The following is a 56,132-nucleotide window of genomic DNA, read 5'->3' as shown; positions in this document are numbered from 1 at the left end:
TTCTCCACCTCGCCCATGACGCGGTCGCCCGCCGCGTAGACGTAGAACTCGGTGACCTTGGTGCCGCCGTTGGTCACCGCGAAGGTCGAGGTGCCGGCGGGCAGGTCGGTCGCCGAGACCTTGCAGTCGGTGTCGGAGGCGGCGACGCTGATCTTGCCCGGCTTTCCCCCTGCCTGGGCGGAGGTGTCCGCGCCGCCGCCCGTCGAGGAACACGCGGTGAGCCCCGCCAAGGCCAGCGCGCCGGCGGTGAGGACGAGGGGGGTGCGCATGATTCTCCAGAGATGGTCGAGGTGGTGCGGCCGGGACGTGGCGCGGCGGGGACGTCTGTTCATGAGATGGCGTCTGGTCATGGGGAGCGTCACGAGGAGGTGGACGCGGGCGTCGCGGACGGCGCGCGGGAGGCGTCCTTCTTGCGGGGCGGCACGAGGAACAGCACCAGCACCGGCACGAGGTAGGCGACCCAGGCGATCGTCTCGAGGATGGTGGGCTGCGGGGTGAAGTTGAACATGCCGCTCAGCAGCGTGGTGTACCAGGCGTCCGGGGGAAGGGCGCCGGACAGGTCGAACGCGGGAGCGGTCAGAACCTGCACCACGCCGGACTCGATGAGGTCGTGGACGCCGTACTTGAAGATGCCGGCCGCCACGATGATCAGCAGCAGGCCGGTCCAGGTGAAGAACTTGGTCAGGTTGATGCGCAGCGCGCTCGCGTACAGGGCCCAGCCGAGCACGACGGCGGTGAGCAGGCCCAGGCAGATGCCGATCAGCGGGGACGCGCTGGTGGTGGCGCCCTGTGCGGCGGCGAAGAAGAGCAGCGCGGTCTCGAGGCCCTCGCGCGCCACCGCGAGGAAGGCCATCACGACGACGGCGGTCGCGCCGAGGTTGAGCGCCTCGGTCAGCTTGGCGCGCAGGTCGCCGGACATGCGGCGGGCCGCCGTCCGCATCCAGAAGATCATGAAGGTGACGAAGACGGTGGCGGCCAGCGAGGCGATCGCGTCGAAGAACTCGTGCGAGCGCGAGTCGAGGTTGGCGGCGGTGAAGGTGAGCAGCGCGCCGAAGCCCACCGACAGCGCGACGGCGGCGGCGACCCCGGCCCACACGAGCGGCAGCCGTTCCCGCCGGTCGCTCTTGACGAGGAAGGCGACGAGGATCGACACGACAAGGGTCGCCTCAAGGCCCTCTCGAAGACCGATGAGATAACTGGCGAACACCGCTGCTCCTCGACGCTTGCTTAGCCTTACCTAAATTAGGACAGACTTACCTTAGCCTTGGCAAGAGCGCGCCCGTCAGCAGGGGCGCCCCTTTTATCGACGGCGGGGAAGGAGGGCCGGCGCCTCCTCGGCATCCCGTTCCCCGTGGCCGGCGCGGGAACGCGTCCAGGTCGGCAAAGCCTGGAGGCCGCCGACGGCCGCCCGGCGGCCGCACACGTTCGGGAGAACGTCATCTCGAGGCGAGTGTCTGTTCACCGTGGGGAGGCTGCCCGAGATGTGCCGTACGTACCTCCGGAGCGGGCGATTTCTCTCGCTCCGGGAGCGGCATGCAGGTCGCGGGAGGCCCTCTGTGGCGCAGAGGTGACACTTGAGTGGCCTGAGTGCCATTCGGTGCCTGTGAGATCATTCAGCGATCGACCGCGCGCGCCGGGCGGGGCCGGGTCCGCGCTCGTGGAACCAGGAACCTGTCCTACTTTTCGCCACATCTTTCCTGCGAGGGGCAGGGACTGGTAATACCCTCAGGTGAGGACCACGCGGGCGAATCCGTCTTGCGTTCGATCCGCCCCATGCCCAGCGAGCACCTGGATACGCTGACATCATGACCACCTCCGGCCGGTCCGCCTCGCGTCGCAGACCTCCCCACGTGCTGGCGAACGCCCCCTTCCGCCGGCTGTGGACGGCCATGGCGGTGTGCAGCCTGGGTGACTGGCTCAACATCATCGCGATCACCGCGTTCGCGGCGTACCTGACCCAGGGGGCGGGGTACAAGGCGCAGAGCCTCGCCATCGGCGGCGTCTTCGTCGTCAAGATGCTGCCCGCCATCGTGCTGGGGCCGCTCGCGGGCGCGTTCGCCGACCGGTTCGACCGGCGCCTCACCATGTTCCTGGCCGACCTCGCGCGCTTCGCGCTCGTGCTGTCGATCCCGCTGGTCGGCAGCTACCAGTGGATCATCATCGCGACGTTCCTCGTCGAGTGCGTGAACCTGTTCTGGGTGCCCGCCAAGGACGCCACCGTCCCGAACCTCGTGCCCAAGGACCGCTTGGAGGAGGCCAACCAGCTCAATCTGCTGGTCACCTACGGCACCGCGCCGGTGGCCGCGGCGCTGTTCGCCGTGCTGTCGGTCAGCGTCGAGGTGCTCGGCAAGGCGGTCCCGAGCATGGCCCTGGAGCCCGCCCACCCCGCGCTCATCGTCAACGCCCTGGCCTACCTGGTCTCCGCGTTCCTGATCTTCACGCTCCGCGGCATCCCCAAGGGCCACACCGCCGCGGTCGCCACCCCCTCGGTGCTGCGGCAGATCGTCGACGGCTGGCGCTTCGTCGGCGGCAACCGCATGGTCCGCGGGCTGGTCATCGGGATGCTCGGCGCGTTCGCCGCCGGCGGGGCGGTCATCGGCGTCGCCAAGGTGTACGTCGTGGCGCTCGGCGGCGGGGACGCCGCGTACGGCACGGTCTTCGCCGCCGTCTTCCTCGGCATGGCGTCCGGCATCTTCTTCGGCCCCCGGCTGCTGCGCGAGCTGTCGCGGCGGCGCCTGTTCGGGCTGGCGATCGTCACGGCGGGCGTCGTGCTGGCCGGCACCGCGCTCATCCACAACCTGGTCATCGTCGTCATGCTGGTCGTCGTGCTCGGCGCCTGCGCGGGCATCGCCTGGATCATCGGGTACACGCTCATCGGCCTGGAGGTCGAGGACGGCATCCGCGGCCGCACCTTCTCCTTCCTGCAGTCCATGGCCCGGGTGACCCTGCTGCTCGTGGTCGCCGTCGCCCCGGCCCTCGCCGGCGTGTTCGGCACGCACGTCATCACGCTCGGCGCCCACCTGGACTACCACTTCGACGGCCCGAACCTCGTCATGCTCATCGGGGCGCTCGTCGCGATCGTCGTCGGCGCGCTCGCGCTGCGCCACATGGACGACCGGCGGGAGGTGTCCATCACCTCCGACCTGATGGCCGCCTTCCGCGGCGAGCGGTACGTGCCCGAACCCGCCGAGCTGTCGCACGGCCTGTTCATCGCCTTCGAGGGCGGCGAGGGATCGGGCAAGACCACCCAGTCGCGGCTGATCGCCATCTGGCTGCGCGACCAGGGCTTCGACGTGGTGCAGACCCGCGAGCCGGGCTCCACCAAGGTCGGCATGCGGCTGCGGGCCATCCTGCTCGACTCGACGCACCAAGGGCTGTCCGCGCGGTCGGAGACCCTGCTGTACGCGGCCGACCGCGCCGAGCACGTCGAGAAGGTCATCCGGCCCGCCCTGCACCGCGGGGCGATGGTCGTCTGCGACCGGTACGTCGACTCCTCGCTCGCCTACCAGGGCGCCGGGCGCGAGCTCGACCAGCAGGACGTCGCCAAGGTGAACTCCTGGGCCACCAGCGGGCTCGTCCCCGACCTGACCGTGCTGATCGACGTGCCGCCGTCGGTAGGGCTGAGGCGCATGGCCTCGCCGGCCGACCGCATCGAGGCCGAGCCGCTGGAGTTCCACGAGCGGGTGCGCCGGGAGTTCCGCGCGCTGGCCGCCGCCGAGCCCGACCGCTACCTCGTCGTGGACGGGCAGCGCACGCAGCAGGAGATCTCCCTGCTGATCCAGGACCGCGTCCGCGAGATCCTGCCCGACCCGGTCCCCCAGGAGACCGAGGCCATCACCGGCACGATGCCCGCTATCCGCGACTAGTCTTGCCTGCGTGACGGTCTTCGACGACCTGGTCGGCCAGGACGAGGCGGCGGACGTTCTCGGACGTGCCGCCGCGGCCGCCGCCGAGGCCCTCGCGGGAGGGCGCGGCGCCGGCATGACGCACGCCTGGCTGTTCACCGGTCCCCCCGGGTCGGGCCGTTCGGAGGCCGCCCGGGCGTTCGCCGCGGCGCTGCTCTGTCCCGACCAGGGCTGCGGCCACTGCGACCTGTGTCACCAGGTCGCCATCGGCTCCCACCCCGACGTCGAGACCGTGCGGCCCGAAGGGCTGTCGTACAGCGTCAAGCAGACGCGCGAGCTCGTGCTCCGCGCGGCGGGCGCCCCGACGCTCGGCCGGTGGCGGGTCATCCTGTTCGAGGACGCCGACCGCTCCACCGAGGCCGCCGCCAACGCGCTGCTCAAGGCCATCGAGGAGCCGCCGCTGCGCACGGTGTGGCTGCTGTGCGCGCCGTCCCCGGACGACATGGTGATCACGATCCGGTCCCGGTGCCGGGTGGTCACCCTGCTCACGCCTTCGACGGCGGCCGTCGCGCATGTCCTGGCCACGCGCGACGGTGTCGCGCCCGAGGTGGCGGAGTTCGCCGCGCGGGCCACCCAGGGGCACATCGGCCGGGCGCGGCGGCTGGCCCTGGACGAGGAGGTACGGCGCCGGCGCGAGGCGGTCCTGTCGCTGCCGCGTTCGCTCACCGGCGTCGGCGAGTGCGTCGACGCCGCCGAACGCCTGGTCAAGACCTCCGCCGAGGACGCCGAGGAGGCCACCGCGCACCTCAACGAGGCCGAGACCACCGAGCTGCGCAAGATCTACGGCGAGGGCTCGTCGGGCAAGGGCCTCAACAGGGGGCTGGTGCGCGGCGGCGCCGGGGCGATCAAGGAGCTGGAGGACCGGCAGAAGTCGCGCGCGACGCGCATCAAGCGCGACTCGCTCGACGTCGCCCTGCTGGACCTGGTCGCCTTCTACCGCGACGTCCTGGCCGTCCAGTTCGGGGCCGAGGTGGAACTGTCCACCGAAGACCGCAGGGCCGACCTGGTCGCGCTGGCGCGGTCGAGCCCGCCCGAGGACACCCTGCGGCGCATCGACGCGATCATGCTCTGTCGCGAGCGGCTGGCCGCCAACGTCAACCCCCAGATCGCCGTCGAGGCGATGGCCGTCTCCCTCTGGCGCCCCTGACCTCAGGCCGGCCCGGTCGCCTGGATCGTCGACTCCGATGGTGAGTGTGACGGCGTCGGGCCGGGAGGGAGGTCGGCCTCGGCGAGTCGTTCCATGAGTTCGCCGGCGAGGTGCAGGATACGGCGCTCCGCCGGGGACAGATGGTGCTCCATCGCCCGGCCCAGCCACGCGTCCCGGTAGGACATGTCACGCACGAGGGCGGCCATGCCCTCGGGCCTGAGGGTGATCAAGGACTGGCGTCCGTCGCCCGGGTCGCGTTCGCGGGCGACCAGCCCCTCGCGTTGCAGCTCGGCCAGGACGCGGGTCATCGACTGCGCCTGCACGCGTTCCAGCTCGGCGATCGCCTTGGGCGTCATGCCGCCCCGGTGGTACAGATGCGAAAGGACGCTGAGCTTCGCGCTGCTCAGGACCCCTTCCGGCCGTTCGGCCCGCAGCCGCCTGGCCAGCCGCATCGCTCCCCGCCGTACCGCCGAGACCTCGGCCCGCGCATCGTCCTCTTCCACGATCAGATAATACGCTTTCTCGTACTATCTAGCCGCCAATCACGGGAATCTGATACGTACATTCTTATGATTTGGCGCATACGCTTCGGCCGCCGGTCCCTGCTGCCGGACCGCTTCGCGGTGTTCCACGGGTTCCGCGCGTTCGTGGCCGCCGTGGGGACGTTCGCCACGCTCGCGGTCCTCGCCCGCTGGGCCCACGCGTCGTCCGGTGTGCTCGTCCTCGGTGTGGTGATCGCCTTCTCCCTGGACCGGGTGTCCCGTGGCGGGGCCGGCTGGAAGAGTCCGCTGGTGATCCTCGGGCTCCCGGTGGCGACGGCCTGCGTGGCGGTCGTCGGCGCGCTCATGCTCGTCAGTCCCCTGGCGGGGAGCGCCCTGTTCGTCGTGCTCGTCTTCGTGTCGATCCACCTGCGGCGGTACGGCCACGTCGCGTCGGCGTTCGGGCGGTTGATGGCGCTGCCCCTGCTGGGCCTGTTCATGGCGCCGGTCCCGGTCGGCGGCGACCCGCTCGCCGCGCTGGGCTGGTCGGCGGTGGCGGCGCTCGTCGCGGTCGCGTGGAACGGCGTCGCGGCCGTGGCCATGGCGCGCCTGCGTCCCCGACCGGCGCCTCCCGGTGACGGAACGACCGCCGTCCCACTCCCGTCGCCGTCGCCGTCGCCGTCGCCGTCGCCGTCGCCGTCCCCGTCGCCGTCCCCGTCCCCGCTCTCGTCCTCGGCGGCGGCGTCGGGGTCCGTGCACACCCGGCTGGCCGCGCAGTCGGCGCTGGCCCTGGCGCTCGCCTTCACGGCCGGCCACCTGCTCTTCCCCGCCCACTGGCCCTGGACGGTGGTCACGGCCCTGGTGGTCACCATCGGTGCCCGGTCGCGGGGCCACGTCCTGCACAAGGGTGCCCAGCGCTTCGCCGGCGCCCTGGCCGGGGCGGGCACGGCGACGTTGATCGCCGGTCCGGTCACGGGGCACCCGGTGGCGGCGGTCGTGGCGATCTTCGCGTACCTGCTGGTGGGACTGATCCTCCGCCAGGTGGACTACGCGTACTGGTCGTTCTGCATGACCAGCATGCTCGCCCTGCTGTACGGGATGCTGGGCCAGGCCGGTCCGGCGTTCCTCGGCGAGCGTCTGCTGCAGATCGTGCTCGGCACCGTCTGCGCGGTCCTCCCGGCGTTCGTCCTGCTGCCGATCAGAACCGAGGCCGTCGTGCGCCGGAACCTGTCGCGCACACTGGAAGCGCTCGGCGATCTTCTGCAAGACCCGCCGGAGCAGGAGAAACGCGCGCTGTTCGACGAACAGGCCGCGGCGCTGAAGATCGCCGCCGAGCCTCTGGTCGCCCTGCGGCGCGTCCTGCGGCCGTTGGTCCCCGTGCTGCCCGCGCACCGGACCCGTCCGGGGCTGGCGGAATGCGCGGAAGACCTGGCCGCATGCGGCGATCCGGTCGCCACGCTCACCGCCCCGCCACCGCCCCGTTCGTCTTCCACTCCGTCGGCGACCGCGGCACCCGTCACCCCGTCCGCCGCAGCGGAGCCCGGTCCGTCCTCCGTACCGTCCCACCGCGCGGCCCGGATCGCGTTGCGCAGGAACATCGGAGCCATCCGGCTGACTCTGGGCCGTCGCCCCGCTCCCGCGTGGGTGCCCGTCGAACTCCCGCCGCTCGACCAGGAGCAGCCGGCGGGCCAGGGCGCCGATCCGGTGCTGCGGGCCCTGGTCGAGCTCGAAGGCAGGCTGCGATCGGTGCACGCCACCCTCACCGCCGGCCACGGCGCCTCCGGCATCCCTGGCGCCGCCGCCGCGGCGGACGCCCCCGCCGCCGCACCGCGATGAGCGGCGCCGCCCCGAAGGGTTGCCTCCTGCGACCGATCTGCGCGTAATGTGGGCCGGAAGCGCGCAGGCGCCGGCCGTACCGGCGTGACGGCGAGGAGGCGGAGGCGTTCCGTGGGCATGATCATGGCCGTGAGCTTCACCCGCTACGGACGGCTCTACTATCTCGATCCGGGCGACCACAGTCCCAAGGTCGGCGACAAGGTCCTCGTGCCGACCGAGGCCGGGGCGGAAGTGGCCGAGTGCGTGTGGGCGCCGCAATGGGTGAGCGACGACGTCGAGGGCCTGCCCATCTGCGCGGGCATCGCCGGCGAAGACCACCTTGAGCGGGACGAGGGCAACCGGCGGCGGCGTGCCGAGGCCCGCAGCGTGTCCAAGCGCCTCATCAAGCGGCACGAGCTACCGATGAAGATCGTCGGTGTCGACTACCTCGACGCCGAGAACGTCTACACCGTGTACTTCTCGGCCCCGCACCGGGTGGACTTCCGCGCCCTGGTCCGCGATCTCGCCCGCAACCTGCGGGCGCGCGTGGAGCTGCGCCAGATCGGCCCGCGCGACGAGGCCCGCCTCCAGGGCGGCATCGGCCCCTGCGGCCGTGACCTGTGCTGCGCCACCTTCCTCAAGGACTTCGAACCCGTCTCGGTCCGCATGGCCAAAGACCAGGACCTTCCGGTCAATCCGCTCCGCATCGCGGGGGCCTGCGGGCGACTGATGTGCTGCCTGAAGTACGAGCACCCGCTGTACCAGGAGTTCCGTTCGGCGGCGCCGCGCGTGGGGGCGGCGGTCGACACGCCCGAAGGGGAAGGCACGGTCATCGGCCACAACGTGCCCTCCGACTCGGTCGTCGTGCGCCTGAACGACGGGGGACGCCGGTGCGCCTGCTCCCGGGCGAGCGTGTGCTCGCCGCGCCAGCAGCACGACGCGAGGTACGGCGGACGGGATACCGTCGAGGAGTGAAAGCCCACGTGGGCGGGGTACAACCAAGACGCCGTGCGGTTGATCGACAGCCGGCGTCGCACAACGGGGGAACGGCCCGCGGGGCCTCTGTGACAGAGGCCGGCGGGAATCAGCGGCAAGGGCCCGCCGGCGGGCCCGCCGCGACGAAGACGTCTACAACGGGGGATGGGTGGCGGCGCGATGATGCGCTTTTCCGGCGCTAGCCGTACGGCTACCGCATGTGTGGCGGCGATGCTGTTCGCCTCGGCCTGCTCGGCGACGGGCGACGCGGGCAACCGCGCGGACGGGCCGACCTCGGCCGGTGGGGACGCCGCCAGGGCCCCCTCGGCCGCGCTCGCGCCCTACTACGGGCAGAAGATCGCGTGGACGGACTGCAAGAACGGCTTCCAGTGCGGCAAGCTCGAAGTGCCCCTGGACTACGCGGCCCCGTCCGGCGACCGCATCGCGATCAGCGTGATCCGCCTCCCCGCGACCGGGAAGCAGCGCATCGGGTCCATCATCCTCAACCCGGGCGGACCGGGCGGCTCCGGCATCGAGTACGCCCGCGCCGCCAAGACCGTGCTGACGCCCGCCATCCTCGCCCGGTTCGACACGGTCGGCTTCGACCCGCGCGGCGTCGGGGAGTCCGCGCCGGTCCACTGCCTGTCCGGCCCCCAACTCGACAAGTTCATCGGGCTGGACGGCACGCCCGACGACTCCGCCGAGGTCAAGGAGCTCGCCAAGGGCGCCAAGGACTTCGCCGAAGGATGCCAGGCCAAGTCGGCCAAGCTCCTCCCGCACGTCGGCACCGCCGACGCCGCCCGCGACATGGACGTCCTGCGCGCCGTCCTCGGCGACCAGGGCATGACGTACCTGGGCAAGTCGTACGGCACCTACCTGGGCACCGTCTACGCCGACCTGTTCCCGAAGAAGGTGCGCGCCCTTGTGCTGGACGGCGCCATCGACCCCGCCCTCGCCCCGGTCCCGACGGTCAACGCGGCCCAGGCGCGCGGCTTCGAGGTCGCGTTCCGCTCCTTCCTCGCCGACTGCTTCAACCAGACCACCTGCCCGTTCTCCCCGAAGAACACCGACGCCGCGCTCGCGCAGCTGACGACCCTGCTGAAGAGCACCGACGAGCACCCGCTGCGCAACAACACCGGCGACGGCCGCAAGATCGACGAGTCGTGGACGACCCTCGGCATCGTCACCGCCCTGTACGACAAGCGCTCCTGGCCCGTGCTCCGCACCGCCCTCGCCCAGGCCTTCCGCGGGGACGGCACCACCCTGCTGCGGCTGGCCGACATCCTGGTCGACCGCCACCAGGACGGCAGCTACTCCAACCAGACCGAGGCCAACATGGCCGTCAACTGCATCGACCACCCCTACCCACGAGACACCGCCGCCTACGAGGACGCCGCCCGCGCGGCGCAGAAGGAGTCCCCGCACTTCGGCGCCTACGTCATGTGGGGATCCCTACCGTGTGAATACTGGCCGGCCAAGCCCACCGGCACCGACAAGCCGCTGAAGGCCGCCGGCTCCCCGCCCATCCTCGTCGTCGGCACCCAGCGCGACCCCGCCACGCCGTACGAGTGGGCCAAGGCCCTGGCCTCGCAGCTGTCCTCAGGAGTGCTCCTGAGCTACGACGGCGACGGCCACACCGCCTACCGCACCGGCTCGAGCTGCATCGACGCCGCCGTCGATCGCTACCTGTTGACCTTGACCACGCCCAAGACCGGCACCCTCTGCCCCAAGGTCACCTGACCCCGCCATCCGCCCACCACCGACGTGAGCGAGAACGCCCGGAAACCTGTAGACTTCCACACGCTGCGGGTACCCCGTGGCACGCCGCCTTAGCTCAGTCGGCCAGAGCGACGCACTCGTAATGCGTAGGTCAAGGGTTCGATTCCCTTAGGCGGCTCCACGCTCTGACCAGCGTAAACCCCCTGGAGATGATCTCTAGGGGGTTTCTCTGTGACAGGGATCGTTGACAGGGGACAGGGTGCAAGGTCCCCGGTCAGGTCAGCTGCCGAGCCGGCCGGCCCGCACGCCCGCCACGAACGCCCGCCAGGCAGCACGGCTCACCCGATGCGGCGGCACAGCCGGGCGCTTGCTGTCGCGCACCAGCACCACTCCGGGCAGGTTGCCCGCCACCTCCACGCAGTCGTTACCACTCCCGGGGTAAGACGCTCACGAGTTGCATCGACGCTGAGCGCTAATGTGCAGATCCGCTGCGGGACGGGCGGGACGGCGGGCGGCGGTGTCCACTGCGGCGCGGACGGCTGGCCCTGGCTGGTGGGAGGCTGCGCGGGCGGGGCCGTGGGGTCGGCCGGAGGCTGCGCGGGGGGGAGTCCGGGCCAGCGCGGCGGGGGGCTGTGCGGGCGGGGTGGGCATGGTCATGCGGATCCTCCAGGGGAGCGCGGTGGTGGAGATCGGCACCTGGCTGGCCGAGGAGAAAGGGCGTGCACCAGGCGGCCCGCGTGTTGGGATTGTGCTGTTTCGCCCCATTCGGGCGTCCGTCCGGGTACTGCCGGCGGACGATCTTTGGGAGCGCGTACCGTCACGGCTTATGCACCCTCAGACGCAGTGGGCGACGCAGCCCTCCACGCCCCCGAAGAAGCGGCAGCTCTCGGCAGGCGCGGTGATCTTCATCCTCTGCATCGCCGCGTCCCTGCTCATCCTCGGCGTCGTCGCATTCGCCGTCGCCGCCCGGGACCGATTCCCCGCCCACCCAGCCGCCGCCGCGAGCACGCCGGCGAGCGCCGTGCCGACGCCGGACGCCAGACAGCGCGAGGCCTACCTGAAAGTGCTGGCCATGCCCAAAAGGCGTTTTTGGTCAGCGAGTACAGGCGATCCCTTAAGCAGGCAGGGTTCGAATTCGTAATTTCGTTCATGATCCGGCTTGCATCGCCCGAGGCGACTGCGCCGGCGCAAGATGCCCTCTTCTAGCTTCGTCTGCCGTCTTGATCCGCTGGGCCACCCCGCGCAGAGATCGGTAACGGGTTTGTCACAGGTCTGCGCGTTTTGTAGTGGGTCGGTCACTGTTGACAGGGTGGAGGGGTCTTCTTCGAAGCGGGTGCCTGGCTGCGCGCGCCGGCGGTTACGGGGCGTGTTGCCCTGGACGGTAGCCGGGGTGTCGCTGGCGCTGGTGGTGGCGGGGCTGGTCGGCTTCTTCACCGACCCGCTACACCTGCCTGAGCATGTTCTGGGTGTACTGGACCAACGAGCCAGCGTGATCAGTATGTTCGTCGGGATCGCCGGGTTGCTAATGGCCGGGGCGGGGCTGTGGGCGCAGCTGCGCGCACCCGCTACCTCGCCGGAGCCGGTGGTGCCGGGCGGGCTGGCTTCACCGATGATTAGCGGTTCGATGTCCGGTGGCCAGGTGATCGGGCAGGTGACCGATTCGGTCCGGGTGAGCGGCCCGGGCAGCATGCATGTCGACCAGCGCTCGGTCGCCGGGCAGATTGATGCCCCGGTGATGACCGGCGACGGCGTCATGATCACTGGAGGGATCGTCGTAGGGACGGTGGGCGGTGTGCAGCTGCCGCCGCGGCCGCCGGTACCGGCCCGCCCGGTCCGACTGGCGCCCCGCCCGCCGCAGTTGGCCGGCCGCGACCAAACTCTCGCCGTGGTGCACCAGCGACTGACTAGCGACCAGGCCCATCCGAGTCTGCTGGTGATCCATGGACTAGGCGGGGTGGGAAAGACCAGCCTGGTGGTGGAGTACGCCCACCGCTACCAGCATGCCTACCGATTGGTGTGGCAGCTGCCCGCTGAGGACGCGACTGTGCTGTCGGCGGCGTTCGCCGAGTTGGCCGCGCTGCTGGGCATGCGCCAGCCCGGTGAGCTGGTCGACCCGGTGCACCAGGTGCACGCCGCCCTGGCTGCCTCCCCCGACCCCTGGCTGCTCATCTTCGACAACGCCCTCGACGCCGAAGCCCTGCGCGCCTTCCTGCCGCCCGTCGGCGACGGGCACGTTCTAGTCACCACCCGCTCCGGTCACTGGCCAACGCGCCACAGCATGGAACTGCACGTGCTAGACAACGGCCCCGCCGCCGTGTTTCTTACCGAGCGCACCGGCGACAACGAACCGGACACTGCGGCCGCAGTCGCGGTCGAGTTAGGTGGACTGCCGCTGGCGTTGGAGCAGGCCGGTGCCTACATCGACGCCACCGGCACCACTCTGGCTGGCTACCTGCACCTGCTACGCCGCCGCCGCGCCGAGATGCTGGCGCAGGGCCAGCCGTGGGGGTATGACCAGCACGTCGCCTCCACCTGGCACCTCGCCTTCGACCACCTGACCCATACCAGCCCACACGCGATCGCGCTGATACGGCTGCTGGCCTGCTACGCCCCCGAGGCCATCCCCTACCGGCTCCTCCTCACCCCCCTCGACCACGACGACACCGCCGACTCGCTGCACGACGGCGACGGTCTGGCCGAGTTGCGTGCGCTTCCGCACGGCGAGCTGGACATCAACACTGCGATCAGCGAGCTGCGCCGCCACGGCCTAATCAACCGGCCCGTCGGCGGCACCGTCTCGGTACATCGCCTGGTGCAGGCTGTCACACTCGACCAACTGCCCCCACCTGCCCGCACCGCCTGGCAGCACGCAGCCGCCACTTTGCTGCAAACCGCTCTGCCTGTCACACCCCGGCAGCCCGACACCTGGCCGCGCTATACCCAACTGCTGCCCCACGCCCGCGCCGCCCTCCCCCTCACCTCACCGGCGCTGCACCAAGTTGCCATTTTCCTCGGCTGCAGCGGCGACTACCGCACCTCCACGACCCTCATCCAGCAGATGCAGCAGGAATTCACCGCCAAGCTGGGCGCCGAGCACCCGGACACCCTGAAGATCCGGCACAACCTCGCCGCCTTCACAGGGGAAGCGGGGGATGCGGCTGCCGCGCGCGACCGGTTCGCTGCCCTGCTCCCCGACATCGAGCGGGTGCTGGGCGCTGACCACCCCGGCACCCTGACCACCCGGGGCAACCTCGCTCGCTGGACGGGGGATGCGGGGGATGCGGCTGCCGCGCGCGACCAGTTCGCCGCCCTGCTCCCCGTCCACGAGCGGGTGCTGGGCGCCGATCATCCCGACACCCTGACCACCCGGCATTATCTGGCCTCCTGGACAGGGGAGGCGGGGGAGCCGGCCGCCGCCCGCGACCAATACGCCGCCCTGCTTCCCGATGTCGAGCAAGTGCTGGGCCCTGAGCACCCCGACACCCTGAACACCCGGCACAACCTCGCCGCCTTAACGGGAAAGGCGGGGGATGCGGCCGCCGCGTGCGACCAGCTCGCCCTCCTGCTGCCCGTACGCGAGCGGGTGCTGGGCGCTGAGCACCCCGACACCCTGACCACCCGGCACAACCTTGCCTATTCAACGGGGGAGGCGGGGGATGCGGCTGCCGCTCGCGACCAGCTCGCCCTCCTGCTGCCCGTACGCGAGCGGGTGCTGGGCGCCGACCACCCCGACACTCATAACACCCGGGACAACCTCGCTCGCTGGACGGGGGAGGCAGGGGATGCGGCTGCCGCGTGCGACCAGCTCGCCGCCCTGCTCTCCATACGCGAGCGGACACTGGGTGCCGACCACCCCTACACCCTGGCCACCCGGCGGAACCTCACTCACTGGGAGAACAAGGCGAGGCAGCACGGCCAACACGCAATCTGACAGAGTGCAAATTTCGACTGGTTGCGTGGACCGACTCGTGGACCGGGTATTGAGGAGCAGCCTGTGTTTTCGGTGCATTACGTGTAGCGGGCCGGGGCGTTGGTGCAGGTAGACGCTAAGGAGCTTGTTCGCGTGCCCCTCGTAATGCGTAGGTCAATGGTTCGATTCCCTTAGGCGGCTCCAGCTCACAGGCCCCTTGCGATCACCGCGAGGGGTTTTTTTGCCGGCACCCTTGCTAACAGGCGTGTTCAGGCGGTGGCCATTCCGGGTGATGTACCTGGAGGATGTCGAACGTCTCGTTGACCCAGACACGGCTCAGTCGTGTGTGCGTGATCTCTCTCAAAGCCTCGAAGGCTCTTTCTGGCTTGGTGCCGGCCGATCCCTTGGCGAGGAGATCGGCGACATGTCCAGAGAGCGCTTTGAAGGCGATGTACGGCGGAGCCTCCGAGCCGTCCCAGCGAACGGTGACGAGGTCCTCGGTTCCGGGGCGGTAGATCTGGCTCTGGAGGGGCTTGTTGGCCTTCACGCACAGGCGGAGCGACTGGAATCCCTGGCGGAAACAGCCGAGCAGCACACGGTCTCGCGCGGAAAGATTGTGCTCACCGGCGAGCCGGACGAGCAGCGACTCCAGTTCCCCTTCTGCTGCGGCGGTGCGTTCCAGCATGGTTCGACGGAACTCGTCGTGATCCGGAAGGCTCGATGGGGCGCCGCTCCACAGCTTCCAGAGGGCGAAGAACTGACCGTAGACGGCGTAGAAGGCGCCGAGGGCCTGGAGATCGAGCTCTCGGCGCTTCTTGTGCTCGTCCCACCGTGCGGTCAGGCGATTACCGACGATCCAGCCCGCGGACAGGGTGATCAAGGCAACGGCCAGGTTGGGGACCGCTTTGATGGCTTCCACCCATAATTGCTGTCCCACTTATGCACCCCTTGGGCCGCCCGCACAACCGCTGCCGGTAACCACCTATCACGGGCCCGAACCTTGGTCCAAGGCCTGGGTGAAGATCTCCACGACGGCGGACTCTGCAAAGCGGATCAGGTGGGCGTGGACGCGGAGCGTGATCACAGGGTCGGCGTGCCCGAGGCGGGCGGCCACGACGCGGACGGGGAGGAGGGGCGGTCCGGTGCTGCGGCCGCACATCTGGTCCACCGGTGTCGCCGCATATTTGGCCGCCTGTGCCAGGGTTGCGTTATGACCGATACTCCGTGGGAACCGCCGTTGGCCGGTGATGAGGCCGCGCACCTGGTGGGTGCGCTCGAGCGACTGCGCACCACCTTCCGCTGGAAGGCCGACGGCCTTGACGAGGACGGGCTGCGGACCCGCGTCGGCGCCTCCACGCTCACCCTCGGCCGCCTCCTCAAGCATCTGGCCGTGGTGGAAGACCACATGTTCAACGTCAAGTTCCAGGGCAAGTCGATCGGTTCACCGTGGGAGGAGCACTGGGAAGGCGGCGACGACTGGCAGTTCACCTCCGCCGACACCGACAGCCCCGAGTATCTGTACCGGCTGTGGGACGACGCCGTCGCCCGTTCGCGCGCAACGCTGGAGGCCGCGCTGGCCGGCGGCGGCCTCGACCAGCTCGCTCACATCTCCACTCCGGATGGGGAGCACGCCAGCCTGCGCCGCCTGGTCTGCGACCTGATCGAGGAGTACGGCAGGCACACCGGCCACGCCGACCTTCTCCGCGAGGCGGTCGACGGCCGGGTCGGCGAGGACCCTCCTCCCGGCTGGCACCCGGTGAGTTGAGCACCGGCCACGCCGGCTTGTCGGCGGCTCTGGGAGGTGTTCACGCCGGGTCGGGGGAAGAAGGCCCAGGCGGGAAGCGAACCATCGGGTAGGGCGCGGTGTCGGGCTTCGGGGCCGTGCGCCTCGACGGCCCGGGCGCACAGCGCATCCGATCAGCATCGGGATCGGCGGCACGGCGACCATCGGTTCCGTCTTCCGTGAGTCGCTTCGCCCACACGAGGAGCCGCCCTGCGCCTCCCCTCTTGGGGGTGCTTCCTCGAGCCGCTTTTCGGGTGTTTCCAGCTATGTGGGCGTGTTCTGGGACAGTGCGTTGAAGGCCGTTGTCGCCTGCTGGTCCAGGTGGATTTGGGTGGCCGCGACGTTGTCGGCCAGGTGGGCGAGGTTGCGGGTGCCGGGGATCAGCAGCGTGGCCGGGCTGTGGCCGAGCAGCCAGGCCAGACCGGCCTGAGCAGGGGTGATGCCGAGGCGTCCGGCGTGCGCGATGACGACCGGGTCGTCGGTGACGCTGGGCAGCCGGTCGAAGGCCGATCCGAGCGGGAAGTACGGCACCCAGGCGATCCCTTGCTCGGCGCACTCGGTCAGCACGTCCTCGTGGTCGCGGGTGAGGACGTTGTACAGGTTCTGCACGCAGACGATGCCGGCCGGAAGAGCCTGCCGCAGCTGCGCGAGGTCGACGTGGCTCAGGCCGATGCCGCCGATCTTGCCCTCGTCGCGCAGGGCGATGAGCTCGGCCAGCTGGCTGTCCAGGTCGACCAGTTGGTCGCCACTGGCGATGATGCCCGGTGGCACGTCGGCCCGGCGAAGGTTGACCACCGCGAGGCGCTCGGTGCCGAGGGCGCGCAGGTTGTCCTCGACCGACGCCCGTAGTTCCGCCGGCTTCTGGGCGGTGACCAGCCGCTGGGTCGGATGGGTCACCGCGCCGACCTTGGTGACGATCTGCAGGCCCTCGGCGTAGGGATGCAGAGCGGTCCTGATGAGGTCGTTGGCCGTGCCGTAGAACTGGGCCGTGTCGAGGTGGTCGACGCCGAGTTCGATCGCGCGGCGCAGAACCTTGACGGCTTCCGCGGGGTCGCCGTGTTCGAGCTGCATGGCGCCGAAGCCGGCCCGCAGGACATCGTGATCGCCCAGCTTCCCGTACGCGTACGCATGCGTCGTGGTCATGATCGTGGACCTCCGGATACGATGACCGTAAGCGGAACCGATTCCGCTCAGTTCTGTCTGACCCTAGCAGAAGCGGAATCGATTCCGCTTGTGAGGTTGAGGTGATCGCGGTTTCCGAGTCCGAGCGACGCCCCGGCGCCCGCAGGGACGCCCAGCGCAACCGCCAGCGCATCATCGACGCGGCCACCCGCGCCCTCACCGCCGGTCCAGAGCCCGTCAAGATCGAGGCCATCGCCCGCGAGGCGGGAGTCGGCGTCGGCACGCTCTACCGCAACTTCCCCTCCCGCGACGCCCTGGTCGAGGAGGTGTACCGCAGCGAACTCGCCCGCCTGTGCGCCATGGCCGCGCGACTGGTGAGCGACCTCCCGCCGGCCGACGCCATGCGCGAGTGGATGCGCCGCTACCAGGACTTCGTCGCCACCAAACACGGCATGGCCGAAGCCCTGCGCGCGGTGATCGCCAGTGGTGCGATCAGCTCCGGGCAAACCCGCGAGCACCTCGAGGTCGCCATCGCCACCATCCTCGACGCCGGACGGGCCGACGGCAGCCTGCGTGCCGACGTCCGACCGGCCGACGTCTCCGCCAGCATGGCCGGCATCATGCTGACCGCCGCCGACGTCGCCCAGGCCACCCGGATGCTGCAACTCCTCGTCGACGGCCTGCTCGCCCGGGATGTCGATGGCCTGCTCGCCCGCGATCGTTCCTGAAGGAGTCGCCACGCGGTCCGCCTTCGCCTCTCTGGCCGGCCGTACAACCCCACCGCCGGTACCACCGTCGCGGGCGCCTGGGTGACAGGGCTGGAGCGACGCCCTGGCCGCCCTTAACGAACCCGCATGGCCGGCTCTGGCGGGGTTGCCGGACTCGCGTGGCAAGGTGCGACGAAGTGGCGTGGCCGGATCGGGACACGCGGACAACCGGGGCTCTTCGCGCCCCGTCTCTCCTGAGTCACTTCACTCACACAAGGAGCCATCTTGCGCGCCCGCCTCCTACTCGCCGGGGCCCTGGTGTCCGGCGGCCTGGTCGTCCCCTCTCTGCCCGCCGCCGCGGCCGCCGCGCCGCGCGGGGCCCTGGCCGCCAAGGTGAAGGCGGTGGTCGACGGCGACACCGTGGACGTGGTCTACAAGGGCAGGACACTGCGGGTGCGCCTGCTGGACGTCAACGCGCCCAACAAGGGTCAGTGCTGGGCGGCGGCCGCGACCGCGCACACCGCGGCCCTGCTCGCCCCGAGGACGACCGTCCGCCTGCTCAAGGACAAGACGGCGCGCGACTCCGCCGGCCGGTACCTGTTCTACGCGTGGAACACCGCGGGGACGTTCGTGAACCGCAACCTGGTCCGCTACGGGTACGCCAAGGCGGGCCAGATGGGGGCCAACGCCAGGTACATCACGCCGTTGCGCGAGGACCAGGCCGCGGCCAGGGCCGCCCGTCTGCGCATCTGGTCGGGCCGGTGCGACGGCGGCCCGCAGGCCACCCCCAAGCCCAGCCCCAAACCCACCCCCAAGCCCACCTCCGAGCCGCCGCCCCCGCCGTCCGGGAACGACCCGCGCTTCAGGACCTGCGCCGAGGCCAACCGCAACGGCTACGGCCCGTACTACCGCGACAAGGACCCGGAGTACCACTGGTACCAGGACCGCGACGGCGACGGCATCGTCTGCGAACGCTGACACATGCTCGAGCGCGCCTTCCCGGGACTCGGCACGATGACCAGGGTGGGAGACGCAGGCCTGTGACCTCAGGGGGCGGCCGCGTGCGGCCGTTCAGGGCCTGAGCCGGACGCGCGCCGCGCGAAGAGGATTGCGCCCGGGACCTCCTGGTCGAGGTCGAGGAGCATCTGCGTCCGCACCGTGAACCCGGCCTCGCCCAGCCACCGCGCGACGAGGCCGGGTCGGCGGCGGTGCACGTGGACCTTCATCGGATGGCCGCCGTAGCCATGTGTCTTCAGCCGCGTCTCGTCGCCGACGTGGAAGCCGAGCATCAGCGGCCCGCCGGGACGCACCACCCGCCGGAAGTGGCGCAGAACCGCGGGGACCGCGTCGTCGGGGACGTGGATCAGCGACCAGAACGCGAGCAGGCCGGTGACCGCGGCGTCGGGCAGGTCGAGATCGGTCATCGAGCCCACCTCGAACCGCAGGCCGGGGTGGTCGCGCCGGGCCACTTCGATCATCCCGGGTGAGAGGTCGATGCCGAATGCGTCGACGCCCAGCTCGTTCAGGTGGGCGGTGATGTGACCCGGTCCGCAGCCCACGTCCGCCACCGGCCCGCCTCCGGCGGTGCCGACCAGGTCGGCGAACGCCGCCAGACAGGCGCGCAGGTACGGTTCACCGGCCAGATGGTCGCGGATGTGGTCGGCGTAGCCGACCGCGACCGTGTCGTAGGAAGCGCGGGTGTCCGCCAGCCAGCCGTCCCCGTTCATGGTCCGACACGGTAGTGCAGATCTGGCGAGCAGCCGGATGTCCGTCATGTCGACGCGGACGGCGACGGGCTCCTCGCCGATCGCGTGAGGGCCAGGGGCGGGTCGGACAGGTTCACCGGCCACCCCGGCGATGGTCAGTCGAGCCAGATGACGATGCCGGTCAGGCCGTTGAGTACGGCGGCGACGCCGGCGCGCAGGGCGCGGGCGGCGCGGTCGGGGGTGAAGGTGGCGGGGTCGTACTCCGAGGACATGCCGAGTCCCTCGCCGCGGAAGGACGCTCCGGTCCAGTCGGCGGCGGTGACGTTGGCGGTGGGCTCGGCGAGTTCGGCGCCGATCACGAGGAACCGCTGGTCGAGGTGGTTGGGGGTGACCATGGCCAGCGGGTCGACCAGGTCGTTGCCGGCGCTGACGACCAGGTCGGGCTTCAGGCGGATCGCCTCGCTGATGCGGGCGATGTACTGGTCGGGCCGGGTGGCCGTGACGGTCTTGAGGCTGACGCGCTCCTGCTCGGCCCACTGCGTCACGGCGTTCACCAGCGTCCTGGTCTGGGGGTCGGTCCCCGCGGTGAGCAGCACCACTCGGTAACCCTCCGACGGACGGGTCCCGTCCCACGAGCCGGGGCGCGGGGTGATCGTCGCCTCCGGGGCGGGCGGCGCGGACCGGTCGAGGAATCCGGGGCCGAGGGCGCCCATCGCGCTCGGCCTGGCGTGCGGCCGGGACCAGTCGTCCTCGGAGCCGCATCCGCCGGCCAGCAGGGCGGCGGTCGCGACCGCCACGGCCAGCATTCCGGCGGGCAGACGTCGAGAGCGCATGGGGGTCGTCCTTCGGGCGTGACGGGAGGTGCGTCTACTTCCTACCTCATTGCGAGCCCTCATCCACTATGGGCGATATTTCGGTAAGACGTGGTTCTTGACCCGTTTCCAGGTGCGCCGCCGCTCGTTCATGTCGGCCGAGCAGATTGCGTTCGCCAACCGAAAAGGAGTCACATGTTCCGCGCCACCCGGCGTCGTGCCTGTGCCGTCGTCGCCGCGGTGATCGTGGCCGTCCTGCTCAGCGCCGTACCCGCTCTCGCCCATGGATTCAGCTCGACCGTCTACGTCGACCTCACCTCGCCCGGCACCGGGCACGTCCGCGCCCGGCTCGGGCTGGAGTACGACCTGCTCGTCGTCTCCGCCGCCGACGCGCAGAAGGATGATCCGCTCTTCCGGGCGGGGACCGCGGCGTTCGAGGCCGGCGACGCGGCGCGGCAGGGCGCCGCGCTCGACGCCCATGCCGCCTCCGTGCTCGCGTACGTGACCGGGCGCTTCGGCGTCACGGCCGAGGGGGAGGCGTGCGCCCCGTCCCAGGACGGCGGGTACACGATCGAGCAACGCGAGGGCGTCCCGTACGCGGTGCTGGTGCTCGACTACCGATGCCCGGAGGCCGCCGAGTCGCACGAGGTGCGCAGCGGGCTGTTCCCGGACTCCGAGAGCTACGTGCGCGACAGCAAGACGGTGGTCACCTACGGCCTGGACCTGACGTCGGGGAGCGCCGCGCTCGATTCCAAACATCCGTCGTTCTCCACGCACCAGTCATGGGCCGAGCGCTTCTGGGAGTTCTTCCGGCTCGGGGCCGAGCACCTGCTCACCGGGCTGGACCACATCCTGTTCCTGCTGGCGCTCATCGCGGGGTCGCGCCGCCTGCGCGAGATCGTGCTCGCGGCGACGACCTTCACCCTCGCCCACTCCGTGACCTTCATCCTGGCCGCTCTCGGCCTGGTGCGGCTGCCGGCGTCGTTCGTCGAGCCCGTCATCGCGCTGTCGATCGCGGTCGTCGCGGGCTGGCATCTGTGGCGGATCTGGCGGCGCCGGTCACACGCCACCGACCTCGTGCCCACCGGGCGCGGTCACTTCGGGTTGGACACCGCGGGCTGGACGCGCCTGGCGGTGGTCTTCTGCTTCGGCCTGGTGCACGGGCTGGGCTTCGCCGCGGCCCTGGGCATCGACCAGGCCTTCTCGTGGACGCTCCTGTGGTCGCTGCTGGTGTTCAACGTGGGCATCGAGGTCGTCCAGCTGGCGATCATCATCGCCGTCTTCCCGCTGCTCGCGCTGCTGCGCCGCCGCCGTCCGGTCGCGGGTCTGTGGACGACGGGAGCGGTCGCGGCGGGCGTGTCGGTGATGGGCCTGGTGTGGTTCGCGCAGCGTGTTCTCGGCATCTGAGATCGCATGCGTGATCTCGCATCTGAGAGCGCATGCGTGATCTCGGAATCTGAGATCGCATCACAACTTCCGGCGCGCGCAACAGTACGCCTGTCTCATGTTCACCTTGAGGACACCGACGTCGGAAACCGTGACAAAGCTCCAAAACACCCTCAAATGGACGGAAACCTGATGAAGCTCGAAAACCGGGCACAGGGCCCCGGGGTCGTCCGACGCCGGCTCGCCCTCGGCGCCACGGCGGCGGTCATGGGCGTCAGCGCGGTGCTGGGCGGTGGCCTGACGGCCGCGGTCCACGCCACCGCCGGCGCGACGACCACCGGAATCATCCTCGGCGTGGGCGCCGACGAGTCGCAGCGCGTCGTGTCCTGGTACTCCTCGGCCGGCACCGCGCAGGTGGTCCAGGTCGCGCCGACCAAGCAGGTGCGCCACGGCGAGTTCCCCAAGCACACCACCACCTTCCCGGCGACGGTCACCGCGAACGTCGTCAACGGCGGCTACAACGCGCACGCCACGATCGACGGCCTGAAGAAGAACACCGCCTACTCCTACCGCGTGGGCACCGAGGGCAACTGGTCCCCGGCCTACTCGTTCAAGACGCGCGACTTCAAGGGCGACTTCGACTTCCTGTTCTTCGGCGACCCGCAGATCGGCTCGTCCGGCGACACCGCCAAGGACGGCGCCGGCTGGGCGGACACCGTGAACGTCGCCCTCGCCGCCAACCCCAGGTCCGAGCTGCTGGTCTCCGGCGGCGACCAGGTCGAGAGCGCCAACACCGAGACGCAGTGGGACGCCTTCCTCGCGCCCGACAAGCTGCGCCAGTACCCGTGGGCCGCCACCATCGGCAACCACGACGTGGGCGGCAAGGCCTACGAGCAGCACTTCTGGACGCCCAACACCGACCGTTCGGCGCCGTACTACAACGGTGACGCGGCCACCCGGTCCGGCGGTGACTACTGGTACGTCTACAAGGGCGTGCTGTTCATCGACCTCAACAGCAACGCCTACGCCACCGGCTCCGACGCCGCGCACATCAGCTACGTCTCCAAGGTCGTCAAGGAGCACGGCGGCGAGGCCAAGTACACGGTGCTCGTGTACCACCACTCGATCTACTCCCCGGCCAGCCACGCCAACGACGCCGACAACCAGCTGCGTCGCCAGGACTTCCCGACCGCCTTCTCCAACCTGGGCGTCGACCTGGTCCTGCAGGGCCACGACCACAGCTACTCGCGCAGCTACGTGATCAAGAACGGCCAGAAGGCGAACAAGGCCGAGCAGCCCGGCGCCGCCGAGGTGGCGCAGGGTCCGGGCGGGGTCATCTACGTGACGGCGAACTCCGCTTCGGGTTCCAAGTACTACGACCTCACCGCTCCGAACACCGCCAAGGACCCGAACTACGGCCCCGACCCGCTCAACCCCAAGAGCCACTGGGCCAACTCGGTCGAGAACCAGGAGCACGTCCGCACCTACGTCAAGGTGCAGGTCCGCGGCGACCGGCTGGTCGTCGAGAACCTGCGCAGCGGCACCTGCGCCGCCCCCAACGCCGCGGTCGAGCTGGGCCAGGAGTCCTGGTGCGGCCCGAACAGCGGCGCGGGCCCCGCGCAGCCGGTCGGCTCCGCCGTCGACAAGGTGGTCATCCGCCCCTACAGCGACGACCACCACGGCAACGGCCACGGTGACGACCACGGCAACGGCCACGGTGGCAAGGGCGAGGACACCAAGCCCGTCGCGACCGAGGCCGCCTGGCTGAAGTAACCGGCCGGGAGCGATGCCGGGGACGCTCACGCTGAACCGGCCCGCCCCCGTTCCCCCTGGTGGGGCGGGCGTCTTCGGGCGCCCGTCCCACCGCACGCGTTCCACCCGCCGTTCCCGACCGTTCGAGGATCACCAGATGCGCCCGCCCAGACCGTGTACGACCCCAGCCCTCGCCCGGGCCACCGTCGTGGTGCTGCTCGCCGTGCTCGGCCTGCTCGGCACGGGGGCCGGGCCCGCCGCGGCGGCGGACGGCGACGCCTCCTGGACGGTCGGCACGGCCGCCGGCGACTTCGGCTCCGGCCGGGAGAACTACCGTTACACCCTCGACCCGGGCGGCCGGCTCCAGGACGGCCTCGTGATCGTCAACCACGGCGCCACGCCGCTGCACCTCGCCGTGTACGCAGCCGACGCCTTCACCGCCGAAGGCGGACGGCTCGACCTGGCCGCCAAGGACGCGACCTCGACGAAGGTGGGCGCGTGGGTCCACGCGGACCGTCCGGACGTGACGGTCGCGCCCGGCGGGTCGGCGGAGGTGCCCTTCACGGTCGCCCTGCCGGACGACGCCGCCCCCGGCGAGTACATGGGCGGCATCGTCACCGCACCGGCCGGGGCCGGCGAGGGGGACGGGCGTCTCGGCATCCGCATCCGCCTGCGCGTCGGCGGCGCGCTCAAGCCGGGCCTGTCGGCGGAGGACCTGCGGGTGCGCTACTCGGGCACGCCCGATCCGTTCGGGAAGGGCGAGGCCACCGTCACCTACACGGTCCGCAACACCGGCAACGCCATCCTCGCCGCCCGGCAGGCGGTGTCCCTGTCGGGACCCTTCGGACGCTTCGGCGTCCGCGCCGGGCAGATCGGCGACTCGCCCCAGTTGCTCCCGGGCGACACCTGGAAGGTCTCGGTTCCGGTGCGCGGGGTGACCCCCGCGCTGCGCTTGACGGGGACGGTCGCCCTCACCCCGCTGCTCACCGACGCCGCCAACTCGGTCGCCCCGCTCGCCGTCGTCCAGACCACGGCCGACGCCTGGACCATCCCCTGGACGCTGCTCCTGCTCGTCCTCATCGTCGTGTGCGGCCTCACCGTCGCCGCTCTGGCCATCCGCCGCCGGCGCCGGACGCGGCCCGCGCGGACCGGGTCAGCGGCGGCGCTTCGCCCAGTGGACCAGCAGGATTCCGCAGGCTGACGGGAAGGCCTCGGCCAGCTCGTAGGAGTCGTGGGCCATCGAGGCGTCGAAGATGCGGGGACCGTCGCCGGCGACGCCGGGGTTGACGGCGAGCAGCAGGTCGTCGACGAGGTCGTGGCGCAACAGCGCGCGGGCGAAGCCGGCGCCGCCGAAGCACACCAGGTCGCCGGTGGCGGCGGCCTTGGCCTGGCGCGTGGACTCGGCGAGCGGCCCGGTGACGACCGTGGTGTTCGGCCAGGCCGAGGCGGTGCCGTGCTCGGTGATGACGAACTTCGGCAGCTCGCCGATGCGGTGCGCGAACCGGTGGTCGGGGTCGCCGGGGTGCTGGTCGGCGGTTCGCTTCCAGTGGTCGAGGTACCCCTCGGAGACCATCGGCCGGCTCAGGACGATGCCGGAGACGGAGTCGAGGAGGTCGTTGAAGCGCTTCCTGAGGTCGGGGCTCCATGGCCAGTCCGGACCCCAGTCCCACAGGTTCCAGGTGGAGCCGGGGACGTGGCTGTCGACGCATCCGTCGATGGAGGTCTGCATGTGGAGGATGAGGCGGCCCATGTCCGTCCGTTCTCTCGGTGTGCCAGGGGTGTCTCAGGCCGGCGGCGAGGCCGGCGCCTGGAGCAGGTCGGTCAGGTTGCGCGCCGCCCGCGGGTCGCCGTCGAGGTGGAGGTCGCCGGAGCGGACGGCGTCCGCCGGTGTGCGCCGGCCGGCGAGGACGGCGCGCAGGGTGTCGAGGTCGGTGGTGAGCGTCGCGTCCGGCCGCCCGGCGTCGCCGCGGCTGATCTCGATGGACCCCTCGGTGACCTCCACGGCGTAGGTCTCGGGGGCGACGCGCAGTTCGTAGGTGCCGCGCAGCTCGTCGGCGCGCGCGGCGTCGAAGCGGGCCTTGACGCCGAGCAGCAGGGAGTCGCGGCCGAGCTCGCGGTCGGGCGGGGAGGGCGCCCTGCTTCCCCAGCGTCCGAGCCCGAGGAGCACCGGTTCCAGCTCGCGGCCCCACTCGGTCAGCTCGTAGAGGTGCACACGGGCCGGCGCCCCGAGGTCGCGGCGCCGGACGACGCCGTGGTCGGTCAGGTCGGCCAGCCGCTGGGTGAGAACGTTCGGGCTCACGCCGGGCAGGCCGGCCAGCAGGTCGTTGAAGCGTTTGGGACCGAGGAGGAGGTCGCGCACCACCAGCAGTGCCCATCGGTCACCGATGACGTCGAGGCCGCGCGCCACGCCGCACGCATCTCCATAGCTCCGCCTGCCGCTCATGCCCGCCAGGCTAGCAGATAACTCCTATTTTAGGACCTTTGCTTATCTATTAGGAGTCGCTCCCGAGCGTCGGGGTCCATGAGCTGCACGAGAACCAGGCCTCGTCCGGGTTCACCAGGGAAGTGAAGGCGCGCCGGACCTCCGGAGTGGGTTCCATCCGCGGCCCCCTGTCCAAACCGGCGGGGGTGCCGCGTCGGTAGAGCGGGGCCGCCGCACGGCGGCCACGGATCTGCGGTGGAGGAACCAAGATGAGCGACGATCCGCACGCGAAGACGGAGACGGAGACGGAGACGGCGGACGACGTCCTGGCGTCGCACCCCGATGAGCCCGAACTGCTCGCGGCCTTCGAGGCGACGATGGCGGCGTGGGCGGGCGGCGACGCGAACGCGTTCGCCGACGGTTACGCCGAGGACGCCACGGTGGTGCTGCCCGGAGTGCACCTGAGCGGCAGGGCCGACATCCGGGCCCGTATGGGGGACGCGTTCGCCGGGCCGCTGAAGCACTCGCAGCGCATCCACCAGGTGCGCGGCATCCGTACCCTCGGGCCCGCGGGCTCTCCCGGTGACCACGCCGTCATCGTCCTCACGCGAAGTGCCACCGTGTTCGCTGGCGAGGCCGAGCCTCCGGCCGACCGGTGGGAACTGGCGACCTGGACGCTCTCGCGGCGCGACGACCGCTGGCTCGTCGAGGCGTACCACAGCTCTCCCGCGGCCTGATCACCCCTCGGGTCCGCCCGTCACGGACCACCGCGGTGCGAGGAGAACCCCGCGCTCGCCGGCGTTCTCGGACCGGCCGGCCGGTGTCGCCTCGTCCCGCAGGCCGCCCTCCTCCCGCGAACCATCGAACAGGACCGCTACTCACGATCGAAAGGACCCGATGTGGTGTCACACCAGAGCCGCGTCGTGGCTCTTCATGTCGTCCGCCATGTCATCTGACCAGAGAACGGGGAACGATTCATGCTGACTCGCAGGGATTCGCTGCGTCTGCTCGCGGGGGCCGTCGTGGGAGCCGCCGCACTGCCCGCCCGGCAGGCGGCGGCCGCCGCACTGCCCGCCCGCCTGGCCGTCGCGGCCGGCGCTCCACCCACCTGGACGGTCACCGGCTCGAGTTCGCCGTCGTTACAGCCCTTCGACGACCTGCTGAGAAGCTTCATGGAGGCGCAGAGCATCTCCTATGCCTCGCTCGCCGTGGTGCGGCAGGGCAGGCTGGTGCTCGCGCGGGGATACAACTCCACGTCGGGCCCGGTCCTGGCCCAGCCGACGTCGTTGTTCCGCCTGGCCAGCGTGAGCAAGCCGGTCACGGCCACCGCGATCATGAAGCTCGTCCAGGACGGCAGGCTCAGCCTGTCGGCCAAGGTGGCGCCGATGCTCGGGCTCAGCACGGCCGCCGACTCCCGGCTCGGTGAGGTCACCGTGCTGCACCTGCTGCAGCACCTCGGCGGCTGGGACCGGTCGGTGTCGTTCGACCCGATGTACCGGTGGGACTTCGCCATCAGCGGCCAACTCCACGTGCCGCTGCCGGTGACGCAGGCGAACATCATGGACTACACCTCCAGGTACACGCTCGACTTCGAGCCCGGAGACAGGTACGCCTACTCCAACTACGGGTACATGCTGCTCGGCAAGGTCGTCGAGAAGGTCACCGGCCTGCCGTACGCGACCTACGTCCAGCAGAACGTGCTCGCCCCGGTGAAGATCACCCGCATGGCGCAGGGCCGCACGGCCCAGAGCCTGCGACGGTCCTCGGAGCTCCCCTACTACTCGGAGATGGCTTCCGCGACGACCGTGCTGGACAACTCCGGGGCTCAGGTGCCGATGCCCTACGGGGGGTTCAACCTGGAGAACATGGCCGCGCACGGCGCCTGGCTCTCCTCGGCCGTCGACATGGCGAAGTTCACCACGATCTTCGACGCTCCCGGCCTGCTCACCTCGTCGTCGATCACGCAGGTGTTCGCCCCGCCCGCCATCGACTGGGACGGCTCGTACTACGGCATGGGCTGGTCCGTCCGCCCCGTCGGCGGCGCCCTGAACACCTGGCACGACGGGGCGTATCCCGGCACCTCCACCCTCATGGTCCGGCGGTACGACGGGCTGAGCTGGGTCGTGCTGTTCAATCGGTGGAACGACGCCCTGCAGCGGAACTACACCGATGACATCGACTACCCGTTGCACCAGGCAGCCGACGCGGTCACCTCCTGGCCGGCCACGAACCTGTTCCCGGCCTACGGCCTGTGACCCTCGCCTGACCAGCCGCGGCGGGCGCCCCGGCGGGGACCACCTCGTCGGGGGGGCCCGCCTCGTTGTAGTGGTGACGGCGGCGAAAGCCGGTGAACGGAGTGAGGAGGCCACATGCCGGACTACATGGTGTTGCTCTACGCGCCGGAGGACGAGGACCGGCAGGAGGAGAGGTTCGCGGAGATGCCGGTGTGGCTGGAGGTGACCGAGAGCCTCAGGAAGGCCGGGCTGCTCGTCGCGAACGCGCCGCTGCACCCGGTGGCCGCCGCGACGACCGTCCGCGTCCGTGACGGCGAGGTGGAGCTGACCGACGGTCCGTTCGCGGTGACCAAGGAGGTCCTGGCGGGCTACTACGTCCTCAGGTGCGCCGACCTGGACGAGGCGCTGCGCCATGCGGCGCGCATGCCGATCGCGCGCCACGGTTCGGTGGAGGTGCGTCCGATCATGACCACGGCCGAGATCTCGGCCCACGGTCCAGAACCGGCATCGTGAACACGACAGAACCGAGCCACCTGGAACCAGGGACCGGCGACCCGGCCGGGGCGGCGGTCGTGCGGGTGTTCCGCGATGACCGGGCGGCGGTGCTGGCCACCCTGATCAGGTACGCCGGCGACTTCCAGATCGCCGAGGACGCCGTGCAGGACGCGTTCGCCGCCGCGCTCGCCACGTGGCGGCGTGACGGGGTCCCGGCGAACCCGGCGGCGTGGATCACGGTGACGGCGCGCCGGCGGGCGATCGACCGGCTGCGCCGCGACCGGTCGGTGTCCGACCGCGCCGAGCGCCTGGCCGCGCTGCTGCGCCTGGACGAGCAGGAGCACGCCCCGATGGGCGAAGCGAGCCCGATCACCGACGACCGGCTGCGGCTGATCTTCACCTGCTGCCATCCGGCCCTGAACCTGGCGGCCCGTGTCGCGCTGACGCTGCGCACGCTCGGCGGCCTGACCACCGGCGAGATCGCCCGCGCGTTCCTGGTCGCGGAGCCGACCATGGGCAAGCGCATAGTCCGCGCCAAGCGCAAGATCGCCGACGCCGCCATCCCGTACCGGGTGCCCACCGGCGACGAACTGCCCGGACGCGTGCGCGGGGTGCTCCGGGTCGTGTACCTGATCTTCAACGAGGGCTACTCCGCCGGCGAGGGCGACCGTCTCGTGCGCGGAGAGCTGTGTGACGAGGCGATCCGGCTGGGACGGCTCGTGTGCGAGCTCATGCCCGGCGAGGCCGAGGCGTGGGGGCTGCTGGCGCTGATGCTCCTGCACGACGCGCGTCGCGCCGCGCGGGTCGACCGGCACGGCGGCTACGTGGCGCTGCCCCGGCAGGACCGGTCGTTGTGGGACCGGGACCGGATCGGCGAAGGGCTCCGCGCCCTGGAGCGCGCGGCCGGGTTCGCGCGTCCCGGCGAGTACCAGATCCAGGCGGCGATCAGCGCGCTGCACATGCAGGCCTCCGGCGAGGACACGACGGACTGGGCGCAGATCGCGCGGTTGTACGGCGCCCTCGGCAGGCTCACTCCCTCTCCGGTCATCGAGGTCAACCACGCGACCGCGGTCGGGTTCGCCTTCGGGGCCGCGGCGGGCCTGGCGTTGCTCGGGCCTTTGCTGGACGAGCCCGCCCTCGCGCAGTACCAGCCGTTGCACGCCGCGCACGCCGAGCTGCTCAGGCAGGCCGGTGACCGGACGGGCGCCGCGCGCGCGTACGAGCGGGCGATCGAGCTGTCCGGCAACGCCGTGGAACGGGCCGAACTCGAACGGCGCAGGATGACACTGACGTCGGGCTGAGGGAGGGGGGCCGGGGCGGCGGCTCCCGGCCGCCGCCGGCCGGAGGGGCACGGCATCCTTGGGGGATGGACCCGACACTCGCTGAGATCAGCCTCCCCGGACGGGTGGAGGACACCGACGGCATCAGCGCCGAAGAGCTCGCGCTGGCGGCACGCAACCACGGCATACCGCTGGAAGCGCTGCGGTACGACGTCACGCCGCTCGGGTTGCACTACCTGCTGATCCACTACGACATTCCGGTGATCGACCCGGCGGAGTGGCGGCTGGAGGTGGGCGGCCTGGTCTCCCGGCCGGCGACGTTCGGCCTGGCTGACCTGAAGGAGCTGCCCCGGCGCACCGTGCGGGTGACCATGGAATGCGCGGGCAACGGGCGGGCCAGGCTCGCGCCCCGCCCGGTGAGCCAGCCCTGGCTGGTGGAGGCGGTCGGGACGGCGGAGTGGACCGGGGTGCCTCTGCGCGAGGTGCTCGCCGCGGCCGGCGTCGACCCCGGCGCGGTGGAGGTGGTCTTCACCGGCGCCGACCACGGCGTCGAGCGCGGGGTCGAACAGGACTACCAGCGCAGCCTGCCGTTGTCGGAGGCCATGCGCGAGGAGGTGCTGCTGGCCTACGAGATGAACGGCGCGCCGCTCGCGCCGCAGCACGGCTTCCCGCTGCGGCTCGTCGTCCCCGGCTGGTACGGCATGGCCCACGTGAAGTGGCTGCGCGACATCGAGGTCCTTCGTGAGCCCTTCACCGGGTACCAGCAGAGCGTCGCCTACCGCCTGCGCCGGCAGCCGGACGAGCCCGGCGACCCGGTCACGCGCATCAGCCCCCGGGCGCTTCTGGTGCCGCCGGGTTTCCCCGACTTCATGTCCCGCACGCGGGTCGTGCGGCCGGGGCCGCTGACGATCGAAGGCCGCGCCTGGTCCGGCGGCGACGCGGTCGAGCGGGTGGAGGTCAGTGTGGACGGCGGGCGGAGCTGGTCCCCCGCGGTGCTCGCCGCGCCGGACGGGCACCGGTGGGCGTGGCGGAGGTTCACCTTCGACTGGCACGCGGAGCCGGGGATGCACGTCCTGTCGGCGCGCGCGACCACCGCCGGCGGCCTGAGCCAGCCCGAGACACAGGCGTGGAATCGGGGCGGGTTCGCCAACAACGCGATACAGCGGGTGGCGGTGGCCTGCCTGGGGGCATAGCGCACAGCGTCCGGCACGTGAGAAGCGCGGAGGCGCGGCGCGGTCTCGGCGGTCTTGTGCGGCGCGCCGGGTGCGTCCTCAGCCGTTCGTGTGGTCCGTGGCATGCGCGCCGGCGGGATGGGGGACGGGTAGGCGCAGGGTGGCCACGGCGCCACCGTCCGGCGCGTTGGCGAAGGTCAGCGTGGCGCCGATGACGCGAGCCTGGCCGAGCGCGATGGTCAGCCCGAGGCCGTGGCCGTGCCCGCGTTCGGCCGCGCCGGTGCGGAACCGTTGCGGCCCGCCGTCGAGCACGGCGTCCGGGAAGCCGGGGCCGTGGTCGCGCACGACGACCGACGTGCCCTCCACGGCGACCTCGACCGGGGCGCGGCCGTGACGGTGGGCGTTGATGACCAGGTTGGCGACGATGCGGTCCAGGCGCCGCGGGTCGGTCTCGGTCATGGCCGCTCCGGCGTCCGTGACGCGAGCGGGGAGCCCCGTACGGGCCACCGACTCCTCGACGACCTCGCCCAGCGGCACCCGGGCCAGGTCGGCACGCTCGACGCCCGCGTCGAGCCGCGAGATCTCCAGCAGGTTCTCGACCAGCGCCCGCAGCGCACCCACCCGATCTCTGACCAGATCGGTCGCCTCGCTCTCCGGCAGCAGCCCGGCGGCGGTGACCAGGCCCATCAACGGGGTGCGCAGTTCGTGGGCGACGTCGGCGGTGAAGCGCCGCTCGCTGAGCAGGCGGTCGCGCAGGCTGTCGGCCATCAGGTCGACCGTGGCCGCGATCTCGCTGATCTCGTCGCCGCGCCGGCCGCCCGCCACGGACCCGGCCCGGTCGTGCCCGCGCCCGGAGGTGCGGGCGTCCAGGTCGCCCGCGGCGATGCGGCGCGCGGTGCGGGCCACCCGTCTGAGCCGCCGGTTCGGCAACTCGGCCGCGAGCGCCGCCAGCGGTACGACGACGGCGAGCGCGGCCAGCGAGGCCATGACGATGTGCCGGTCGAGGGCGCGCAGGCTGCGCAGGTCGGCGCCCATGTCGACCTGCGCGGCCAGCACCCGGCCGTCGACGCGCTGGGCCGCCCACATCCACGGGACCTCGGGGTTGCCGTCGTCGTACCAGGTGGCCATCTGGTCGCTCCGCCGGACCTGCCGGGTCAGGGCCGCAGGCGGCGCCGCGTCGGCCGCGAAGGTGCCGCCGGTGGAGCCGGTGCGCCGGTAGGCGTCCACGATCGGCAGCAGCGCGGCCGTGGCCCGTTCCCTGCCCAGGGCGAGGGAGCGGTCGAACGTGCTGCGATGGACCAGCACCCCGATGCCCAGCGCCACCCCGCACGCCGCGAGGGCCACCAGCGCGGCGATCTTCCAGCGCAGCGAGTTCACGTTCAGCGGGCCGGGTGCCGCCCGCGCGGCGGTGTCGTCCATCTCAGCGCCGCAGCTTGTAGCCGAAGCCGCGGACGGTCTCGATGCGCTCGGCCCCGATCTTCTTGCGGAGCCGCTGCACGCACAGGTCCACGACGCGGCTGTCGCCGTCCCAGCCGTAGTCCCAGACGTCGCGCAGGAGCGTCCGCCGATCGAGCACGATGCCCGGATTGGCGGCGAACTCCAGCAGCAGCCGCAGCTCGGTCGGCGCCAGCGCCACCTGCCGTCCGGCACTGAAGACCTCCAGGCCGGCCGGGTCGATGGCCAGGTCGCCGAACACGAGCAGGCCGTGCGGCCCGGCCGGGCCGGCCGGGCCACCCACGGGGGAGGGGACGTTCTGGCCGGCCACGGGGGCGGCGCCAGGACCGGCGGGGGCTTGGGAGGTGGGCGCGGTGGGCGCTTCGACGGCGGGCGCGGAGGTGGGGCCGGTGGCGGGTCCGGCGGTGGGTTCGGCGGCGGGTCCGACGGTGGGTTCGGTGGAGGCGAAGGTGGCGCGGCGCAGCAGTGAGCGGATCCTGGCCACCAGCACGGAGATGTCGACCGGCTTGACGACGTAGTCGTCGGCGCCGGCCTCCAGGCCGGAGACGACGTCGAGGGAGTCCCCGCGCGCGGACATCATCAGGATCGGCTCCAGGCTCGACTCGCGGATCCTGCGGCACAGCCCGATGCCGTCCAGCACGGGCAGCATGACGTCGAGCAGCAGCAGATCGTGCCGCCGCTCCCGGAACAGCTCCAGCGCGGTCAGCCCGTCGCCGGCCACGGTGACCCGGTAGCCGTAGCGCTCCAGCGCCATCGCCACCGTCTTGCGGATCACCTCGTCGTCCTCGACGAGCAGGATCGTGACCGGCTCGGACGCGCCGCCGCGAGCGGTTGGAACAGACATCTCCTCCAACCTATAGCCGTCCCGGGGGTGGTGACCGACCGCGCCCGGCGCCAGGTGGGCAGGCCGAACGGCCAGGTCGCCCGCACCCGGCGGAGCGCGGCCTCCACCACCGGGTTCCGCGGCGGCCGTCGGTCAGCCTCGCCGGGCCGAGGCGCGGCTGAGGGCGTCGGCGAGGCCCGGCCGGTTGGTGATGATGCCGTCGACCCCGTAGGAGATCAGACGGCGCATGGTCCCGACATCGTCCACGGTCCAGGCGAAGACCTCCATGCCGTGGTCGTGGACCCAGCGGACGTACCGCGCGGTCAGGTTCCCGTACGGGGGGTTGACCTGGCGGGCGAACCGGGCCAGTCCCGGGAGCTGTGTGGTCGACGGCGTGCCGAGCAGGCCGATCGGCACCCGCGGCATGATCCGATGGAACCCGCGCATCGACGCCCAGCCGAACGACTGCACCACCAGGCGTCCTGGCTGCAGCCAGGACGCCTCGCGCCGCAGCTCCGCGGCGACGCGGGCCTCGATGCCCGGGTAGAGCTCCGGCGCCTTGATCTCCAGGAGAAGGCCGAGACCGCCGCCGTCCATCGCGCGCAGGGTCTCGCCGAGGGTGGGCACGGGTTCGTCCTTGTACCGGGCGGCGAACCACGAGCCGGCGTCCAGTTTCCGGATCTGCGCCAACGTGAGGTCGCGTACCCGCCAGGGCGCCCGGCCAGGGAAGACCCGTTCGACGTCGGTGGTCCTGGTGAGCGTCGTGTCGTGCATGAGGACCAGCTTGTGGTCCCTGGTCTCCTGCACGTCGAGCTCGAACATGTCGGCCCCCTGCTCACGCGCCAGCCTGAAGGCGCTGATCGTGTTCTCCGGAGCGTCCGCGGACGCGCCGCGGTGGGCGACGGTGACGACGCTCGCGGTCGCCGCGGTCGCCGCGGAGACCGCGGAGGCCGGGTTCAGGACCGCGGCGGCCGGGCCGGAGACCGTGGCGGTGGTCCGGGAATCGGAGGGGATGGTCCGGGAGGCGGCGGTGGTCGGGGAGGCTGGGGCGGTCGCGGCCAGCACGGCGAGCGACGTCGCGATGATGAGGCCGGAGCGTCGGTACATGGGTCTCCTCGGGCTTGGGAGGCAACCTTCGGCCCGAACTTGACAGCCTTACTCGACGCCCGGTTGATGCCTGGGCAACGGGGCGATGCCGGACGCATGACAATCCGAATCCCGTTCATGCCGCGTCAGGCCTCCCTGGCGGGGCCCACCCCCGCCATCGCCCCCGCCATCGCCCCCGCCATTTGCGCCGCCACCGCCACCGCCACCGCCACCGCCACCGCCGCCGCCGCTGCCACTGGCACCGTCCGCTGGAGCGCGTCGCGTGTCCGCCGGTCTCTAGGAGCGGGCCGCGTCCGCTGCCATGGCTCGGGAGGCGTGGGACAGGGCGGTGATGCCCGCGCCGGCCAGCAGCCCGGCCGGGATCAGATAGGCCGCCGCGGAGGCATCCAGGCCGAACGGCGGCAGCCCGGCGACGGTGCGCAGGACCAGCACCGTGAACAGGCCCGCGTACCCGGCGATCGCCATCGCCACCAGCCACACCTGACGGCGCCGGGGCAGCCCGCCGAGTCCCAGCAGCCACGCGATGACGCCGAGGACCTGGACGGCGTGCATGGGGACGGCGTGCGCGGACTTCATCGCGCCGGCGGCGCCGTAGGTCGTCATCGAGACGGTGAGCGGCGTGGCGCCGGCGTCGACCAGCGCGTCGCCATGCATGATCATCCAGGCGCCGGCGGCGAGCGCCGTCACCAGCCCCACCAGCCCCGCCCGGAGCGCCCAGGCCATCGGCGCGGGCGCGGTCGTGCGGACGAAGGAGGCGACCGCCATGACGACGATGACCAGGACCATGCCTCCGATGACCCACCCCGCGGCCTGGAACAGGGCCTTGTCCAGCGGCGTCGTCTCGTTGAAGTGCGAGGCGACGCCGCGGGCGTGCTGCATGGAGATGTAGGCGACCTCTCCGGCGGCCGAGGAGCACAGCAGGACCGACAGCACCCAGCCGATCCACCGGCGCACCGGCAGGTGCGCGGCGACCGCGCCGAGGGTCGCCGTGGTCATGCCGAACGACACGCCGAAGGTCACGGGCTTGCGCCAGGACAGCGGGCCGGACGCCGTGCCGCCCATCACGGCCCACAGGACCGCGTGGCCGAGCCCGATGGCGATCAGGATCGCCCCGGTGACGTAGGCCAGGCGCCGGTAGCCGGGAGCCTCGTCCCACGAGGCGCGGGCCGCGGCACGGGCGCGGCCGAACAGCGCCGCGACCCCGCTCCTGGGCAGCGGGTTCACGCTCAGCGGCGCGCCGAATCCGGTGGCGGGGGTCGTGTCGGTCACGGGGCGGGCCGGGACGCCGGTCGCCGGGGCCGGGAGCGAAGATGCGGTGAGGGCGGAAGGGATGATCGTGCCGGGGCGGGGGGTTGGGCTGGACATCGGGAGCCTCCCTGAGGGCCGCGAGGACGGCGCGGACGCCGAGGACACCAGGACCGTAGGCCGCCGCCCCTTCCACCCGGATCCCCCGCGCCGCCCAGATCGCCCCTCCCCGGCGCAGGGGATCCGGCGGCCGTTGATCCCTCTTGTGAGGGAGGTCTTTTCCGGGCGCGGCACGGATACTGGCGGCATGGCAATCAGCCGATCATCGTTGTCCGCGGCCTGGGCCGGGGCGCGTCCGCCGGTCGCGGACGCGTCGCTCGGCGGGGTGCTCGCGGCGGTGTCGCTGCTCGCCCTGGTGCTGCGGGCACGGGCCGAGCACATGCCGCCGCCCGGCCCGGCGGCGGTCGTGCTGGTGCTGCTGATCACCCTGCCGCTGGCCTGGCGCCGGCGCCACCCGTTCTGGGTCAACCTCGCAGTGGGCATGGGATCGGCCGTGTACGGGGCCACGCCGCTGCCCGACCTGGTCACGCCGGTGCCGATCGGCGGCGTCGTCGCCCTCTACAGCATGGCCGCGTGGTGTGAGAACCGTCGCTGGTCGGTGGCCATCGGCGTGCTGAGCGGCGGCGCGGTCATGGCGGTCGCCCTCGCCCCCGCGACCGACAGCGACGCGCTCGACCTCGCCTTCGGCGTGCTGTCGCTGGGCAGCGCCTGGGTCCTGGGTGACAGCGCCCGCATCCGCCGCGCGTACACCGCCGAGCTGGAGGCGCGCACCACCTGGCTGGCACGCGAGCGGGACTTCGAGGCACGGCGCGCGGTGACCGCCGAGCGGGCCCGCATCGCGCGGGAGCTGCACGACGTGATAGCCCACCACGTCAGCATGATGGTGGTGCAGGCCGAGGCCGGTCCGGTCGCGGCCGAACGCGACGGCCTCGCGGCGGGGCGGGCCTTCGACACCATCTCCGGCATCGGGCGCCAGGCTCTGGTGGAGATGCGCCGTCTGCTCGGCGTGCTGAGGGAGGAGACCGGCGACGGGGGACCGAGCCTCGCCCCCCAACCCGGCGTGGCGGAGCTTCCCGCGCTGGTCGAGCAGGTGCGCAGGACCGGTCTGGACGCGACGCTACGGGTGGAGGGCGATCCGGTGCCGCTGCCGGCGGGGGTGGACCTGTCGGCCTACCGCATCGTGCAGGAGGCGCTGACCAACGTGCTCAAGCATGCCGGTCACACACGAGTGCGGGTGCGGGTCCGGTACGACCAGGACGACCTGCGCGTCGAGGTCCGCGACAGCGGATCCGGCGACGAGCGTCCCGTTCCGGACGTCGACGCGGCCGGTGGACGCCCGGTCGCGTCGGAGGGGTGTTCCGTCCTGGACGGCGCTGCGGCCGGTGGAACGGTCGGGCCGGGCGGGCCTCCTGTCCTGGACGGTCGTGGTACGGCGCGGGGGCCGGTCGCGCCGGGCGGGCGTCGCCTGCTGGATGGCGGTGTGGCCGGGGGGTCGGTCGCGTCGGACCGGAGCGCGGCACGGGGCGCGGGGGACGGCGCGGAAGGACTCGGCCAGGCCGTGGCGCGGGGGCACGGCCTGGCCGGCATGCGAGAGAGGGCGCAGCTGTTCGGGGGCGAGCTCGCCGCCGGGCCGGGCCCGGGCGGCGGTTTCACGGTGGCGGCGCGGTTGCCGATCGGAGGGACGCGGTGAGCATCACGGTCGTCGTCGCGGACGATCAGGAGTTGGTGCGGGCCGGGTTCCACATGATCCTGGACGCTCAGCCGGACATCGAGGTGGTGGCCGAGGCGGCCGACGGCGCCGAGGCGGTCTCGGCGGCCCAGCGGCTCAGGCCCGATGTGGTGCTCATGGACATCCGGATGCCCAGAATGGACGGGCTCGAGGCGACCCGCCGCCTCGCGGGTCCGGGCGTCGCCTACCCGGTCAAAGTGCTGATGCTCACCACGTTCGACCTGGACGACTACGTCTACGAGGCGCTGCGGGCCGGGGCGAGCGGCTTCCTGCTCAAGGACCTGCGCCGGGACGATCTGGTCAACGCCGTGCGCGTGGTCGCGGCCGGCGAGGCACTGCTCGCCCCTTCGGTCACCAGGCGGCTCATCGGCGAGTTCTCCCGGCGCCCGCGCCCCCCCGAGAAGGCCCCCGCCGTCCTCGGGACGCTCACCCCCAGAGAGCGCGAGGTGCTGCAGCTCATGGCAAGGGGACGGTCGAACGCCGAGATCGCGGCCGGCCTGGTCATCGGCGAGCAGACGGTGAAGACCCACGTCAGCAACATCCTGGCCAAGCTGTACCTGCGCGACCGGGTACACGCGGTGATCCTCGCCTACGAGATCGGCCTCGTCGAACCCGGAACCGGCTGACGCCGCGAACTCCCACGCCCGTACCCGTCGGGCTCGGCTCTGCTGACATCCGTACGCGCCGGGTCGGCTTTGCGTACGGCGAGTGCGAGGCTGGCGGGATTCGGCGAGAATGGCGTAGAACTGCCCGATGAGCAGTGAGACACTTACCGGCCGCCTCGCGCGGGCCGCCGAGCAGGGACGGGTTCCCGATCTGCACGCCGTCATCGCCGTCCACCGGGGCCAGGTGATCCTGGAGCACTACGGGGAGGGCGAGGACCACCTCCTGAACGAGCCGCTCGGCCATGTCCGGTTCACGCCGGACACCCTCCATGACGTCCGTTCGGTGACCAAGAGCATCGTCTCCCTGCTCTACGGCGTCGCCCTGGCCGACGGCCGGGTGCCCGAGCCGCACGAGCCGCTGCTGCGGCACTTCCCCGAGTACGCCGACCTGGCCGAGGACCCACGGCGGTCCGCGCTGACGGTGGAGCACGCGCTCACCATGACCCTCGGCCTGGAGTGGAACGAGAACGTCCCCTACACCAGCGCCGCCAACAGCGAGATCGCGATGGAGATGGCCCAGGATCGCTACCGGTACATCCTGGAACGGCCGGTCGCCGAGGAGCCAGGCACGCGGTGGACCTACTGCGGGGGCGCGTCGGCGCTGCTGGCGAGGCTGGTCGAGAAGGGAACCGGGGCGAAGATCGAGGACTACGCCCGCGCCAGGCTGCTGGAGCCGCTCGGCGTCACCTCCTTCGAGTGGTCGGCCGGCGACGACGGGGTGGCGCTGGCGGCCTCCGGCCTCCGGCTGACCGCCCCGGCGCTGCTGGAGGTCGGGCGGCTGGTCCTCGACGGCGGGCGGGACCTGGTGCCCGCGTCCTGGCTGGAGGTCGCCACGCGCCCGCACGTGCGGATCGACGAGGGCTTCCACTATGGCTACCAGTGGTACGCGGGCGACGGCTGGACGGGCGGGTTCGGCAACGGCGGCCAGCGCCTGTACGTGTCATCGCCGCTGGACCTGGTGGTCGCGGTCAACGCCGGGCAGTACAACGTCCCCGACCAGCCGACCGCCCAGGTGGTCCTGGACGAGGTCATCCTCCCCGCCGTCCGCGCCTGACCTCGCCCGCTCCTTCTGGCCGGCCGGTCCCACCGGCGTGCGTCCGTCCGCGACCGGTGCGCCGTGGGGTGTCAGGAGGGCGGCCTCGTGGCGATGACGACGGTGGCGGAGTACTCGTCGGAGGTGGCCACGCGCGCGCGCAGCCCCGCGCGTTCGACGGTCTCCACAGCCTGGGACGCCTGGCGTTCGCTGGTCTCGAACAGCAGGTGCCCGCCCGCCCTCAGCCAGAGCGGCGCGCCCGCGGCCACCCTCCGCAGGACCGCGAGGCCGTCGGCGCCGCCGTCGAACGCCATCCGCGCCTCGTGCAGACGGGCCTCGGCGGGGAGCAGGTCGATCGCGTCGGTGGGCACGTAAGGCGCGTTGGCCAGCAGGACGTCCACGCGTCCGCGCAGAGTGGGCGGAAGGGGCGCGTAGAGGTCGCCTTCGTAGACCCGGGCGGGCCCGGCGAGCCGGGCGGCGACCGCGGCGACGTTGCGGCGGGCGCACGCCACGGCGGCGGGGTCGATGTCGGCCGCGTGCAGTTCCGCGCGCCGCGCCGTCACGGCCAGCGCCACGCCCAGCGCGCCCGAGCCGCAGCACAGGTCCAGGATCACCGCGTCCGGCGCGGTGAGGGTCACGGCCTGGTCGACGAGGAACTCGGTGCGGCGGCGTGGGACGAAGACGCCGGGGTCCACGGCCACCCGCAGTCCACGGAACTCCGCCCAGCCGAGGACGTGTTCGAGCGGCAGCCCGGCGGCACGCCGGTCCACCATGGCTGCGACGTCGGCGGGCGTCGTGGCCGTGGCGAGGATCAGGCTCGCCTCGTCCTCGGCGAACACGCATCCCGCCGCTCGCAGCCGGGCCGCGACGGCCACCGCCGAGCCGGGGTCACGGCCCGCGGCCGGCCCGGCGGTCAAAGGTGCGGGAGCGGTGGGCGGACGCGCGGCGGCTCCGGCGGGGCCGGCGTGGCCGGGGATGAGGGGGGCCGTGGAGGGGGCGACGGCGGGGGAAGGGGAGCGGTGCGACGGTGAAGCCGACATGTGAGCCTTTCGGGGATGCCTCGCGGGCGCTCCCGGGCTCACCTACACCGTGCGGATCGCACGACCTGGAGCAGGGAGCGCCCAACCGGGTACAGCGGTAATGGGGCTCACCTCCTAGGTCGGTCCACCAATGCGGACGGCACCACTATATGCGTCATTCCATGACCAGGCCTCCTCTTGGGGCCGGTTCCGGCCCGGGTTTCGGTCCGCGACTCGGTCCGCGACTCGGTCGGCGACTCGGTCGGCGACTCGGTCGGCGACTCGGTCGGCGACTCGGTGCGCCCGCGCCGCTCCTGCTCGCGGTGTGGCGGCTCAGGAGGAGTTCGCCGGGGCGGTCCCCGGTGTGAAGGCGGGCAGCAGGGCGGGCAGGACGGCGGCGCCGCGGGAGGTGACGGTGAGCTCGCGGGTGCCTTCGCGCGGCTCGATGAGACCTCGTGCGACGAAGGCGTCGAGCACGGCCTTGCCCAGGACGCCGCCCAGGTGGGGCAGGCGGTGGACGCGGTCGAGGCATGCCGTGGCGAGCTTGCGGCGGCGGGCGTCCACGGCGTCCAGGTCGACGCCGAGGTCGGCGAGGAAGCCGGCGCCGGCGCTGAGGGCGAGCACGCTGTCGCGCCCGTCCAGGGGCCGCAGGGCGCCGCGTTCGACGAGGGCGCCGAACACCGCGACGCCGAGCAGGCCGGCGGCGTGGTCGTAGCAGGTGTGGGCGAGGTCGTCGGCGGTCGCGGGGCGGCCGGGGCGTACGGCGAGATCGGCGTGCGCGTACCGGGCCAGCGCGGTGAGCACGTCGGCGAGCCCCGGTGAGGCGACCTGGTAGACGGCGTGCCGGCCGGTGTGCTCGACGGCGACCAGCCCGGCGGCGCGCAGGCGGGCGAGGTGGTTGCTCATGCGCGGCGCGGAGACGCCGAGGACGTCGGCGAGCTGGCTGAGGGTGTGCGGGCCCTCGGCGGAGAGCAGTTGGAGCGCGGTGAGCCGCACCGGGTCGGCGAGTTCGCGCGCGAGGGAGACGACCGAGCCCAGCACCGGCTCGCGCGCGTCGACCCATCCGCCGCTCATCGTCCCTCCCCGTTGCACGGTACCACCATTCACCAAGTCCTGAATGGTGGTTGTCCGGACGGCCCGCGGGTCGTTACATTCACCCTTAAGGGATTCGTGAAGGGTGGTTGTTGGAATGGTGCTGACGCCGGCGACGCAGGCCGCCGCCGAGACGGCCGGGCTGCGGCGGCTGCTGTGGGGGAGGGGCATCTCGGCCCTGGGCGACGGCCTGTGGTTCACCATCTGGGCGCTGTACTTCACTCGCATCCTGCATCTGTCACCCGCCCTGGTGGGCCTGGCCATGGCCGCCGCCGGCGGCGTGGGCCTGCTGACGGCGATGCCGCTCGGCGCCATGGCCGACCGGTACGACCCGCGCGCCATCCTCGTCGCCGTGACCCTCCTGCGCGGGGCCGCCATGGCCGCCTACACGCAGGTCGGCGCGCCGTGGGCGTTCGTCCTTGTGACGGTGGTCTTCGTCGCGCCCGCCAACGGGGCCTCGGCCGTCCGCACGGCCCTGGTCGCGGAGCTGGTCACCGGCACCGAGCGCCGGGTGGGAGCCCTCGCCCGGCAGCGGGTGGCCCAGCACGCCGGATACGCGCTCGGCGCCGGCGCGGGCGCGGTGGTGCTCGCGGCGGACCGGCCGTCCGCCTACCTGGCCGCCATCTGCGGCAACGTGCTCAGCTTCGCCGTCCTGGCGGCGCTGACCGCCACCATCGCCCCGCCGCCGGGGCCGCGCGCGGCGCGCGAGCCTCGCCGCGGAGTCCAGGTCGTCCTGCGCGACCGCCCCTACCTGGCCGTCATCGGCGCCACATCGGTGCTGTCGCTGTGCTGGGCGATGCTCTCGACCGGCCTGCCGCTGTGGATCGCGAACTTCACGCGGCTGCCCCTGTCACTGAGCGGAGCGGTCGTGGTGATCAGCTCGGTGGGCATCGCCGCGTTGCAGGTCCTGGTCACCCGGTTCACCGGCACCCCCGCCCAGGCTGCGCGCACCGTGGTCGGGGCGGGCGGGTCACTGGCCGTGAGCTGCGTGCTGCTGGCGACCACGGCCGGGCGCGCCGGCGCGGTGGCGATCGGCGTGGTGGCACTCGCCGCGCTGTTCCACGTGGCCGGCGAGCTGGGGTACGTCGGCGGCGGCTGGGGCCTGTCGGTGGAGTTGATGCGCGAGGACGCCCGGGGCGCCTACCAGGGGGCCTCGGAGGCGGCGACCGCGACCGTGCAGATGTTCGCGCCGGCCGTGTTCACGCTCGCGCTCACCGGGCTCGGCGCGACCGGATGGCTGCTGATGGCCGTGGTCTTCCTGGCCTGTTCCGCGCCCGTCCCCGCGCTCACCCGGTGGGCCGTGCGCACCCGGTGACCCGTCGTCCGCGGCCCTTCTTCGACGGGCCGTCCGACCTCGCCGATCCGCCTCCAGGCCCGCTGCCCGTGCGGGCGGAAGGGGCCGGTCCGGTGTCACCGGACCGGCCCCCGAGCCGGCGTCCGGTCAGCCGCAGTGCTCGAAGGGGCTGTCGTAGGCGGAGGAACCCGCCTTGCCGCCCCACTTCACGCAGGTGTCGGAGGCGGAGGCCCGGACGGGCCCCGCGTAGTAGGCGAAGGCGCCCGAGTCGGTCACCCGGCTCTTGCCCTGGACCTCCAGATAGGCGGACGTCGTGGTCGCCGAGCCGACCGACGCCGTCTTGATCGTGGTCACGCAGTTGTTGCCGTTGGAGGTGTTGTAGAGCAGGTAGACCCTGCCCGCGCTGCCGAGGGCGGCGGAGTCGATGACGCTGTAGCCGCTGCCGCAGACCTCCTCGGGCGAGTAGGGGTTGTTGCTGCCGGAGCAGTTGTGCGAGGTCAGGGTCTGCGCGGGGTAGCCGAAGGTGACGCCGTTGAAGACGGCCTTCTGGATGTTGGCCGGGTAGGAGGTGTCGGTCGTGCGCACCTCGTAGTGCAGGTGCGGCGAGATGTTGTTGCCCGGCTTGCTGGTGTTGCCCACCTCGCCGATCTTCTGCCCCTGCGAGACCTGCGCGCCGACGCCGACCGAGCGCAGGCTCAGGTGGGCGTAGTAGGTCGACCAGCCGCCCCCGTGGTCGATCTTGACCAGGTTGCCGAAGCCGTTGGTCGATCCCTGGTGGGCGGAGATGACCACCGTGCCGGCGGCGGCGGCGACCACCGTGTCGCCGTAGTCGGCGTCCGCGGTACTGCCGCGGTTCCAGTCGATCTCCCACGACTGGTGGGCGCTGCTGCCGCTGGAGTTGCCGCTCCACGACTGGTTGCAGGGGAAGGGCATCTGGAAGTTCGGGCGGGGACCGGCGGCGCTCGCGCCCGGGGCCAGCGCGACGCCTCCCGCCAGGCTGAGCAGCAGGGCGGCGCCCGCCGTCAACAATCCTCTGAGCTTCATGCGGATCCTTTCTCGCAGTTCCGGCAGGTGGCGCCGACGACGGCTCGGCGGGGCCGGTTTCGGGATACTCGGGAGGAAACTCCGAAGGACCGTCCGAGGTGTCGGAGGCTCGGCCCCTTCGCTTCGCGTACAGCGTCCGGATAAGCCGTATAAGAAACGTCCAAAACGGATACAAAGAGATCCAGAGCTTTGAGTGACCGACCCGGTGAAGCGGGTGCAGAGTCTCAAAGGAGCAGGCGGGCATGACGACTGATCGGCCCACATTCAGCGTTCTCGGACCTTTGGACGTACGGCTCGGCGGACGGCCTGTGCGCCTCGGCGGCACCAAACCGCGGATGCTGCTCGCGACTCTGCTGCTCCACGCCAACCGCGTGGTGGGCGCCAGCCACCTGATCGAGGTGCTGTGGCCGGAGCGCCGGCCGCGCTCGGCGGTGGAGAACCTGCGGACCTACGTCAGCTCCCTGCGCGCCGCCCTCGCCGAGAACGCGCCCGCCGCGCCCGCCGCGGCCGATGGGGGGCCCGCCCGAGAGCCGTTGGCAGGGGAGCCGGCGTCCCGCGGGGGCGGGGCCGTCATCCGGGCCAGGCAGTCCGGTTACGTGATCGACGTGTCCCCCGGGGACCTCGACCTGCTCGCCTTCGAGCGGCTTCTCGCCGAGGGAGGACGGGCGCGGGCCGAGGGCCGCGCCGCCGAGGCCGCGGACCTGCTGTGCCGGGCGCTGTCCCTGTGGCAGGGCACTCCGCTGGACGACCTGCCGGGCAGCCCGCTGTGGGAGGGCCGCCTGTCGCCGCTGGCCGAGACCCGGCTCACGGCGGCCGAGGAACTGCTGGCCCTGCGGGTGTCCCTCGGGCAGTACACCGCCGCGATCGGCGAGCTGCGCGTCCTGCTGGTGGAGCATCCGTTCCGCGAGAGTCTGTGGCGGCAGCTCATGCTCGCCCTGCACTGGAGCGGACGCCAGGCCGAGGCGCTGCGCGCGTACGCCACGGTCCGCGACCGGCTGGTGGAGGAGCTCGGGGTCGAGCCCGGCGCCGAGCTGCGCCGCACCCACGCCGCCGTCCTGGCGGGCGTCCCGTCTCCCGCCGGGGAGCCGTCGGGCGGGCGGGTCGCCGAGGTGGCGGGGGAGCCGTCCCTGTGGCGGCTGCCGCCCGACATTCCCGACTTCACCGGCCGGACGGCGGACGTCGCCACGCTGGTGGACGCGCTCGCGCCCGACCGGGCGGCGGGCCCGCCGGCGATCACCGTCGTCGTCGGACCGCCAGGGGTCGGCAAGTCCGCCCTGGCCGTGCACTGCGCGCACGCGGTACGCGACGGCTACCCCGGCGGGCAGCTGTACCTGGACCTGGGCGGCACCACCCCCGCGCCGGCCGGCCCGGCCGACCTGCTCGCCGAGGCGCTGCGCGCGCTGGGCGTGGCCGAGGGCGCGCTGCCCGCCGGCGTGCGCGAGCGTTCGGCCCTGTACCGGTCGCTGCTGGCCGGACGCAGCGTCCTGCTCGTGCTGGACGACGCGGCGGGCGCCGCGCAGGTGCGTCCTCTGCTGCCGGGCGGCGGCTGCTCGGTGCTGGTCACCAGCCGGCGAAGGATCACCGAGCTGCCCGGGACGCTGCAGGTCGAGCTGGACGTGCTGACGCCGCCCGAGTCCGAGGAACTGCTCGGCAAGATCGTGGGCGTCCAGCGGCTGGAGCGCGAGCGGGACGCGGCGGCGGCCATCGCCCGGTCGTGCGGCCACCTGCCCCTGGCCCTCCGCATCGCCGGGGCGCGCCTGGTGGCGCGGCCGGGGTGGCCGCTGCGTCTGCTGGAGCGGCGGCTGGAGGACGAGGCCCGCAGGCTGAGCGAGCTGCGGGTCGGCGACCTCGCCGTCCGGGCGAGCGTGGAGCGGAGCTACCGGCTGCTGCCCGAGGACGCCGCGCGGGCGTTCCGGACGCTCGGCCTGCTCGGCCCGCGCTCGCTGCCCGCCTGGGTCATCGACGCCGCGCTCGACCGGCACCACGCGGACGAGGTGGTGGACGACCTGGTGGACGCCAACCTGCTCCAGCTCGTCGGCGGCGACCCGGCCGGCCGGCCGCGGTACCGGCTGCACGACCTGATCCGCTGCGGCGCGCGGGAGAAGGCCTACGCCGACCCGCAGGGGCTCGCGCTCGGCCGGGTCGTCGGGGCGTGGCTGGCGGTGGCCGAGCGGGCCACCGCGCGGCTGCCGACCACGGTGTTCGGCCTGATGTCGCCCACGGCCACCCGCTGGGAGCCGGCCGACGCCACCGTCGGGCAGATCGGCGCCGACCCGCTGTCGTGGTTCGACACCGAGCGGGAGGCGCTGGTGGGGACGGTGCGGCTGGCCGCCGACGCGGGCATGGCCGACTCGGCGTGGGGCCTGGCGGCGTCCCTGGTGCCCTACTTCGACCTGCGCGGGCACTACGACGCCTGGCGCGGGACCCACGAGATCGCGCTGGAGGCCGTGCGCGCCAAGGGCGACGCGCGCGGCGAGGCGGCGCTGCTGCGCGGTCTCGGCCAGGTGTACCTGTATCAGGACGGGTACGCCGAGGCGGCGGAGATGTTCCACCGGTCCTACCAGCTGTTCCGGCGGCTCGGGGACGGCAGGGGCGAGGCGATCGCGATCTGCGGGCTGGGCGCGGTGGACCAGATCCGCGGCGAGCGGCTCAGGGCGCTCAGGCGGTTCCGGCAGGCGCTCGGCATGTTCCTCGGCATGGGCGACCCGGCGGGCGAGGCGTACGCGCGGCAGGCCATCGGCAAGGTGTGCCTGGAGTCGGGCGACCTCGCGGCGGCGGCGCGGTGGCTGGACGAGGCGCTGCGGCTGGCGCGGGCCATCGGCGACCGCCACCGCGAGGGCTGCGTGTTCAACCACTTCGGCCGGCTGCACGACCTGGCCGCCGACTTCGACCGGGCGACCTCCTACCAGGACCGTGCGCTGGACATCTTCGAGAGTCTCGGCGACTGCCACTGCGCGGCGTACGCGATGCAGAGTCTCGGCAACCGCCGCGCGGTCCGCGGTGAGCGGGTGCGCGCCTCGGCGCAGCTCGAACGGTCACGCACGATCTTCCGGCGGCTCGGCGACCGCAGCGGGGAGGCCAGCGCGACGCGGATGCTCGGCGAGCTGCACCGTGCGGCCGGTCGCGCCGACCTGGCCAGGGACTACCTGCACCAGGCGTTCACCCTGCAACGCGCGCTGACCGCGCCGGACGCGGGGCCCGCGGGCGATCCGGCGGGTCAGCGGGCCCCGGTGGACGTGGGGACCGTAGGCGATGCGGCCGGTCAGCGGGCCGCGGTGGACGTGGGAACCGTAGGGGATGCGGCGGGTCAGTGGGCCGCGGCGGTGGAGATGCCGACGCCGCCGCGGGTGTCGCCGCCGTAGCGCCGCTTCTCGCCGGCGATGTCGAGCGGTCTGATGCTCGATCGCCCGGCGATCGTCTCGGGCGTGAGCAGCCCGGCGGGCACCAGCCAGGAGACCTCGAACTCGATGCCGTCGGGGTCCTTGGCGTACAGCGCCTTGGTGGTGGAGTGGTCGGAGGCGCCGACCAGCGCGCCGAGGTCGCGCAGCTTGGCGGCGATCTCCTCCAGGTCGTCGAGGGTCTCGACCTCCCAGGCCAGGTGGTAGAGGCCGACGGTCGCCCGCCCCGCCTCCCCGGCCTGCGGACCGATCTGGAACAGGCCGAGGTCGTGGTCGTTGTTCGACGCGGGGGCCTGCAGGAAGGCCGCGCCGGGGAAGCCCATGACCACGCGGAAGCCGAGCGCCTCCTGGTAGAAGGCGACGCTGCGCTCGACGTCGCGGACGTACAGGACGGCGTGGTTGAGACGGTGGACCGGCATGGCGCCTCCAATAGCTTGAACTCTCAAGTAAGCATACCCGCACATGGTTGAGAGTTCAACTATCCGCGCGTCAAGTACGTGGGACCGTCAGTGATGAGGCGCGAGCAGGTAGGCGCCGGGGTCGGCGATGATGCGCTGGAGCACCTGACCGGCGGCGCCCAGCGCCGCGGCGTCGGCCCCGACCTGCGACACGACCACCGCGGGGACGCGGGCGCGCATCTGCCCGAGTCGCTGGTGCAAGGTCTCCTCCGCCGGCCCCGACACCCACGGGAACAGCGGGGCGAAGATGCCGCCCAGCACGATGGTGTCCGGGTCGAGCAGGTTGACCGCGCTGCTGAGCGCGACGCCGAGCGCCGTCCCCGCCCGCCCGCAGGCGGCCAGGGCATCGCGGTCGCCGGCCCGCAACCGGGCGACCAGCGCGGACATCTCCTCGCCCGGGGGCAGCAGGGCGTCCTGCCCGGCGTACCGTTCGAGGCACCCCGAGCCGCCGCACCGGCACTCCGGGCCGTCCGGCGCGACGACGACGTGGCCGAGCTCGCCCGCGTATCCATGCGCGCCCCGGAACAGCGCCCCGTCGACGACCAGGCCCGCGCCGATGCCGATCTCGCCGGAGACGTGCAGGAAGTCGCCGAGCGCGGCGCCCGAGCCGAACCACAGCTCGCCCAGGGCGGCGAGGTTGGCCTCGTTCTCCACCAGCACCGGGAGCGGCAGCCCCAGGGCGCCCGCGACCGCCACGTCCCGCCAGCCGAGGTTGGGCGCGCGGTGGACGTTGCCGGTCGACCGGTCGACCGGGCCGGGCAGGGCGACGATGCCACCGGCGACCGACAGCCCGAGCCCGGCGGCCTCGGCCAGCACGGACGTGGCCAGTGCGCGCAGCCGGACGATCACGTCCTCGGGAGAGGCGGCGCGGTTGTCCACAGCCTGGGCACGGAGCAGCCGCACCGTCCGGCTGAGATCGACGACGCAGGCCGCCAGGTAGTCGACGTTGATCTCCAGGCCGAGGGCGGCCACGCGGTGCCCGCTGAGGCGGACGGCGACGCCCGGCCTGCCCCGCTCGCCGTCCCCGACCGTGCCGGACTCCACGGCCATGCCCGCGTCGATGAGGTCCGCGACCAGCTTGGACACCGTGGTCTTGGACAGGCCGGTGGCCTCGGCGAGCGCGGCGCGCGTCAACGGCCCCCGGCGGTCGAGCGCTCCGAGGACCACGGCGAGGTTCCCCGCCCGCATCGCGTCGTGCCGTACGGCGTGGGTCATCGGCGGGTCTCTCCGGTTCCGATCACGGCCTCCAGTGTGGTCCGGTGAAGTGGCCCGGCGGTCCCTCTTGACCTCGGGCGGATCGGGGCAGAGTATTTAGTCCACAACATAGACTAAATCGGGAGACACTCCGTGGACGCGTACACACCCAAGAAGGAAGACAAGTTCACCTTCGGCCTGTGGACGGTGGGCTGGCAGGCGCGCGACCCGTTCGGCGACGCCAGCCGGGCCCCGCTCGACCCGGTGACCAGCGTGCACCGCCTCGCCGAGCTGGGCGCCTACGGCGTGACGTTCCACGACGACGACCTCCTCGCCACCGAGCCCGACCGCGACAAGGCCATCCAGAACTTCAAGCAGGCCCTCAGCGAAACCGGCCTCAAGGTTCCCATGGCGACCACGAACCTGTTCACCCACCCCGTCTTCAAGGACGGCGGCTTCACCAGCAACGACCGCGACGTCCGCCGCTACGCGATCCGCAAGGTCATCCGCAACATCGACCTCGCCGCCGAGCTGGGCGCGACGACCTACGTCTGCTGGGGCGGGCGCGAGGGCGCCGAGTCCGACGGCGCCAAGGACGTGCGGGCCGCGCTCGACCGCTACAAGGAGAGCCTGGACATCCTGTGCCAGTACGTGCTCGACAAGGGGTACGACATCCGCTTCGCGCTGGAGCCCAAGCCCAACGAGCCGCGCGGCGACATCCTGCTCCCCACGATCGGTCACGCGCTCGCGCTGATCGGCGAACTCGAGCACCCCGAGATGGTCGGCCTCAACCCCGAGGTGGGCCACGAGCAGATGGCCGGGCTCAACTTCGTGCACGGCATCGCGCAGGCGCTCTGGCACGGCAAGCTCTTCCACATCGACCTCAACGGCCAGCACGGCCCGAAGTACGACCAGGACCTCGTCTTCGGCCACGGCGACCTGAAGAGCGCGTTCTTCCTGGTCGACCTGCTGGAGAACGGCGGCTACGAGGGCCCGCGCCACTTCGACTACAAGCCGCTGCGCACCGAGGACGCCGAGGACGTGTGGGTCTCGGCCGCCGCCAACATGCGCACCTACCTCATCCTCAAGGAGAAGGCGGCCGCCTTCCGCGCCGACCCCGAGGTGCAGGCCGCGCTCACCGACTCGCGCGTCACCGAGCTGGCCCAGCCGACCCTCGCTCCCGGTGAGACCTACGAGAACCTGGCCAACGACGACTTCGACATCGACAAGGCGGCCGAGCGCGGCTTCCACTTCACCCGGCTCAACCAGCTCGCGCTCGAGCACCTCCTCGGAGTGCGGGGATGACGCTGGTCGCGGGAGTCGACTCATCGACGCAGAGCTGCAAGGTCGTCATCCGCGACGCCGAGACCGGGGCCCTGGTCCGCGAGGGCAGGGCCCCTCACCCCGTCGGCACCGAGGTGCACCCCGACCACTGGTGGGAGGCCCTCCAGCGGGCCCTCGCCGAGGCGGGCGGGCTGTCGGACGTGGCGGCGCTGTCGGTGGGCGCCCAGCAGCACGGCATGGTCTGCCTGGACGAGAACGGCCAGGTGGTCCGGGACGCGCTGCTGTGGAACGACACCCGCTCGGCGCGCGCGGCGCAGGACCTGGTGGCCGAGCTCGGCGGGCCGCAGGCGTGGGCGGAGGCGGTCGGCAGCGTCCCGGTCGCTTCCTTCACCGTGACCAAGCTGCGCTGGCTGGCCGAGCACGAGCCGGACAACGCGGCCCGCACCGCCGCGGTGGGCCTGCCGCACGACTGGCTCACCTGGCGGCTGGCCGGCGCGCCGGGCGTCAACGCGCTCACCACCGACCGCGGTGACGCCTCGGGCACCGGCTACTGGTCGCCGGGCACGGGCTCCTACCGTCCCGACCTGCTCAAGCTCGCGATGGGCCACACCCCCGTGGTGCCGCGCGTGCTGGGCCCCACGGCGCAGGCCGGCCGGGCCGGTGAGGTGATGCTGGCGCCGGGCACCGGCGACAACATGGCCGCCGCGCTCGGCGTGGGCCTCGGCCCCGGCGACGTGGCGGTCTCCATCGGCACCTCGGGGACGGTCTTCGCCTGCGCCGGCGAGCCGAGCCACGACCCCTCGGGGGCCGTGGCGGGTTTCGCGGACGCGACCGGCCGGTTCCTGCCCCTGGTGTGCACGCTGAACGCCGCCCGGGTGCTCGACGCGGCGGCGCGGATGCTGGGCGTCGGCCTGGACGAGCTGGGCGATCTCGCCCTGCAGGCGCCCCCCGGCGCGGACGGGCTGGTGCTGGTGCCCTACCTGGAGGGCGAGCGGACCCCGAACAAGCCGGACGCCACCGGCTCGGTGCACGGGTTGCGGCTGGCCAACTCCACGCCGGCGCACTTCGCGCGGGCCGCCGTGGAGGGCATGCTGTGCGGGCTGGCCGACGGGCTGGACGCGCTCGGCGTCGAGCCGCGGCGCATCCTGCTGATCGGCGGGGGCGCCCGGTCGCGGGCCGTGCGCCAGATCGCGCCCGCGGTCTTCGGGCGTCCCGTCGTGGTGCCCGAGCCGGGCGAGTACGTCGCCGACGGCGCGGCCCGCCAGGCCGCGTGGCTGCTCAGCGGCACCGCCGAGCCGCCGGCGTGGCTGGCGGGCGAGCCGGAGGTCTACGAGGCCGACCCGGCGCCCGGCGTCCGCGCCCGGTACGCGGAGGCGGCCGCCGCCGTCTGACCCGGTGCCGGGGCCCGCACGCCGGGCCCCGGCACCCACGGCGGGCGAGCGTCCCCGCGACCGGCGGACGTCCCCGGGACCGGCCACGGCAGGCGGGGGAGGACCCTGAGGGACCCCGAGATCGCCTCAGGGGTCGTTCAGGGACGGCACCGGATGTTCGAGACGGCCGTTCCGGGACAGTCTTGGACCATGCTGAGAAGGCTTTACCCCCTGGCCGCCGGAGCGGGCATGCTCGCCGCGTCGATCGCGGCGCTGCTGGCCGCGTCGCTCACGATGGCGGCCGGCCGCGTCGGCACCCCTTCGGGCGTCCTGGACCTCACCATCGGCCGCGCCGCCGCGCTGGAGCCCGGTGGCGTCACCGAGCCGGTGCTGGCCCTGGTCGGCCTTGCCACGCTGGGACTGCTGGCCGGCATGCGCGCCGTCGCGGCGCCGCTCGCGGGGTGGCCGGAGCGGCTGCTGCTGGCGTGGGCGGTGTCGCTGATGGGCGCGGCCGTCGTGCCGGTCGCGGGGGTCGCGGACGCGCTGATGGCGCTGGCACTGATCAGCATGGCCGCCGCCGCGGCGCTGATGGCACGGCGGTTCGGCGAGGACGCGCGGTGGGCGGCGCTGGCCCGTCCGCTGGAATGGCTGGCGCTGGGCGCGGGCGGCGGGCTCGCCGTGCTCACCTATGTAGCCCTTCCCGGGCACCAGGTTCTGATCGGTGTGGCGGAGTGGGCTCTGCTCGCGGTCGAAGTCGCCATTCTCGCCTTTTCCGCCGTGCAACTGGTGCGCGTCGCCCTGCCGGCGCGGACGCGCATCGCCACGATCATGGCGATGGCCGCGACCATGGAAAACGCTACAAGTGGCGCACGAAACACCACTGCGGTGTTAAGCCGACAGTAAACGCAGAAGCGCTTAATTCACGATATATCACAGAAGCATCAAGAAAATCAGCCGCCACAATGCTATCCTCATCGGCGATCTTCACCCTCGGCTGCCGGTCCCTTACGGCATCCCGCCAACCGATGAGGTGCCATGGCATCGAGCAGGTCCATCAGATTCAAGATCTCTGCTTTGCTCGTGATCCCGCTCCTCTCGCTGACCGCCCTCTGGATCTTCGGGACGAGCGTCACCACGCGGGACTCGCTGAACCTGCTCGCCGTGTCGTCGTTGTACGAGGAGATCGGCAACCCCGGCGACCAGTTGACGATCGCCCTCCAGCGTGAGCACCTGCTCTCCGCCGAATACCTCGGCGCCCCCTCCGAACGGACCCAGACCGAGCTGCTGCGCCAGCGCCAGCAGGTCGACCTGCTCCGCCAGCGGATGCGCAGGCTCGCCCTCACCGAGACCGCGCAGTCCAGGCTCGCCACGCCCGAGATGCGCGCGCGGTTCGCCGATGTGATGGCCGTGGTCGACAAGCTCGACGCCACCCGCGCGTCCGTGGACAGCGGGGCCATGGACCTGGTGACGCTGACCCGCGACTACGCCATGGTCCCCGACGCCATGCAGAAGCTGGTCGTCAGCATGTCTCTCACCGGCGGCCTGGAACTGTTCCACCAGTCGCAGAGCCTGACCGCGATGGCGTACGCCAAGGACCACCTCTCGCGCGAGCGGGCGCTCGCCGCCGGCGCGATGATCGAGAACCGGCCGCTCAACCCCGGCGAGCTGAGGACCTTCTCCGCGCTGGCCACCACCCGCCGGTTCCTGTTCGACCAGGGGATGGCCGAGCTCGAGCCCTCCGTGCGCGCGCCGTTCGCCGCGCTGGCGCGCTCGGAGGAGTACCGGCGCTTCTCCACCCTGGAGAACGACATCGTCCTCGGCGAGGGCCGCACCTTCTCCCACAAGACCTGGCGGACGATCACCGACCGGGTGGAGGGCTCCTACCAGGGCACGCTCACCCGCGCCGGCGCCGCGCTCGCCGCCGGCGCCGAGCCGGTGGCCATGGCCTCCTTCGTGCGGGCCGGCCTCGCGGGCGCGCTCGGGCTCATCGCCGTCGTCAGCTCGCTCCTGGTCGCCTTCCGCGTGGGACGCCGGCTGACCCGGGAGCTCGGCGACCTGCGGACCGCCGCGGCCGACCTGGCGACCGTGCGCCTGCCGCGCGTCGTCGAGCGGCTGCGCGCGGGCGAGGAGGTCGACACCGCCGTGGAGGTGCCGCCGCTGGTCAGCACCGCCACCACCACCGAGGTGCGCGAGCTCACCGCGGCGTTCAGCAGCGTCCAGTGCACCGCCGTGCGGGCCGCCGTCGAGCAGACCCGGCTCCGCGACGCCGTCGGCGAGGCGTTCCGCAACCTCGCCCGGCGCAGCCAGTCGCTGCTCCAGCGCCAGCTCCGGCTCCTGGACGGCATGCAGCGGCACGCCGAGGACCCCGAGACGCTGCGCGACCTGTTCCGGGTCGACCACCTCACCACCCGCATGCGGCGGCACGCCGAGGGCCTGGTCATCCTGTCGGGGGCCTCGCCGGGCCGCACCTTCCGCCAGGAGGTGCCGGTGATGGACGCGCTGCGCGCGGCGGTCGGCGAGGTCGAGGACTACACGCGGGTCCGCGTCCACCCGATGCCCGAGGTGATGATCGTCGGCAACGCGGTCGCCGACGTCATCCACCTGTGCGCGGAGATGATCGAGAACGCCACCTCGTTCTCCCCGCCGAACACCGAGGTCACGGTGAACGGCGAGATGGTGGCGCGGGGCTTCGCCGTCGAGATCGAGGACCGCGGGCTCGGCATGACGGCCGGGGAGCGCGACGCGCTGAACGAGAAGCTGGCGCGTCCGGCCGAGTTCGACCCGGCCGACACCAAGCGCCTGGGCATGTTCGTCATCGGCCGGCTCGCCGCCCGCCACGACATCCGGGTCGAGCTGCGCGCGTCGCCCTACGGGGGCACGACCGCGATCATCCTGCTCCCCGACCGGCTGATCACGATGCCCGAGCGGCCGGCGGCCACGCCCGTGCGGCCCACCCCGCCGCCCGCGCGGACCGCGATCCTGCCCGCCGCGCGTGCCAGGTCCTTCTTCGACGAGCGGCCGGCGAGCCCGCCCTCCGGCCTGCCCGTCCGCACCAGAACCGCCCCCGCGACGGAGGCGTCCCGGCCCCAGGAGGCCGCCGATCCGTCCGCGCCGCTGACGCACGACGCCCCCGAGCCGCCCGCGCCCCTGACACAGGGCGCTCCCGAGCCGACCGGCCCGCGCTCCTTGGACCCCGGACCGCGCCTGCCGCGCGAGGAGACCTCCGGCCCGATGGCCCGGCCGTGGCAGCACGCACCGGAACGGGCGGACGCGGCGCGATCGCCCGATGCGCCGGCGCCGCAGCCGCCGCCCGCGTCCCGCCCGGCGGCGCCGGGCAAGGGGGCCCTCCCGCGGCGCACCCGGCAGGCCAGCCTGGCCCCGCAGCTGCGCCCGCAGAAGGGGCATTCCGGCCCGGCCGTGCCGGCGGCCCACGGCGGCCACCCGCGAGAGGATCAGCGGGGCAACGGTCACCCCCGGGAGGAACAGCGGGGCAACGGTCATCCCCGGGAGGAACAGCGGGGCGACGGCCACGCATGGGACGAGCAGCGGGGCAACGGCCACGCGCGGGAGGCGGAGCGGGGCGACGGCCACGCGCGGGATGAGCACGGCGGCTCGGCGGCGGTCGCGGGGACGCCCGTGGAGCGATCGCCCGAGGAGTCCAGGGCGTTGTTCGACTCGCTCCAGCTCGGCTGGCGGCGGGGCAGGGCCGGCGACCGGCCAGACGGTGAGGAGGTGTGACGATGTCGACCGAACTGCACTGGCTTCTCGACGACTTCGTGGCCCGGGTGACCGACGTGCGGCACGCGATCATCCTGTCCAACGACGGCCTGCGCGTGGCCGCGTCGAGCAGTCTCGAACGCGAGGACGCCGAACACCTGTCGGCCGTCGCGGCGGGCTTCCAGAGCCTGGCCAAGGGCGCCAGCCTGCGGTTCCAGGGCGGCGCGGTCCGTCAGACCATCGTGGAGATGGAGTCGGCGCTTTTGTTCGTCACCTCGGCCGGCAACGGCAGCTGCCTGGCGGTCCTGAGCATGATGCAGGCCGACGCGGGCGTCGTCGCCTACGAGATGGCCCGCCTGGTCGCCGGGGTCGGCCGGCACCTCGGCACCCACCCGAGAGGCGCCGTGTGATGGACGAGTCCGAGGTGATCGACGACGGTCCGGTGGTGCGGCCGTACGCACTCGCCAAGGGCAGGACGCCGCCGCCCGCCGAGGCGTTCGACCTGCTGGCCCACCTCGCCGCCACCGGGACGCCCCCCTCCGGCGCCGACCTGGGCCCCGAGCACCACCGGCTGCTCGGGCTCGTCCAGGAGCCCCGTCCTCTGGTGGAGGTCGCCGCCGACATCGACCTGCCCCTCGGCCTCGTCCGCCTGCTGCTCGCGGATCTGGTGTCCTGCGGCGCCGTCCAGGCCCGCCCGCAGGCGCCGAGCACCCGCAACCCCAGGGCGGCCCTCCTCCAGGAGGTCATCAAGGGCATCCAGGCCCTCTGACCGGAACCGTCCGGGACCCTTCGACCGAGAACCGTCCAGGCCCTGTGACCGAGATCCGGTGCCAAGGTCCGCGGCGGCGTGGAAACCGTCCGCCGGGGTCGGCGCGCGGCCGTCGCCGCGCGGCGGGCTCCTATCCGGCGGCGGGGGTGAGGGTGCGAAGGGCGTGCTCGACCAGGGTGACCAGCACGACCTTCGCCGAGGCGCGGCGCCGGACGTCGCACAGGATCACCGGGATGCCCGGGTCCAGGTCGAGCGCGATGCGGACGTCCTCCGGCTCGTGCTGCTCGGCCTCGTCGAAGCAGTTCACCGCGACGATGAAGGGCGTGCCGCGCTGCTCGAAGTAGTCGATGGAGGGAAAGCAGTCGGTCAGGCGCCGGGTGTCGGCCAGGACGACCGCGCCGAGCGCGCCGTAGGACAGCTCGTCCCACATGAACCAGAACCGCTCCTGCCCGGGGGTGCCGAACAGGTACACCACCAGGCCCTCGCGGATGGTGATCCGGCCGAAGTCCATGGCGACCGTCGTGGTGGTCTTGCCTTCCACGCCGTCGATGTCGT

Annotated in this window: 49 protein-coding genes, 1 tRNA gene and 1 pseudogene (2 of these 51 running past the window's edge); 30 read left to right on the top strand and 21 right to left on the bottom strand. The window is 72.5% G+C overall.

Features of this window, described 5'->3' with window-relative positions:
• Both efeO and efeU read right to left on the bottom strand, forming a co-directional pair.
• Window positions 1-269, bottom strand: the 5' portion of a protein-coding gene (gene efeO, locus ACFQSB_RS08140) for an iron uptake system protein EfeO (RefSeq protein ID WP_354842783.1). It extends 871 nt beyond the left edge of the window; 269 of the gene's 1,140 nt are visible here — the first part of the coding sequence; the start codon lies at window positions 267-269; the stop codon falls past the left edge of the window.
• Window positions 270-358: 89 nt separating this feature from the next.
• Window positions 359-1,207 carry an iron uptake transporter permease EfeU gene (gene efeU / locus ACFQSB_RS08135; RefSeq protein WP_354918239.1) on the bottom strand — a complete coding sequence of 283 codons (849 nt, stop codon included), beginning with the start codon at window positions 1,205-1,207 and terminating at the stop codon, window positions 359-361.
• Between the two features lie 598 nt (window positions 1,208-1,805).
• On the opposite strand from efeU, the gene tmk reads away from it, so the two are divergent.
• The gene (tmk, locus tag ACFQSB_RS08130) at window positions 1,806-3,866 is read left to right on the top strand and encodes a dTMP kinase (RefSeq protein WP_380825324.1); all 2,061 of its coding nucleotides are present in this window, start codon (window positions 1,806-1,808) and stop codon (window positions 3,864-3,866) included.
• Window positions 3,867-3,876: 10 nt separating this feature from the next.
• Complete coding sequence (locus ACFQSB_RS08125; RefSeq protein WP_380825322.1) at window positions 3,877-5,052, top strand: DNA polymerase III subunit delta'; 1,176 nt, start codon at window positions 3,877-3,879, stop codon at window positions 5,050-5,052.
• 2 nt (window positions 5,053-5,054) lie between these two features.
• Here ACFQSB_RS08125 and ACFQSB_RS08120 read toward each other — a convergent pair whose 3' ends face one another.
• Window positions 5,055-5,555: a MarR family winged helix-turn-helix transcriptional regulator gene (locus tag ACFQSB_RS08120; RefSeq protein ID WP_380825320.1), complete on the bottom strand. Its 501-nt coding sequence runs from the start codon at window positions 5,553-5,555 to the stop codon at window positions 5,055-5,057.
• A gap of 66 nt (window positions 5,556-5,621) precedes the next feature.
• Here ACFQSB_RS08120 and ACFQSB_RS08115 point away from each other — a divergent pair, with 66 nt between their 5' ends.
• The 4 genes from ACFQSB_RS08115 to ACFQSB_RS08100 all read left to right on the top strand — a co-directional run bounded on the left by ACFQSB_RS08115 (window position 5,622) and on the right by ACFQSB_RS08100 (window position 10,221).
• Window positions 5,622-7,367 (top strand): FUSC family protein, encoded by a 1,746-nt coding sequence (locus tag ACFQSB_RS08115; RefSeq protein ID WP_380825319.1) that lies wholly within the window; start codon window positions 5,622-5,624, stop codon window positions 7,365-7,367.
• A gap of 117 nt (window positions 7,368-7,484) precedes the next feature.
• Entirely contained in the window at window positions 7,485-8,321 is an 837-nt protein-coding gene (locus tag ACFQSB_RS08110; protein WP_380825571.1) for a PSP1 domain-containing protein, read from the top strand.
• Window positions 8,322-8,552: 231 nt separating this feature from the next.
• Window positions 8,553-10,061, top strand: a complete 1,509-nt coding sequence (locus ACFQSB_RS08105) for an alpha/beta hydrolase (RefSeq protein WP_380825317.1) — start codon at window positions 8,553-8,555, stop codon at window positions 10,059-10,061.
• An 83-nt stretch (window positions 10,062-10,144) separates the two neighbouring features.
• Window positions 10,145-10,221, top strand: a tRNA-Thr gene (locus ACFQSB_RS08100).
• A gap of 98 nt (window positions 10,222-10,319) precedes the next feature.
• Here ACFQSB_RS08100 and ACFQSB_RS08095 read toward each other — a convergent pair.
• A pseudogene (locus ACFQSB_RS08095) lies at window positions 10,320-10,472 on the bottom strand (DUF397 domain-containing protein); the annotation flags it as partial.
• A 250-nt stretch (window positions 10,473-10,722) separates the two neighbouring features.
• On the opposite strand from ACFQSB_RS08095, the gene ACFQSB_RS08090 reads away from it, so the two are divergent.
• Together ACFQSB_RS08090 and fxsT are read left to right on the top strand one after the other, a co-directional pair.
• The gene (locus ACFQSB_RS08090) at window positions 10,723-11,181 is read left to right on the top strand and encodes a hypothetical protein (protein ID WP_380825316.1); all 459 of its coding nucleotides are present in this window, start codon (window positions 10,723-10,725) and stop codon (window positions 11,179-11,181) included.
• A gap of 249 nt (window positions 11,182-11,430) precedes the next feature.
• Entirely contained in the window at window positions 11,431-13,971 is a 2,541-nt protein-coding gene (gene fxsT / locus ACFQSB_RS08085; RefSeq protein WP_380825315.1) for an FxSxx-COOH system tetratricopeptide repeat protein, read from the top strand.
• A 235-nt stretch (window positions 13,972-14,206) separates the two neighbouring features.
• On the opposite strand, the gene ACFQSB_RS08080 is transcribed toward fxsT, so the two are convergent.
• Window positions 14,207-14,869 (bottom strand): hypothetical protein, encoded by a 663-nt coding sequence (locus ACFQSB_RS08080; protein ID WP_380825313.1) that lies wholly within the window; start codon window positions 14,867-14,869, stop codon window positions 14,207-14,209.
• A 66-nt stretch (window positions 14,870-14,935) separates the two neighbouring features.
• Window positions 14,936-15,118, bottom strand: coding sequence for a hypothetical protein (locus tag ACFQSB_RS08075; RefSeq protein WP_380825311.1), 183 nt, complete (start codon window positions 15,116-15,118; stop codon window positions 14,936-14,938).
• 42 nt (window positions 15,119-15,160) lie between these two features.
• Here ACFQSB_RS08075 and ACFQSB_RS08070 point away from each other — a divergent pair, with 42 nt between their 5' ends.
• Window positions 15,161-15,715 (top strand): mycothiol transferase, encoded by a 555-nt coding sequence (locus ACFQSB_RS08070; protein ID WP_380825310.1) that lies wholly within the window; start codon window positions 15,161-15,163, stop codon window positions 15,713-15,715.
• Between the two features lie 282 nt (window positions 15,716-15,997).
• Here ACFQSB_RS08070 and ACFQSB_RS08065 read toward each other — a convergent pair whose 3' ends face one another.
• Window positions 15,998-16,876 carry an aldo/keto reductase gene (locus ACFQSB_RS08065; RefSeq protein ID WP_380825308.1) on the bottom strand — a complete coding sequence of 293 codons (879 nt, stop codon included), beginning with the start codon at window positions 16,874-16,876 and terminating at the stop codon, window positions 15,998-16,000.
• A gap of 101 nt (window positions 16,877-16,977) precedes the next feature.
• On the opposite strand from ACFQSB_RS08065, the gene ACFQSB_RS08060 reads away from it, so the two are divergent.
• Window positions 16,978-17,583, top strand: a complete 606-nt coding sequence (locus tag ACFQSB_RS08060) for a TetR/AcrR family transcriptional regulator (protein WP_354918267.1) — start codon at window positions 16,978-16,980, stop codon at window positions 17,581-17,583.
• A gap of 264 nt (window positions 17,584-17,847) precedes the next feature.
• Window positions 17,848-18,540, top strand: coding sequence for an excalibur calcium-binding domain-containing protein (locus tag ACFQSB_RS08055; protein ID WP_380825307.1), 693 nt, complete (start codon window positions 17,848-17,850; stop codon window positions 18,538-18,540).
• A 68-nt stretch (window positions 18,541-18,608) separates the two neighbouring features.
• Here ACFQSB_RS08055 and ACFQSB_RS08050 read toward each other — a convergent pair whose 3' ends face one another.
• Together ACFQSB_RS08050 and ACFQSB_RS08045 are read right to left on the bottom strand one after the other, a co-directional pair.
• Window positions 18,609-19,289 (bottom strand): class I SAM-dependent methyltransferase, encoded by a 681-nt coding sequence (locus ACFQSB_RS08050; RefSeq protein WP_380825306.1) that lies wholly within the window; start codon window positions 19,287-19,289, stop codon window positions 18,609-18,611.
• Window positions 19,290-19,423: 134 nt separating this feature from the next.
• Entirely contained in the window at window positions 19,424-20,101 is a 678-nt protein-coding gene (locus ACFQSB_RS08045) for a type 1 periplasmic-binding domain-containing protein (protein WP_380825305.1), read from the bottom strand.
• 174 nt (window positions 20,102-20,275) lie between these two features.
• Between ACFQSB_RS08045 and ACFQSB_RS08040 the strand changes: the two genes are divergently transcribed.
• The 3 genes from ACFQSB_RS08040 to ACFQSB_RS08030 all read left to right on the top strand — a co-directional run bounded on the left by ACFQSB_RS08040 (window position 20,276) and on the right by ACFQSB_RS08030 (window position 24,419).
• On the top strand, window positions 20,276-21,487 hold the full coding sequence (locus tag ACFQSB_RS08040) for a HupE/UreJ family protein (protein WP_380825304.1): 1,212 nt from the start codon (window positions 20,276-20,278) through the stop codon (window positions 21,485-21,487).
• A 171-nt stretch (window positions 21,488-21,658) separates the two neighbouring features.
• On the top strand, window positions 21,659-23,239 hold the full coding sequence (locus tag ACFQSB_RS08035) for a purple acid phosphatase family protein (protein ID WP_380825302.1): 1,581 nt from the start codon (window positions 21,659-21,661) through the stop codon (window positions 23,237-23,239).
• Between the two features lie 136 nt (window positions 23,240-23,375).
• Complete coding sequence (locus ACFQSB_RS08030; protein ID WP_380825301.1) at window positions 23,376-24,419, top strand: WxL protein peptidoglycan domain-containing protein; 1,044 nt, start codon at window positions 23,376-23,378, stop codon at window positions 24,417-24,419.
• On the opposite strand, the gene ACFQSB_RS08025 is transcribed toward ACFQSB_RS08030, so the two are convergent.
• Window positions 24,372-24,947 (bottom strand): dihydrofolate reductase family protein, encoded by a 576-nt coding sequence (locus ACFQSB_RS08025; protein ID WP_380825299.1) that lies wholly within the window; start codon window positions 24,945-24,947, stop codon window positions 24,372-24,374. The genes ACFQSB_RS08030 and ACFQSB_RS08025 overlap by 48 nt on opposite strands.
• Before the next feature lie 54 nt (window positions 24,948-25,001).
• A complete protein-coding gene (locus ACFQSB_RS08020; RefSeq protein WP_380825298.1) occupies window positions 25,002-25,661 on the bottom strand; it encodes a winged helix-turn-helix transcriptional regulator in 660 nt (219 codons plus the stop codon).
• Between the two features lie 248 nt (window positions 25,662-25,909).
• Between ACFQSB_RS08020 and ACFQSB_RS08015 the strand changes: the two genes are divergently transcribed.
• The 5 genes from ACFQSB_RS08015 (at window position 25,910) to ACFQSB_RS07995 (ending at window position 30,842) form a co-directional block, all read left to right on the top strand.
• Window positions 25,910-26,377: an SgcJ/EcaC family oxidoreductase gene (locus ACFQSB_RS08015; RefSeq protein WP_380825296.1), complete on the top strand. Its 468-nt coding sequence runs from the start codon at window positions 25,910-25,912 to the stop codon at window positions 26,375-26,377.
• 240 nt (window positions 26,378-26,617) lie between these two features.
• Window positions 26,618-27,895: a serine hydrolase domain-containing protein gene (locus ACFQSB_RS08010; protein WP_380825295.1), complete on the top strand. Its 1,278-nt coding sequence runs from the start codon at window positions 26,618-26,620 to the stop codon at window positions 27,893-27,895.
• Window positions 27,896-28,009: 114 nt separating this feature from the next.
• Window positions 28,010-28,387 (top strand): YciI family protein, encoded by a 378-nt coding sequence (locus ACFQSB_RS08005; protein WP_380825293.1) that lies wholly within the window; start codon window positions 28,010-28,012, stop codon window positions 28,385-28,387.
• Window positions 28,384-29,670, top strand: a complete 1,287-nt coding sequence (locus ACFQSB_RS08000; protein ID WP_380825292.1) for an RNA polymerase sigma factor — start codon at window positions 28,384-28,386, stop codon at window positions 29,668-29,670. Before ACFQSB_RS08005 ends, ACFQSB_RS08000 begins: the two co-directional genes overlap by 4 nt.
• Before the next feature lie 65 nt (window positions 29,671-29,735).
• Complete coding sequence (locus ACFQSB_RS07995) at window positions 29,736-30,842, top strand: sulfite oxidase (protein WP_380825291.1); 1,107 nt, start codon at window positions 29,736-29,738, stop codon at window positions 30,840-30,842.
• A 78-nt stretch (window positions 30,843-30,920) separates the two neighbouring features.
• On the opposite strand, the gene ACFQSB_RS07990 is transcribed toward ACFQSB_RS07995, so the two are convergent.
• The 4 genes from ACFQSB_RS07990 to ACFQSB_RS07975 all read right to left on the bottom strand — a co-directional run bounded on the left by ACFQSB_RS07990 (window position 30,921) and on the right by ACFQSB_RS07975 (window position 35,571).
• Window positions 30,921-32,240, bottom strand: coding sequence for a sensor histidine kinase (locus ACFQSB_RS07990; RefSeq protein WP_380825289.1), 1,320 nt, complete (start codon window positions 32,238-32,240; stop codon window positions 30,921-30,923).
• A gap of 1 nt (window position 32,241) precedes the next feature.
• Complete coding sequence (locus tag ACFQSB_RS07985; protein WP_380825288.1) at window positions 32,242-33,120, bottom strand: response regulator; 879 nt, start codon at window positions 33,118-33,120, stop codon at window positions 32,242-32,244.
• A 132-nt stretch (window positions 33,121-33,252) separates the two neighbouring features.
• A complete protein-coding gene (locus ACFQSB_RS07980) occupies window positions 33,253-34,206 on the bottom strand; it encodes a glycerophosphodiester phosphodiesterase (protein WP_380825286.1) in 954 nt (317 codons plus the stop codon).
• Window positions 34,207-34,482: 276 nt separating this feature from the next.
• Window positions 34,483-35,571: a hypothetical protein gene (locus ACFQSB_RS07975; protein ID WP_380825285.1), complete on the bottom strand. Its 1,089-nt coding sequence runs from the start codon at window positions 35,569-35,571 to the stop codon at window positions 34,483-34,485.
• 187 nt (window positions 35,572-35,758) lie between these two features.
• On the opposite strand from ACFQSB_RS07975, the gene ACFQSB_RS07970 reads away from it, so the two are divergent.
• From ACFQSB_RS07970 to ACFQSB_RS07960, 3 genes are all read left to right on the top strand, one after another.
• Window positions 35,759-37,201, top strand: a complete 1,443-nt coding sequence (locus ACFQSB_RS07970) for a sensor histidine kinase (protein ID WP_380825284.1) — start codon at window positions 35,759-35,761, stop codon at window positions 37,199-37,201.
• Window positions 37,198-37,866, top strand: a complete 669-nt coding sequence (locus ACFQSB_RS07965) for a response regulator (RefSeq protein ID WP_380825283.1) — start codon at window positions 37,198-37,200, stop codon at window positions 37,864-37,866. The genes ACFQSB_RS07970 and ACFQSB_RS07965 overlap by 4 nt, the downstream gene beginning before the upstream one ends.
• 127 nt (window positions 37,867-37,993) lie before the next feature.
• Window positions 37,994-38,959, top strand: a complete 966-nt coding sequence (locus ACFQSB_RS07960) for a serine hydrolase domain-containing protein (RefSeq protein ID WP_380825281.1) — start codon at window positions 37,994-37,996, stop codon at window positions 38,957-38,959.
• 71 nt (window positions 38,960-39,030) lie between these two features.
• Here the strand turns inward: ACFQSB_RS07960 and ACFQSB_RS07955 are convergent, their stop codons facing one another.
• Together ACFQSB_RS07955 and ACFQSB_RS07950 are read right to left on the bottom strand one after the other, a co-directional pair.
• Window positions 39,031-39,978, bottom strand: a complete 948-nt coding sequence (locus ACFQSB_RS07955) for a putative protein N(5)-glutamine methyltransferase (protein WP_380825279.1) — start codon at window positions 39,976-39,978, stop codon at window positions 39,031-39,033.
• Between the two features lie 312 nt (window positions 39,979-40,290).
• Window positions 40,291-41,031 (bottom strand): ArsR/SmtB family transcription factor, encoded by a 741-nt coding sequence (locus ACFQSB_RS07950; RefSeq protein ID WP_380825278.1) that lies wholly within the window; start codon window positions 41,029-41,031, stop codon window positions 40,291-40,293.
• 115 nt (window positions 41,032-41,146) lie between these two features.
• Between ACFQSB_RS07950 and ACFQSB_RS07945 the strand changes: the two genes are divergently transcribed.
• On the top strand, window positions 41,147-42,364 hold the full coding sequence (locus ACFQSB_RS07945) for an MFS transporter (protein ID WP_380825276.1): 1,218 nt from the start codon (window positions 41,147-41,149) through the stop codon (window positions 42,362-42,364).
• 126 nt (window positions 42,365-42,490) lie between these two features.
• On the opposite strand, the gene ACFQSB_RS07940 is transcribed toward ACFQSB_RS07945, so the two are convergent.
• Window positions 42,491-43,387, bottom strand: a complete 897-nt coding sequence (locus ACFQSB_RS07940) for a M23 family metallopeptidase (protein ID WP_380825275.1) — start codon at window positions 43,385-43,387, stop codon at window positions 42,491-42,493.
• Between the two features lie 242 nt (window positions 43,388-43,629).
• Here ACFQSB_RS07940 and ACFQSB_RS07935 point away from each other — a divergent pair, with 242 nt between their 5' ends.
• Window positions 43,630-46,749: an AfsR/SARP family transcriptional regulator gene (locus ACFQSB_RS07935; protein ID WP_380825274.1), complete on the top strand. Its 3,120-nt coding sequence runs from the start codon at window positions 43,630-43,632 to the stop codon at window positions 46,747-46,749.
• Here the strand turns inward: ACFQSB_RS07935 and ACFQSB_RS07930 are convergent.
• The gene (locus tag ACFQSB_RS07930; protein WP_380825273.1) at window positions 46,695-47,204 is read right to left on the bottom strand and encodes a VOC family protein; all 510 of its coding nucleotides are present in this window, start codon (window positions 47,202-47,204) and stop codon (window positions 46,695-46,697) included. The two genes, ACFQSB_RS07935 and ACFQSB_RS07930, sit on opposite strands and share 55 nt — an antisense overlap.
• An 87-nt stretch (window positions 47,205-47,291) precedes the next feature.
• Entirely contained in the window at window positions 47,292-48,458 is a 1,167-nt protein-coding gene (locus ACFQSB_RS07925; protein WP_380825271.1) for an ROK family protein, read from the bottom strand.
• Window positions 48,459-48,590: 132 nt separating this feature from the next.
• Here ACFQSB_RS07925 and xylA point away from each other — a divergent pair, with 132 nt between their 5' ends.
• From xylA to ACFQSB_RS07895, 6 genes are all read left to right on the top strand, one after another.
• A complete protein-coding gene (gene xylA / locus ACFQSB_RS07920) occupies window positions 48,591-49,742 on the top strand; it encodes a xylose isomerase (RefSeq protein WP_354918341.1) in 1,152 nt (383 codons plus the stop codon).
• Window positions 49,739-51,112 (top strand): xylulokinase, encoded by a 1,374-nt coding sequence (xylB, locus tag ACFQSB_RS07915; RefSeq protein WP_380825269.1) that lies wholly within the window; start codon window positions 49,739-49,741, stop codon window positions 51,110-51,112. The genes xylA and xylB overlap by 4 nt, the downstream gene beginning before the upstream one ends.
• A 189-nt stretch (window positions 51,113-51,301) precedes the next feature.
• On the top strand, window positions 51,302-51,994 hold the full coding sequence (locus ACFQSB_RS07910) for a DUF998 domain-containing protein (protein ID WP_380825268.1): 693 nt from the start codon (window positions 51,302-51,304) through the stop codon (window positions 51,992-51,994).
• A gap of 177 nt (window positions 51,995-52,171) precedes the next feature.
• Complete coding sequence (locus ACFQSB_RS07905) at window positions 52,172-54,829, top strand: nitrate- and nitrite sensing domain-containing protein (protein WP_380825266.1); 2,658 nt, start codon at window positions 52,172-52,174, stop codon at window positions 54,827-54,829.
• A 2-nt stretch (window positions 54,830-54,831) separates the two neighbouring features.
• The gene (locus tag ACFQSB_RS07900) at window positions 54,832-55,218 is read left to right on the top strand and encodes a roadblock/LC7 domain-containing protein (protein ID WP_380825265.1); all 387 of its coding nucleotides are present in this window, start codon (window positions 54,832-54,834) and stop codon (window positions 55,216-55,218) included.
• On the top strand, window positions 55,218-55,577 hold the full coding sequence (locus tag ACFQSB_RS07895; RefSeq protein WP_380825264.1) for a DUF742 domain-containing protein: 360 nt from the start codon (window positions 55,218-55,220) through the stop codon (window positions 55,575-55,577). Before ACFQSB_RS07900 ends, ACFQSB_RS07895 begins: the two co-directional genes overlap by 1 nt.
• A gap of 130 nt (window positions 55,578-55,707) precedes the next feature.
• On the opposite strand, the gene ACFQSB_RS07890 is transcribed toward ACFQSB_RS07895, so the two are convergent.
• Window positions 55,708-56,132, bottom strand: partial view of a GTP-binding protein gene (locus tag ACFQSB_RS07890; protein ID WP_354842661.1) — the 3' portion only. Its footprint extends 151 nt past the window's final position; 425 of the gene's 576 nt are visible here — the last part of the coding sequence; its start codon lies beyond the right edge, outside the window; the stop codon is at window positions 55,708-55,710.

Source organism: Sphaerisporangium rhizosphaerae, assembly GCF_042665155.1.
Taxonomy (GTDB): Bacteria; Actinomycetota; Actinomycetes; order Streptosporangiales; family Streptosporangiaceae; genus Sphaerisporangium; species Sphaerisporangium rhizosphaerae.
The sequence above is the reverse complement of the archived record's forward strand: the minus strand, read 5'-3'. Positions and strand labels throughout refer to the sequence as shown.

What these genes read in the sequence shown, in the direction of transcription:
- ACFQSB_RS08050 (WP_380825306.1), bottom strand. Translation starts at nt 19,289, where the DNA reads ATGAACGGGGACGGCTGGCTGGCGGACACCCGCGCTTCCTACGACACG.
- ACFQSB_RS08025 (WP_380825299.1), bottom strand. Translation starts at nt 24,947, where the DNA reads ATGCAGACCTCCATCGACGGATGCGTCGACAGCCACGTCCCCGGCTCC.
- ACFQSB_RS08040 (WP_380825304.1), top strand. Translation starts at nt 20,276, where the DNA reads ATGTTCCGCGCCACCCGGCGTCGTGCCTGTGCCGTCGTCGCCGCGGTG.
- ACFQSB_RS07980 (WP_380825286.1), bottom strand. Translation starts at nt 34,206, where the DNA reads ATGTACCGACGCTCCGGCCTCATCATCGCGACGTCGCTCGCCGTGCTG.
- ACFQSB_RS08115 (WP_380825319.1), top strand. Translation starts at nt 5,622, where the DNA reads ATGATTTGGCGCATACGCTTCGGCCGCCGGTCCCTGCTGCCGGACCGC.
- ACFQSB_RS08045 (WP_380825305.1), bottom strand. Translation starts at nt 20,101, where the DNA reads ATGCGCTCTCGACGTCTGCCCGCCGGAATGCTGGCCGTGGCGGTCGCG.
- ACFQSB_RS08035 (WP_380825302.1), top strand. Translation starts at nt 21,659, where the DNA reads ATGAAGCTCGAAAACCGGGCACAGGGCCCCGGGGTCGTCCGACGCCGG.
- ACFQSB_RS07945 (WP_380825276.1), top strand. Translation starts at nt 41,147, where the DNA reads ATGGTGCTGACGCCGGCGACGCAGGCCGCCGCCGAGACGGCCGGGCTG.
- ACFQSB_RS07910 (WP_380825268.1), top strand. Translation starts at nt 51,302, where the DNA reads ATGCTGAGAAGGCTTTACCCCCTGGCCGCCGGAGCGGGCATGCTCGCC.
- tmk (WP_380825324.1), top strand. Translation starts at nt 1,806, where the DNA reads ATGACCACCTCCGGCCGGTCCGCCTCGCGTCGCAGACCTCCCCACGTG.
- ACFQSB_RS08105 (WP_380825317.1), top strand. Translation starts at nt 8,553, where the DNA reads ATGCTGTTCGCCTCGGCCTGCTCGGCGACGGGCGACGCGGGCAACCGC.
- ACFQSB_RS07935 (WP_380825274.1), top strand. Translation starts at nt 43,630, where the DNA reads ATGACGACTGATCGGCCCACATTCAGCGTTCTCGGACCTTTGGACGTA.
- ACFQSB_RS07940 (WP_380825275.1), bottom strand. Translation starts at nt 43,387, where the DNA reads ATGAAGCTCAGAGGATTGTTGACGGCGGGCGCCGCCCTGCTGCTCAGC.
- ACFQSB_RS08005 (WP_380825293.1), top strand. Translation starts at nt 28,010, where the DNA reads ATGCCGGACTACATGGTGTTGCTCTACGCGCCGGAGGACGAGGACCGG.
- ACFQSB_RS07950 (WP_380825278.1), bottom strand. Translation starts at nt 41,031, where the DNA reads ATGAGCGGCGGATGGGTCGACGCGCGCGAGCCGGTGCTGGGCTCGGTC.
- ACFQSB_RS07990 (WP_380825289.1), bottom strand. Translation starts at nt 32,240, where the DNA reads ATGGACGACACCGCCGCGCGGGCGGCACCCGGCCCGCTGAACGTGAAC.
- ACFQSB_RS07970 (WP_380825284.1), top strand. Translation starts at nt 35,759, where the DNA reads ATGGCAATCAGCCGATCATCGTTGTCCGCGGCCTGGGCCGGGGCGCGT.
- ACFQSB_RS07895 (WP_380825264.1), top strand. Translation starts at nt 55,218, where the DNA reads ATGGACGAGTCCGAGGTGATCGACGACGGTCCGGTGGTGCGGCCGTAC.
- ACFQSB_RS08070 (WP_380825310.1), top strand. Translation starts at nt 15,161, where the DNA reads ATGACCGATACTCCGTGGGAACCGCCGTTGGCCGGTGATGAGGCCGCG.
- xylB (WP_380825269.1), top strand. Translation starts at nt 49,739, where the DNA reads ATGACGCTGGTCGCGGGAGTCGACTCATCGACGCAGAGCTGCAAGGTC.
- ACFQSB_RS07985 (WP_380825288.1), bottom strand. Translation starts at nt 33,120, where the DNA reads ATGTCTGTTCCAACCGCTCGCGGCGGCGCGTCCGAGCCGGTCACGATC.
- ACFQSB_RS07925 (WP_380825271.1), bottom strand. Translation starts at nt 48,458, where the DNA reads ATGACCCACGCCGTACGGCACGACGCGATGCGGGCGGGGAACCTCGCC.
- ACFQSB_RS08010 (WP_380825295.1), top strand. Translation starts at nt 26,618, where the DNA reads ATGCTGACTCGCAGGGATTCGCTGCGTCTGCTCGCGGGGGCCGTCGTG.
- ACFQSB_RS07900 (WP_380825265.1), top strand. Translation starts at nt 54,832, where the DNA reads ATGTCGACCGAACTGCACTGGCTTCTCGACGACTTCGTGGCCCGGGTG.
- ACFQSB_RS08065 (WP_380825308.1), bottom strand. Translation starts at nt 16,876, where the DNA reads ATGACCACGACGCATGCGTACGCGTACGGGAAGCTGGGCGATCACGAT.
- ACFQSB_RS08020 (WP_380825298.1), bottom strand. Translation starts at nt 25,661, where the DNA reads ATGAGCGGCAGGCGGAGCTATGGAGATGCGTGCGGCGTGGCGCGCGGC.
- ACFQSB_RS08030 (WP_380825301.1), top strand. Translation starts at nt 23,376, where the DNA reads ATGCGCCCGCCCAGACCGTGTACGACCCCAGCCCTCGCCCGGGCCACC.
- ACFQSB_RS07955 (WP_380825279.1), bottom strand. Translation starts at nt 39,978, where the DNA reads ATGTCGGCTTCACCGTCGCACCGCTCCCCTTCCCCCGCCGTCGCCCCC.
- ACFQSB_RS07975 (WP_380825285.1), bottom strand. Translation starts at nt 35,571, where the DNA reads ATGTCCAGCCCAACCCCCCGCCCCGGCACGATCATCCCTTCCGCCCTC.
- ACFQSB_RS07995 (WP_380825291.1), top strand. Translation starts at nt 29,736, where the DNA reads ATGGACCCGACACTCGCTGAGATCAGCCTCCCCGGACGGGTGGAGGAC.
- ACFQSB_RS08015 (WP_380825296.1), top strand. Translation starts at nt 25,910, where the DNA reads ATGAGCGACGATCCGCACGCGAAGACGGAGACGGAGACGGAGACGGCG.
- ACFQSB_RS08110 (WP_380825571.1), top strand. Translation starts at nt 7,485, where the DNA reads ATGATCATGGCCGTGAGCTTCACCCGCTACGGACGGCTCTACTATCTC.
- ACFQSB_RS07960 (WP_380825281.1), top strand. Translation starts at nt 37,994, where the DNA reads ATGAGCAGTGAGACACTTACCGGCCGCCTCGCGCGGGCCGCCGAGCAG.
- ACFQSB_RS07930 (WP_380825273.1), bottom strand. Translation starts at nt 47,204, where the DNA reads ATGCCGGTCCACCGTCTCAACCACGCCGTCCTGTACGTCCGCGACGTC.